The organism is Aquitalea aquatica (genome assembly GCF_013911085.1).
GTDB classification, from domain to species: domain Bacteria; phylum Pseudomonadota; class Gammaproteobacteria; order Burkholderiales; family Chromobacteriaceae; genus Aquitalea; species Aquitalea aquatica.
In genome coordinates, this window is sequence record NZ_JACERN010000030.1 from 281,622 (window position 1) to 326,136 (window position 44,515).

Here is a 44,515-nt window from a genome sequence, read left to right on the forward strand (position 1 = left end):
CACAAGCAATACGGAGTACTGGCCAGCGGCTACCCGCTCAGCGGCTATACCGCCCCGGCCATCCTGATTGCCGACGGCGACAATGTCATTCTGTACGCAGAGCGTTTGCACAACAGCACTGCACGTTTCAAGCAGCATGACATTGCCGCGCGACTACAGCTGGCAGCCGTGCTGGATGACAGTCCTGTCACAGCAGCTGAAGACAGCCCCCCTTCTACTTGAGTGCCAGCACCAACTAACGCAGGCACGACAGCATGACTGGCCGGTGACGACTCTGTGCACCGGCCAAAGTTTCGTCACATTAAACACCAATAGTAAATAAATGGTTTAAATAATAGGTATTTATTGAACTGATTGCCAAAAATATACTGTCCCCAAGCTGTAGAACACAGCAGACACACAATCCCATCAGCAAGGAATACAGTATGAAAACCCTAGCCATCGCCCTGATTACCCTGATCACCAGCAGTGCAGCATTTGCCCATGATGTAGACAACAACCCGCCGACACCGGCTAGCGTCAGCGCCTGGCAGGCCGAGCAGCAAGCCATCCGGAATGACTTCGCCAAACTGCCGGCTGCCGAACAGCAGCGTATCCAGAACATCAATGCCTACTGGGATGCACAGAGCCTGCGCGAGAACCAGCGCACGCACTAAGAGCTGCTAACAAAAAAACTGTTGCAGCCTTGCGCCTCCTGGCCGTACTGCTTGTACTGTCTTGGGCGGCGCGCCTTGCCCCAGTGACACCGCGCTCTTGTCAGCCACGCTAAGCCTGCAGCAGCCCCCATCACTGCCAGGGCATGAAAAAAGCCTCCATCATGGAGGCTTTTTTATTGGTACACGGCAGGCATCAGTCCAGCGCGCCGCCACCTTCAGACTTGGGCGCACGGCTCAGCAGCCCTTCCACCACCCGGTGCGGATCATTGCCCTGATACAGCAGGCCACACACGGCGGCGGTAATCGGCATTTCCACTTCCAGCCTTTCCGCCATGGTCAGGACTTCGCGGGCGGTACTCACACCTTCAGCCACATGGCCCAGCTCCGCCAGAATGGTTTCCAGTGATTTGCCTTCGGCCAGTTTCAGGCCCACCTGACGATTACGCGACAGCGCACCGGTGCAGGTGAGAATGAGATCACCCATGCCAGACAAGCCCATCATGGTCTGCTGGCTGGCACCCAGCGCACTGGCCAGACGGGTGATTTCCGCCAGGCCACGGGTGATGAGTGCGGCGCGGGCATTCATGCCAAAACCCAGGCCATCGGCTACACCAGTGGCAATAGCCATCACGTTCTTGACGGCACCACCGACTTCAACCCCCACCAGATCATCATTGGCATACAGCCGCAGCAGCGGGCTGTGCAGCTCACGCGCAATGCGCCGGGCAAACTCACCGTCATCCGCGGCAATGGTGACCGCAGCCGGCAGGCCTTCCGCCACTTCGCGGGCAAAGCTGGGGCCGGACAACACACCGCAGGGATGGTCAGCCGGCAACTCTTCGGCCACCACCTGATGCGGCAGCAGGCTGGAACCGGTTTCGAACCCCTTGCACGCCCACAAGATGGGCGGCAGCGCAGAAGACAGCGCCGTCAACGCCCGCAAGGTCGGCCGCAGGCCCACGATGGGGGTGACGATAAGAATCAGTTCGGCGCCATGGATGGCACGAGGCAATTCTGCAGTCAGCGTGATGCTGTCGGGAAAAGGGCAATCCGGCAGATAACGGCGGTTGACACGCTCGGCCGCCATTTCCGACATCTGGGCGGCATCGCGCCCCCACAGGCTCACATCATGATGACGGGCAAACGCCAGCGCCAGCGCGCTACCCCATGCCCCACTCCCCAGAATGGCCAGTTTCATGGTTTACAGGCCCCACAGATCGGTAATGCGGGCAAAGCCGCTGCTGCCGTCGCGGTGCTTGACCTTGACCCAGCCATCCTTGGGCGCTTCCTGCCATTGCAGCACGCCATCGCGGGCCACGCTGAACACGGGCTGGCCATCAGCCGATGCGCTAGCACGCACCACGGCCTGGTCGGCCGTCACCAGCAACCAGCGCTGACCAGACAAGGCCGCCAGCGGAATCCAGGCGATGCCGCCGGTGGCGTCACGCACGCGTGACCACTCTTTCTGGCTGGACAGCACTTCCACCGGGTAGTAGCGGCTAACCACGAACAGCTTCTTGGCACTCAATGTGGGCGCCTCGTACAGCGCCACACCGGTTTCCTTGACCGAACGGAATTCCAGCGCCTGCGCCGGCAGGGCATACAGCCCGGCCAGCACGGCAGCGACGACGAGGCGGCGCAGCATCAGGCGTTGCCGGCTTCGGCTTGCTGGGCGCGCTGCTGCATGTACAGCGCTTCGAAGTTGATCGGCGACAGCAGTACCGGCGGGAAGCCAGCGCGGTTCACCAGATTGGAAACGGTTTCACGGGCATAGGGGAACAGGATGTTCGGGCAGGCCACACCAAGAATCGGCTCGATGTCTTCAACCGGCACGTTTTCGATGCGGAAGATACCGGCTTCGGTCACTTCGCACAGGAACATGGTTTTTTCCGGCAGCTTGGCGGTCACGGTCACGGTCAGCGCCACTTCGTAGAAGCCATCGTCGATTTGCTTGCCTTCGCTGGCCAGTTGCATGTCGATTTCCGGCTGGGCCGCTTCCAGATAAACCTGCGGTGCATTCGGCACTTCCAGGGACAGATCTTTTACGTAGATTTTTTCGATGGAGAATACCGGTTGCAGCTCTTGTTGCTCGCTCATGTCTCAGTCTCGCTGATGGCCGCCCCGGGCGGCCGGTTGCAAAGGAAAATCAGGTTTGCATCATCGCATGAAAGCACGGTGTGCGGCCAGTACGGCCCAACGGCAAAGGGCGATAGCGGCAGACGACTCCGTGCTTGCTTGATTGGCGTCAATCGGCCAGCAGCACGTCCAGCTTGCCGGCCTGGTTCAGAGCCACCAGATCGTCGCAGCCGCCGACATGGGTGTCGCCGATGAAGATTTGCGGCACGGTGCGCCGGCCGGTGCTGCTCATCATGTGATCGCGTGCCGCATCGTCCAGATCAATGCGGATTTCCTCGATGCCGGTTACACCCTTGCTGGCCAGAACTTGCTTGGCGCGGATGCAGTAGGGGCAGACCGCCGTGGTATACATGGTGACGTGTTTCATGACAAAACCTGTTTAATGCGTGGTGGGATTCAGGGCTGCATTATAGCTTCTGCTGGCGCTAGCTGGCTGCTATCCGGTGCGCTGCGGTCGAAGCGGTGGATCAGATCCGCCACGATGCCATCCAGTGCCGGCCCCATCGCCAGTGCCCGCGGACTGTTGATGATGGCCACGATGGCCAGCCGCCGCCCGTCGGCGGCCTGCCAGTAGCCGGCCAGCGCCTTGACGTCTTTCAGCGTGCCGGTTTTCATGCGCAGCCGCGGGCCAATGCTGGCAAAGCGGCGTTTGAGCGTGCCGTCCTCGCTGGCCACAGGCAGGCTGGCTAGCAGTTCACCACCATAGGGGCCACGCGCCGCATTCAGCAGCACCTGACCGAGCATGCGGGCCGAAACCCGTTCGCGCCGCGACAGGCCGCAGCCGTTTTCCAGCACCAGTGCTTCGTCGGAAATATGCTGCTCGGCCAGCAGGCGGCGTACTGCGCGCTGGGCGGCGGCCGGGGTATCGCTGCCACCCTCCTCCCGCCCCAGTGTCAGATAGACGGTGCGTGCCATGGTGTTGTTGCTGTATTTATTGATATCGGCCAGCGCCACGGTAAGCGGCTCGGACTGGAATTGCGCCAGCGTGCGCGCCCCTGCCGGTGCCGGTGCAAGCGCCACACCTTGCGGACCGCTGCCGCCCAGTTCGGCCCACAGCGCAGCAAACGACTGGGCAGCAAAGTCATTGTGTTCCAGCACATTCACATAGGCCTGACTGCCATCACAGGCGGTGGGCAGCTTGCCGCTAACCTCGATCTGCCCGCCTTGCTGGCGGATTTGCACCCATTGCCGGACATCCGGGCAAGCAGTGCTAGCGCCGGCACTGCTCAACCTTGCCTGCAGGCTGACACCAGCCAGTGGCGGATCCAGCACCACCCGTGCGCCATTGGCATCATTGAAAAAGCGCAACCAGGCCACTTTCAGGCCGGTGAGATGGGTATCCGGCTCAACGGTGAAGGACTTGCCCTCGTCGCCACCAAAATTTTCCGCCGTGCCTATGCTGCTGAAAGCGCTCTTGTCCAGCAGCAGCCGGCCGTCGATGCGCTGTACGCCACGCTGGCGCAGGCCGCGCAGCAGCTCTTGCAGATTGGCCGTACTAAAGCGTGGATCGCCCGCCCCCACCCACACCAGATCGCCCTTCAATACGCCGTTTTCCAGCGGTGCTGCCGACACCAGCCGTGTCGTCCAGCGGTAACCCGGCTTGAGACGGTTGAGTGCGGTCCAACTGGTTAGCAGCTTCATGGTGGAAGCCGGATTGACTGCCGCATCGGCACGCAGGCTGGCCAGTTCGGTGCCGCCCTCTACCGGAGCCGCCCAGATGGCGACCTCATCCGGTTTCAGCCCATGCAGGTCCAGGGTGGCGGCCGTACTGGTAGCGGCCAGCAAGATCAGGGCAATAGCGGGTAGGACTGACTTCATTACATCTCCTGCGGGTCGATATCGAGCGACCAGCGCAAGCCACGGCCGTGCTGGCGCGCCTGGGCATCCAGCAGCGGGGGCAGTTGATCAAGAAAACGGTGCAGGGCCTGGCGATTGGCCGACTCCAGCACCAGTTGCGCACGTTCGCGATTGGCCAGCCGCACCATCAGCGCGGGAGCCGGGCCGGATATCAGCAGCTCGGCAGCCAGCGGCTGCACCTGCTGGCGGACGTGAGTGAGAAAGGCGGTGGCGCTGGCCAGCTCGGGGGCATCGGCACGCAGCAGCGCCTGATAGACCGAGGGCGGAAAGGCGGCCTGTCGGCGCTCCTGCAGCAAGCTGGCAGCAAAACCGTCGAAATCATGTGCCACCAGCGCCTGATACAGCGGGTGCTCCGGCCACTGCGTCTGCACCAGCACTTCGCCCGGCGCATCGGCGCGGCCGGCACGGCCGGCCACCTGGGTGAGCTGGGCAAACAGCCGCTCGGAAGCACGATAGTCGGCCGAGTACAGCCCACCATCGGCATTGAGCACCGTCACCAGCGACAGGGTACCAAAGTCATGCCCCTTGGCCAGCATCTGGGTACCGACCAGCATGTCGACCTCGCCGGCATGCACCTTGCGGTAAATCTCGTCCCAGGCCTGCTTGCGCTGGGTAGTGTCGCGGTCGATGCGCAGGATGCGCGCGGCAGGAAACAGCCGGCCCAGTGCCGACTCCAGCCTCTGCGTGCCCTCGCCCAAGGGCTTGATATCCGGCGCGCCGCACTCCGGGCAGGCATGCGGGACATTCTCTTCCCAGCCACAATGGTGGCAACGCAGCTTGCGCTCCAGCAAATGCAACACCAGCCGGGTGGAACAGCGCGGGCAACCACTGGTCCAGCCGCAATCGGTACAGGCCAGTACCGGGGCAAAACCACGGCGGTTGATGAACACCAGGCTCATCTCTTTGCGCTCCAGCCGCGCCGACAGCGCCTTGATCACCGGATCGGACAATCCCTCGACCAGCTTGGCGCGACGAGTATCCACCAGCCGCACCGTGGGCAAGCGTGCCGCACCGTGGGCGCGCTGATTGAGTTTGAGCTGGCGGTAGCGGCCAGCCTCGACATTGGCCACGCTTTCCAGGCTGGGCGTGGCACTGCCTAGCACGATGGGAATGCCGGCGCGGCGTGCACGCCAGATCGCCAGATCACGCGCATGGTAGCGCAGGCCGTCCTGCTGTTTGAAGGAGCCGTCATGTTCTTCATCCACCACAATCATGCCCAGCCGTGGCATGGGGGTGAACACCGACAGCCGGGTACCGATGATGATGTCAGCCCGCCCCTGCCAGGCATCCAGCCAGTTGCGCAGGCGCTCGCCCTCGGCCAGCTGGCTGTGCTGCACAGCGATGCGGCTGGCGGGAAAGCGCTGGAGGAAGCGCTCGATCAGCTGCGGGGTGAGGTTGATTTCCGGCACCAGCACCAGCACCTGCTGCCGCTGCGCCAGACAAAGCGCAATGCGCTGCAGATAGACTTCGGTCTTGCCGCTGCCGGTAATGCCATGCAACAGCCAGGCCTGGAAACCAGCCGGCTCACGGCTCAAGGCATCCAGTGCCGCCTGCTGGTCGGCATTCAGCTGTGGGCTGGGGCCCAGCTCTAGCGGCTGGATTTCCGGCTCCAGCCTTTGCACCAGGCCTTCGGCCAGCCAGTCGGCCAGGATCTTGCCCGCCTGCGGGGTAATCTGCCGCGCCTGCTGCTGGCTGAGCAGGCCATCGCCCAGCGCCTGCCACAAGGCCATCCGCGCCCGCTGGCGCGCCGCCGGCATCGCAGCCAGACCCGCATCAGTCAGGCCATAGGGGCGCTCGTCCGGCGGGGTGATGTCGCGCGCCTCGCGCAGCCCGGTGGGTAGAGCAGTAAACAGGGTCTGGCCCAGCGGAAAGTGATAATAGGCTGCGGCAAATTCAGCCAGGGCGAGGAAATCGGCCGACAAGGGGGGCAGGCTGTCGAATACCTGCTCCACCTGCTTGAGCTGACTGTCCGGCAAACCCTCAGGGGGTATGCCAGTGACAACCACGCCACACAACTGGCGATTGCCAAAGGGAACAGCCACCCGCTGACCGGGGCTGACTGGAAAATGAGACAGGTAGGTAAATGCGCCAAATAGGGGCAGATCGACCACCACCTGAACTCTCTGAAGACCCACGGCAATTTTCCCTTTTACATCAAACCCAATTCCGACAAGGCTTTGCGCGATCTATGCACAGAAGCTGTGGATATCTTTGTGAACAACTCGCTTACTGACCGGGGAAAGGCTATTAAATCAGCATTTCCACTAGATTGCACAAAAATTAATCAGAAGAATAAGTTGTTGTTTTTCAATGACTTAAAAGCAACGCACTAATATTGCCCAGTGGGCTTGACAAGTCTGCACAGCCACAGTTCCCAGTGTGAATAACTCTGAGAACACCACCGAACAAAGCTGTCAACACCCCTTTGATCAGCAGGGCAAAAAACGCCGGCCATACTACTGAAAGTCCGTCCCGGCTGGGGCTATACCCCACACCCCGCAATGGATGAAACTGCTGATAAATCAGGCTGTTTTGAGAAATATCTTTGCAACAAAGCGGGGATTGATCAGGCCGTACTTGCAAATGCCAGCGGCCGGGGCAAGCACCCCGGCCGTAGCACGCTTACTGGTGGAAAGGACGGGACAGGCGATGCACGGCGACAACCAGAGCGGCGGCATGCTCGGGATCAGCATGTTGGGAGATGCCGTGACCCAGATTGAAGACATGGCCGGAACCCTGGCCATAAGCGGTCAGAATGCGGCCGGCCTCGGCCTCGATGGCAGCCGGCGAGCCAAACAGTGCGTTCGGATCGAAATTACCCTGCAGGGCGACCTTGTCGCCGACGCGGGCACGTGCCAGGCCGATATCGGTAGTCCAGTCCAGGCCCACGCAGTCGGCCCCGATGGCGGCAATCTCTTCCAGCCACTGACCACCATTTTTGGTGAACACGATGACCGGCACACGACGGCCATCGGCCTCGCGCTTGAGACCGGCCACGATGCGCTGCATATAGGCCAGCGAAAATTCCTTGTAGGCTGCATGGCTGAGCGCGCCGCCCCAGGTGTCGAAAATCTGCACGGCTTGGGCGCCGGCATCGATCTGGGCGTTCAGGTAATCGGTCACGGTCTGGGCATTGACCGCCAGAATGTGATGCAGCAATTCCGGACGGCTATACAGCATGGCTTTGACGTTGCGGAAATCATCCGAGCCACCGCCTTCGATCATGTAGCAGGCCAGGGTGAAGGGGCTGCCGGAAAAGCCGATCAGCGGCACGCGGCCGTCCAGCGCCTTGCGGATGCTGGATACGGCATCGAATACGTATTGCAGCTTGTCCAGCGCCGGTACGCTCAGGGCGCGGATGGCGGTTTCATCGCGCAGCGGACGCTCGAACTTGGGGCCTTCGCCTTCAGCGAAGTACAGGCCCAGTCCCATGGCGTCCGGTACGGTGAGGATGTCGGAGAACAGGATGGCCGCATCCAGGGGGAAACGCTCCAGCGGCTGCAGGGTGACTTCGGTGGCGTAATCCGGGCTGGTGCACAAGCCCATGAAGCTGCCGGCGCGGGCGCGGGTGGCGCGGTATTCCGGCAGGTAGCGTCCAGCCTGGCGCATCATCCAGATGGGGGTATATTCAACCGGCTCCTTCAGGAGCGCGCGCAGGAAGGTATCGTTCTTGAGCTGGGTCATGATGGTATGGGCTTGCTAGCTTGGCGTAATGGAATCAGCCGGCATTATACCTGTCCCTGCCTTGCGCCGGGGTATTACCGGCAGGCCGGTGGCTGGCATCACGCGCCACTGGCGCAGGCAGATGGCCTGAGCAAAACGGCCATCCCACTCCAGCCGGGCAGAGACAAAACGCTGCGGCAGCGCCTGCCAGCACAGCTGTGGCCACAGATGGTGCACTCCGCGCAAATGGCTGTTGAGCAGACACAGGCCCAGCCAGCGCGGCAAGGCCAGATTGGCGGCGCAGCGGGCATCGCCCAGCGGCTGGCCAGCAAAGCAGGCATGATCGGTCAGCGAGATCAACAGCGCCCGCGCCAGCAAGGCCAGCCACAGCATCCAGTCATTCGCGCCGTAAATCAGCAATGACAAGCCGGGCAAGAGCCAGGCCAGCAGCGCATCCAGCCGCGCACCATGTCGCTGCGGGCTGCGCCACAGACGACGCTGCAGCAAGGGGAACAAGGGGGCGCGTCCGGCCAGCCAGCGCCAGCGGCCGCTCGCCGGACAAAACAGCAGCAACAGGCTGCCGGCCAGCGCCATCAGATAGGCCACACCACACAGCCGCAGCCACAGGTAAAGCCGGCGCTGCCAGCCCGCTTCCTCGCCCGGTTCATACACCTCCACCCGACAGGCCGCACTGCGGCTGTAGCGGTGATGCAGATAATGCGCCTGCCGCCATACCTCGAAAGGAATGCCCAGGCTGATGCCCAGCAGACGCCCGGCCAGACGGTTGTAACGCACGGACGGCAGCAGCAGGCCATGCACGGCTTCGTGCAGCAGCTGCCAGCGTAGCGGAATCAGCAGTACCGCCGCCACCAGCAACAAGCCATAGGCCGGATGAAACCAGGCCACGGCCAGCGGCACGGCCACCAGTTCCACCAGCCACAAACGCAGCGCCAGCAGCAGCAAAACCAGATTGAGGCGGACGGGAATGGCAGAGGAAGACATGCGGGCTCCGGCGGCGGCAGTAGCGCGCAGTGTGACGGCTCAGCATGAAACACAGATGACGCTGGCCGCCACCAGCCAGCAGGATAGCGCTCAGATCCAGCCGGCAAAGCCCAGCAGCGCGCCGCCGGCCAGCAGCCACAGCGGATTGATACGAGTACGCCAGGCCAGCACGGTGCTGCCGGCACACAGCAGCCAGCCGGTCCAATGCTGGTTGGCCGCCTCGCTCATCAACATGGCACTGCCGGCCACCAAGCCGATGGTCAGCGGTGCCAGACCGCGCTCGATGGCGCGCCGCCACGGCGAGGCATGCCAGCGCTGCCACAGCTGCGCCACGTAATAGCACAGCAGGGACGAGGGGCCGCACATGCCCACGGTGGCGGCGCAGGCCCCGGCCAGGCCAGCCACCTTCCAGCCGATCAGGCTCACCACCAGCACATTCGGCCCGGGTGCCGCCTGGGCAATGGCAAACAGCGCGGCAAATTCCTGGCCGCTCATCCAGTGATGGCTTTCCACCACGTAATGATGCATTTCCGGAATCAGGGTAATGGCGCCACCCACTGCCATCAGCGAGAACACGGAAAAACTGGCCAGTAGCGACAGCAGCAGCATCATGATTTCTCTCCTGCCCGCCCACGTTGCCGCGCCAGCCATACCGATACCGGAGCCAGTACCAGCAACACCAGCAGCAGCGGCCAGCGCAGCACGCCAACAGCAATAAAGGTAAGTACGGCCAGCAAGACGGCCACGGCATGGCGCTCGATTTTCGTCCCCATGCGCAGCGCCATGGCCAGCAGCAAGCCGGCTGCCGTGGAGGCAAGACCGCGCAAGGTACCCTGTACATCCGGCAGGCTCTGGTAATGGTCGTACAGCATGGCCATGCTCAGCACGATCACCAGCGGTGCCAGCATCAGGCCGGCTACGGCCAGCCAGGCACCGGCCACGCCGTGAAAGCGCGAGCCGATGGCGATGGACATATTGACGATATTGGGGCCTGGCAGAATCTGTCCCAGGCCGAGCAGTTCGGTGAATTCTTCTTCACTCAGCCAGCGGCGTTGCTGCACCAGCATGCGATGGGCCAGCGGCAGCACACCGCCAAAACCGCTGAGTCCTATGCTGAAAAAGCCCAGGAACAACTGGCGGCGGCTAGGAATGATCGTGGATGGAGTCATGTTGCAAGCCTAGCCGGCTCCAGCCCAATCAACAAACGAGTTTTTATGGCTTTTCATGTGAGCTAAACTCACTTGCATGAATCGACGACTTCCTCCGCTTAATGCACTGAAAGCCTTTGAAGCCGCAGCCCGCCACGGTAATTTCAGTGCCGCTGCCAGTGCACTGTATGTGACCCACGGTGCCATTAGTCGCCAGATCCAGCAGTTGGAACAGTGGCTGGGCGTGGAGCTGTTCGAACGCCATGGCCGACGGGTACGGCTGTCGGTGGCTGGCCAGTCCTACCTGCCGGCGATTCAGGCGGCACTGGACAGCATTGCCGCTGCCACCGAAAAGCTGACCGCACGCAAGCAGGGGCGGCGGCTGAATATCAATGTCACCCCCACCCTGGCCATGCACTGGCTGCTACCGCGACTCACCCGCTTCCAGCTGCGCTATCCGGGGGTCGAGCTGCGGCTGGCGACTTCCGATGCCAGCATCAACAATCAGAATGCCGATTTCGACATCGCCATCCGCCGTGGCAAGGATCACTGGCATGGCTTTGTCTCGCACGCCTTCCTCACCGAACGGGAGATACCGGTGTGCAGCCCGGCCCTGCTGCAACGCCTGCCCATCCGCCAGCCGGCTGATCTTGCCGCCCACACCTTGTTGCATGCGGAAACCCGGCCGGTGGCCTGGGCGCGCTGGCTGGCCGCCGCCGGCGTACCGGCATTGCAGTCAGCAGCGGATCAGCACTTCGATCATTACTACCTGGCCTTGCAGGCGGCAGTGGATGGACTGGGGGTGACGCTGGGAGCGCTGCCGGTCATTGAAAGCGAGCTGGCCAGCGGCAAGCTGGTCGCTCCGCTGACCGGGCCGGAAATCACCGTGCGTGGCTATTCCTGGGCAGTACCACAGGCACTGGTAGGTGATGAACTGGTGACGGCATTCTGCCGCTGGCTGGAAGAAGAAGGCAGCCAGCACTGAGACTGACCGATTTCAGGGGCGATACCACAGGCTGGCATCCTGTAGCGGGGTGGCCGGCGGCAACAGGGGATTGTCCAGCTCGATCAGTGTGCGCTTGGCCAGCGCCAGCCCGGCCAGGACCTGGCCGTTATAGCGCAGGAACAACTGGTTGAAGCGGCCATCCTGCAAGGCCATGCGCAAGCCCTTCTCCAGTTGGGCCGCCAGTTGGGGCTGATGTGGGCTGACAAAGAAATACATGGCTGCGGGATAGCGCAGCAACAGGTGGCGATCAATCACCAGCCCCTGCGACACGGGTAAGGCGGCCTCGCGCTGAACTTCCATCACACTGCGCGGGAAGTAGTCGAAACGCTTGCGCAGCAACATGGGGAAGAGATTGCCATAATCCTGGCTGGTCAGTACTTTCAGGCCGCCACTGCGCAGGATGCTCGTGTCCGGCCAATCGTCCACTTGCCCGGCCACCAGCCGCGCCAGTTGCTGGCGGTTGCTGATGCCAGCCAGCAAATCGGGCCGTTCGGCGGTAACCAGTGCCACCCGCCAGCCGATCAACCCCTTGTCCAGTGGAATGCGGATCGGCAAGGTTTTTTGTTCGCGCTCCTTGCTGGTCATGCCCCAGAACAGATCGATGCCACCATTGGCCTTGCTCAATTGCACCAGGGCGCGCGACTGGTTCATGGTACTGGTGCCAAGCAGCTGACAACGCAGCTGCGCCTCGTCACACGCCAGCTGCAACAAGGCCAGCATATAGGCGCGATGCGGATCGCTCAGCCCGGAAACCATGGCATAACGCACTGGCTGCACCGGCACGGCCGCCAGGATGTGGGCACTCAACAGCAAGGACAACAACAGGGTGGCAAGTGGCTTGATCATGGCAGCTACCTTACTGTTTATTCATACTGTTATAACAGATGCATCAAACAATCGCGGCCGTAGCGGCTGCGCAGTATTGCAGTGTAGGCAGCACTGTTACCAAGCATGCGACCATCCTGACTGAATGGCCAGCTAGCGCGGCACGCTACTCCCGGCGGGTGCCAGCCAACGCCGCAGCCACAGTCGCAAGCTGTCCAGATAGCTGTAGACCACTGGCAGCACAATCAACGTCAGCAGGGTAGAGGTGATCATGCCACCGATGATGGCATGGGCCATCGGCGCGCGGCTTTCCGCCCCCTCGCCGCCGCCCAGCGCCATCGGCAGCATGCCGAAAATCATCGCCAGGCTGGTCATCATGATGGGGCGCAGCCGGACCCGGCCGGCTTCAACAATCGCCTCGTTACGGCTAAGGCCCTCGCGCCGCGCCTGATTGATGAAATCCACCAGCAGGATGCCGTTCTTGGCCGACAGCCCCATCAGCATGATGATGCCGATCACCGAGAACATATTGAGCGTGGAGCCGGTCAGCCACAACGCCAGGAAAACGCCGACAAAAGCCAGTGGCAAGGCCACCATGATGGCCAGCGGCTGGGTAAAACTGCGGAACTGCGCCGCCAGAATCATGTAAATGAAGATCACCCCCATGGCCAGTGCCTGTACGGCATAGCCCAGGGATTCTTCCATGTCGCGGCGCTCGCCCTCCTCGGCCAGCACCACACCGGGCGGCAGTTTGAAGGCTGCAGTGATCTTGCTGATGTCGGCAAACACCGAACCGGCATCCCGCCCGGCGATATTGCCGGTAACGGTCACCTGGCGCAGCAGGTCGACGCGGTCGATCTGGCGCGGACTGAGGCCGGGGCTGAGCCGGGTCACCGTGGACAGCGGCACCATGCTGGCTGCGCCATTGGCATCCGGCCGCCCGGCTACGGTAATGATGTCCAGCAACTCATTGCGTCGCTCACTGCGCGGTACTTGCAGCAATACATCGTAATTTTCACCATCCGGTGCTTCCCAGCTGCCCACCACATCTCCGGCCAATAGCTGTGACAGCGTGCTCCCCACCCTGTTGAGATCCACGCCCAGGCTGGCCGCCGCATCGCGGCGGATTTCCAGCTTGAGCGCCGGGTCGGCATCGGCCAGGCTGCTTTGCAGATCGCCCACCCCCTTTACCGTGGCCAGCTGTTTGATCAAGGCATTGGCCGCCGCGTCCAGCTCGCTCAGATTGCTGCCGCGCAGGCCGATATTGATGGGTTTGCCACCAGGCCCTTCCTTGCCCATCTCTTCCAGCGAGAGAATTTCCACTCCGGCCACCCGGCTAACCGCGCTGCGTGCCTGCTGCATCACGCTGAACAGGCTGTGACTGCGCGTGGTCTTGCTGCCCAGGTCCACCACCAGTTGGCCATCGCTCTTGCCCGAGCCGAAACTGCCACTACCGGCGGTCAGTTGGATGGACTGCACTGCCGGCAGCCGGCGCAGCAAGGCTTCCAGCTCGCGCCCCTTGCTGGTGGTGTAATCCAGCGAAGAACCGGGAGCCGTCTTGTACGACAGCGAAAACTTGCCCTTGTCCTGCCGAGGCATGAATTCACCGCCTATCAGTGGCACCAGCATGCAGCTGCCCAGCAGCAGGAGTAGTGCGCCGCTCAACACCGTCTTGCGATGGCGTAGCGTCCAGCCGATAGCCGTTACATAGTGCGTAGCCAGCCGGTCCAGTGAGCGCTCACAGCCATCCAGCAAGCGCCCCAGCGGGCCGCGATGGCGGTCGCCATGCTGGTGCGGATCAGGCCAGATCGACGACAACATCGGGTCGAGGGTAAAGCTGACCAGCATGGAGATCAGCACCGCCACCGTGACGGTGAGGCCGAACTGGTGGAAAAACTTGCCGATGATGCCGCTCATGAAACCGACCGGCAAAAACACCGCCACCACAGTTAGCGTGGTGGCCAGCACGGCCAGGCCGATTTCATTGGTACCGTCCAGCGCCGCCTGATAATGGCTCTTGCCCAGATGGCGATGGCGCACGATGTTTTCACGCACCACGATGGCGTCATCGATCAGCAGGCCGATGGACAGCGACAGCGCCATCAATGTCATCAGGTTCAGGGTGAAGCCCAGTGCCTGCAGCGCAAACAGGGTGCCAATCAGCGCCACCGGCAAAGTAAGACCGGTAATCACCGTGCTGCGCCAGCTCCCCAGGAACAGGAAGACGATCAGCACCGTGAGTGCTGCCCCCTCCAGCAAGCTGGCTTCGACATTGGCCAGCGATTTTTTGACGTCTTCCGACTTGTCATAGGTAAAGCGCACCTGGGTGCCGGGCGGCAGTTGGCCTTGCAACTGGTGCAGCACCTGCTTGACGCCATCGGCCACTTCCACCACGTTGGCACCGCGTGCCGCACGGATATCCATGCCGACGCCAGGTTTGCCATCGATCAGCGCCAGGCTGTCCGCCTCGGCCTCGGCATCGCTGACGCTGGCGATGTCGGACAGGCGAATGGGGCTGCCATTGCGATAGCCGGTCACCAGGCTGGCAAAGTCGTCCGGTGACTTGAGCTTGCCGCTGACACGCACGCTCAGTTCATTGCTGGCGGTGCTGACGGCGCCGGCCGGGTAGTCGCGGTTACCGGCGCGGATGGCATCGGCCACTTCCTGCAGCGACAGGCCGCTGGCTTCCAGCCGGTAGGGATCGACGTCGATGCGGATTTGTCGCTTCACGCCGCCCACCACCTTGGCCTCGCCCACGCCGGATACCGTCTGCAGCCGTTTTTTCAGCGTGTTTTCCAGCCAGGTGGTGAGGGTGCGCTGCGACACCTGGCTGGAGCTGAAGCTGACCGACAACAGCGGCTGGTCGTTGGGATTGAATTGCGATACCGACGGTGTGCTGATTTCACGGCGGAAGCGGCCCTGCACCCCGCCCACCCGGTCGCGGACATCCTGCACGCCGATATTGGGATCTACCGTCAGCGCGAACTCCACCACGATGGTGGAGCTGCCCTCGAAGGAATAAGAGCGGATGTGCTTGACGCCATTGATGGTGTTGATGGCTTCTTCCAGCGGGCGGGTGACTTCGCTTTCTACCACCTCGGGCGAGGCGCCGCTGTACTGGGTGGTGATGACGGCAACCGGGAAACGGATGTCAGGCAGCTCCTCCACCGGCAGCCGCGACCAGGCAAACAGGCCGAGCACCAGCAAGGTCAGCATCAACACCGTGGCGAAGTAGGGATTGCGCACGCTGATACGGGTCAACCACATAGCATCACCTTACTTGAGGCCGGTCGGCAGGCTCACGGCATCGCCGGCCGCCACACCCAACAGTGCAGCGGACAGGACCAGTTGGCCGGGCTTCACGCCCTGCAGCGCCACCTTGCGCTCGGTCTGCGACCATAGCAGCACCTCCACCGGCCGACGTTGCAGCCGGCCCTGCTCCACCAACATGACCCAGGGCTTGCCCTGCAAGTCCTGCACTGCGGTCTGCGGCAGCACTACCTGCCCTTCCAGCTGGCGCAACACCACGCCGCCCTTGGCAAACTGCCCGGCCTTGAGCCGGCCGTCACGGTTGTCTACACGGATATAAATCAGAAAACTACGGGTGCCGCTTTGTGCCACCGGATTGACGCGCACTACGGCACCGCTCAATTCATCCGGCAGGCCTTCCACATTGAAGCGCGCCTGCTGGCCGGGCTGGATGCGGCCTATCCATTGCGCCGGCACTGTCGCGCTCAATTCCAGCACGCTGAGGTCGGCAATGGAAAACAAGCGGGCATTCTTGGCAGCGATTTCACCGGGGTTGATCTTACGTTCGTACACCACACCGGAAATCGGCGCGCGTACCACGCTATCGGCCTGCAGCCGCCGCGCCCGTGCCAGCTGGCTGCTTTGCGCCTGCAATTCGCCCTGGCGCACGGTAAATTCGCTCTCGGCCTCGTCATAGGCCAGCTGGGAGATGAAACCCTTTTGCAGCAGCTCATGCTGCTTATCCAGCTTGATGCGCGCCAGCTTCAGCCGCGACTGGTTGCCGGCCAGCTGGGCTTGCTGTTCGCTGACCGACTGGTCCAGCGACTCGGAATCCAGCCGCGCCAGCTCCTGCCCCTGCCGCACGGATTCGCCCTCGCGCACCAGCACATCCTTGACCCTGGCCTCCACCTCGGCAGCAATGCTGCTGCTTTTCAGCGCGGCCAGCGTGCCGGTAAACGGCAGGGCATCGCGCAGGGCAGACAGCTGTGCCACTTCCACATCAGCGCGCGACAGTTCACGTGCACCCGCCACTGCGGCAGAGGCCACGGTTTTGCCACTGGCCGCGCCCTCCCCTTGTTTGCCGCAGCCGGCCAGCAGTGCCAACAGCATTCCCCATCCAAGCCAGCGTGCCTTCATTCGTTATTGTCGTCCGTGTTCATGTTAAGGCGCAGCCGCCATCGACGGCGTCATGCCCTTGGGCAGCAGCATCCACATGCTGCCGCTCTGCTTCATCCGCCCCGCGTACATGCCGGCCTCGCTGCCATAGCCCCAGAACAGGTCGGCACGCACTGCACCACGGATGGCGCTGCCGGTATCCTGGGCATGCACCAGCCGCGTCAAGGGCTGCTGGCTGAGCGGCCAGGTCGTCGCCAGATAGACCGGCGTGCCCAGCGGAATGTAATGCGGGTCGACCGCAATGCTATAACCACCCGTCAGCGGCACCCCCAGTGCACCGGCCGGGCCGCTGTCGCCACCCGGCAGCGTCTTGAAGAAGACATAGCTGGGATTAACCGCAAACAATTCCTGCTGCCGGCCGGGGTTGGCCTTGATCCAGGCTTGTATGCCCTGCATTGAGGCGGCAGACAGTGTCAGCTCGCGTTTTTCCACCAGCCATTTGCCAATCGACTGATAGGCGTAACCATTTTGTTCGGCATAGCCGACGTGCAGGAAACTGCCGTCTTCCAGCTGAATGCGGCCAGAGCCCTGCACCTGCAGGAAGAACAGCTCCACCGGGTCTTCCACCCAGGCCAGCACCGGCGCGCAGGCCACGCCCTTGCCCTGGGCTATCTCGGCCCGGGTGTAATACGGCAGCAGACGATTACCCGCCAGCCGGCCCTTGAGCTTGTTACTGCGGCTATCCACCGGGAAATCTGCCGGACGGATTTCCATCTCGCCCGGTCCGGCTTCACTCTTGCCCGGTAACAACTGCAGGCGATTGCCACCCGCCTTGCGGGCCACCAGCACGCTGCGGCCATGCAGGGCCAGCGGGTAATCCAGCACCAGCAGGTCGGCCGGCACCCCATAAACCGGATAAGGCGTGCGCTCGCTGCGGCTGCGGCTGCCATTGAGCAGTGGTTCGTAATAGCCGGTAATCAAACCGCCACTGCCAGCGCTATCGCGTACCGCCCAGGCATTGAAGCGATTTTCAAAAAACTGCCGCGTCTGCGCGCCATCCCCCGCAGGAATACGGGCGGCATCGGCACACACCCCCTGCCAGGCCGGCTTGCGCGCCGTCACCTTGCAGCTTTGTTGCAAGGCCGACAGGGTGTCACCCATATTTTGCTGCTGCCAGGCCGGCAAGGCTGCCGGACTCAGCAGGCCGCCATCGCCGGGACGCGGCGTGGTAGGGGTAGTGGTGGAACAAGCTGCCAGCCACAACAGTGGCAGCAGCAACAACAATCGTTTCAGCATGGACGGGAACTTGCGTAATTAAGAATCAGGAGGGTGGCTGGCGGGAGACAGCCAGCCGCCATGTTACCGTGCGCGGCGCGGTGCTGCACGGTTAGGACTGGCGTCTGACCCGGACCCGACAGCTGAGTTCGCCAAATGCACTATTTCATCGAGCCGCAACAAAACTGCAAACAAAGCTGGATAACATGTCGCCACAACACAGTCCACTGGCGATCCATCGCAATGGTCGGCCAGGCCATCACGCTGCTTGAAGCAAGGAGATAACCATGAAACACCTTTTCGCACGTTCCGCCCTGTTGGCAACCCTGGCCCTGAACATTGGCTTTACCCCGCTGATGGCCCATGCCGAAGATGCCGTTCCCACTGACGAACAGCTGGCTACCAATGTGAAGAACGCTCTGGATGCCGATCCGGAACTGAAAGCACTGGACCTGCACGTGGCCAGCAAAAAGCAGGAAGTGACCATCGACGGCAAAATGACCGATGACCAGCAGATGTTCAAGGCTGGCGTGATCGCCGAGAAGGTGCCGGGCGTCAAGTTCGTCATCAACAATATGAATATGTAAGCACAAGGCCCGATCAGGGCCTTGCCTGCTGCCAGCGCCTCCGCCAGCCGGAGGCGTTTTCACGTCAGGCTACACTCGGAGGCTTCCCGCAAAAGGTCAGAATCGCCCGTACGGCCAACCGAATCAGCCAAGGCCAACCCCATCCCGATCCTAGCCCGCCACCGCATGAACCAGAACACCCCGACCTTCGGTACAGCAGCAGCACACCCTTGCAAACCAGCCTATCGGCAAACGCCGCCCATCTTGCCTGTAATTAAAAGAAAATAGCTAAAAATCAGCGCAAATTTACGTAAATAGTTACGAAAAGCCCACCCTACCCTGACGCATTGACGCTGACTCCCCCGCCTCCGCACACTCTGCCCGCCTAGCATTTCGCCACTGCGCAACGGCTTGTCCCGTCAATTATCAGGAAAACTCATGAACCCACGCATTCTGGTTGCAGGCCTGGCCTGTACCCTGCCTCTACTGGCCCTGGCAGATGTTTCCATTTATGGCTCGGTGCGGGTTGGCATCAACAGCATAAAAAGTGTCGACACCCACTACCGCCAGACCACCGGCGTCGACGACTACGGCAGCAAGATCGGCTTTAAGGGCCGCGAGGATCTGGGCAACGGCTTGCAAGCCATCTGGCAGATGGAAACTGGCATGGCACTGGATGGCGTACCCAATAGCGGCACCGGCAGCGGCCGGCTGGCCAACCGCATCAGTTTTATCGGGCTGGAAGGCAGCTGGGGCAAGCTACGCGCCGGCTTTATCGACGACGTGCTGACTGATACCGAGTCCACCGACATCATGGCCAGCCCACGTCGTGACGTGAATGGCGGCATCGCCTACCCGCTATACGAAGCGCGCGATATCTTCGGCAGCAATAACTATGGCGACAGCCGCGCCAAGAACAGCCTGCGCTACGACAGCCCGCGTCTGTATGGAGTACAGGGCAGCCTGCAATATGGTGCCGGCGAAAAGCAGCTGGATGGCAAGAGTAGCGGTGACACCTGGGGCTTGCGCCTGTCTTACGCCAACGACGGCTACTTCGCCACTTACGCCTATCTGACCAAGCTCAACAGCATTGCCAGCAACAACAGCGGCGTACATCGACTGGAATTCGGCTACAACGCCAACAATCTGGCGCTAGCCGCCACCCTGCAAAAAACCACACTGTATGGCAATGCCCACAAGAATCTGGACAATAGCGACGACTTTGAAATTCCAGGCATTATCGAAGCCGGCATCGCCAAAACCGGCAACAACAAGCTCACCAGCCAGGTGTATGCGCTGAGCGCCGCTTACCGCATGGGCAACTTCAAGCCGATGGCGGTGTATTCGCACCGCCGCCAGGTCAAGGTAGATGGCCAGAGCCTGAACTGGGGTGCCAATCAGTGGGCCATCGGCGCCGAGTACTACCTGAGCAAAACCAGCTGGCTGCAAGCCGGCTATGGCCAGGTCAGACAAAACGCTGGCGGCCAACGTGCGCTGAAACTGGAACAGCCGGATGCCAACACCAGCTGGCTGATGCTGCGCAAGGAGTTCTGAGCGCGCTCAATAATAGCTGCACATGAAAAAGCCCGCCGTAACGGCGGGCTTTTTTTGCCAGGATCGCTCGCTTACACCGCTTCCAGTGCCAACAGCTCGGCCATGGTCTGGCGGCGACGGATCAAGCGCGGGCCAGCCTCATCCAGCAATACCTCGGCCAGCAGCGGACGGCTATTGTAATTGGACGACATGGTGGCACCGTAGGCACCGGCATCGTGGAACACCAGCCAGTCGCCCACCACCGCCGGCGGCAGCTCGCGGCTTTCCACCACGCCGCCCTCCTGCTGGGTAAACACATCACCCGACTCGCACAAGGGGCCGGCCACCACGGTAGCGACCTTGCCGGTTTTCTCCTGACCACTGCGCTCCAGCACCGAAATTTCGTGGTAGCTGCCATAGAGCGAAGGGCGCATCAGGTCGTTGAAACCGGCATCCACCAGCACGAAATGGCGATTGCCCATGTCCTTCACCGCCCGTACTTCGGCAATCAGTGCTCCCGCCTCGGCCACCAGGAAGCGGCCAGGTTCGATTTCCAGGCGCACGGCATGGCCCAGCAGCTGTTCCACGTCCTTGCGGGCCGCATCCCACAGTTGGAAATAATGCTCGGTATCGATGCGGCTATCGCCATCGCGATAGGGAATGGACAGGCCGCCACCAGCCGAAATGGCCTCGATATCCTGCCCCAGGCTGCGCACCAGCTCCACCATGGCACCGCATACCTGCTGCAGATGACCATAATCGACGCCGGAACCGATATGCATGTGGATGCCCACCAGCTTGAGGCCGAACTCGGCGATCACCGCCAGTGCCTGCTGCAGATCGGCATGCCAGATGCCGTGCTTGCTGTTTTCACCACCGGTATTGGTCTTGTGGCTGTGGCCATGGCCGAAACCGGGATTGATGCGCAGCCACACCCGGTGACCCGGCGAGCGTTCACCCAGCTGACGCAGCATGTCGATGCTGCCCGCATTCACCACGATGCGCTCGGCCACCACCTGCTCCAGCGTGGCGCGGTCCAGCACATCGGCGGTAAATACCACCTCGGACGGCTCGGCGGAAGCCAGGTCGTAACCCGCCTGGCGTGCACGCTCGATCTCGCCCAGCGACACCGCATCCACCATCACACCCTGCGCACGCATCAGGCGCAGGATATGGGTATTGGAATTGGCCTTCTGTGCATAGCGAATCACATCGAACTGCTTGAGCTGGGCAATGCGGGCGCGAATCACGGCGGCATCATATACCCACAGCGGAGCGCCGAATTGTTCGGCCAGGGCGGCAAGTTGGGGGGCGGCAAAAGTTTTCATGGCATTCCATTCAATGATTGCCATGATACTGCCGCAGCCGGCGACTAAAATAAAATATCAATTTATCGCCAGGTCTTTCATTTATGATATGACTCACCCCGAGCAAACCGAGCCCTGTCATGTCCTTCAACCTGCGCCATGTGGAAATCTTCCACGCCATCATGACCACCGGCAGCGTCACCGAAGCCGCCGTGCTGCTACATAGCTCGCAGCCTACCATCAGCCGCGAACTGGCCAGGCTGGAGCAACTAAGCGGCCTGACCCTGTTTGAGCGCGTGCGCGGCCGGCTGCGCCCCACCCGTCAGGCGCTGCAATTATTCGAAGAAGTCCAGCGTGCCTATCTGGGGCTGGAACGTATCGTCAGCACCGCCGAAGCCTTGCGTCACTTCGACCATGGCCAGCTGTCCATCGCCTGTCTGCCGATGTTTTCCCAGGCAGTGCTGCCAACGGTCTGTCAGCGCTTTCTGGCACGTTATCCCAGGGTCAGGCTGAGCATCGCACCGCAGGAGTCGCCCTTGCTGGAAGAGTGGCTGGCCGCGCAACGCCATGACCTGGGACTCACCGAAAGCCAGCTGCAGCCGGCCGGTACCAGTCAGCAGCAGATCTTCTGCGCCGATGAGGTCGCGGTGCTCCCCAGCGGCCACCCGTTGTGTAACAAGGCGGTGCTGGAGTTAGCCGACTTCGCCGGCCAGCCCTTCATCAGCCTGTCGGTCAGCGACATCTACCGCCAGCAGCTGGATAACTTGTTTGCCGAACAGCAAGTACCAAGACAAATGGTGCTGGAAACCCACAGCGCTGCCTCGGTATGCAGCATGGTGCGCCAAGGTGTCGGCATTGCCGTGGTCAATCCGCTCACTGCACTGGAATTCGCCTCCCAGGGTGTCATAGTCAAAAAGCTGGCGGTTTCCCTGCCCTTCCGCGTGCATCTGGTGCGGCCCTTGCACCGCCCGGCCTCCGCCTTGGTCGACAGCTTTGCCTTGTTGCTGCAGGAGGTACTGCAAGAGACCAGCCAGCGCGTGGCTAGCATCGCCTAAAGCACTGAACGCCTTTGTGCGCGGTCAACAAGCTGTCGAAGAAAAAATATGGCATTCGTATTTTTCGGCTATACCGGTAAGGAAACAATACCGACCGATGCCGGCTTGCGGCCGTAGCAATGTCCACTTTCGCTGCACGGCACACCGGACAGAAGCATTGTTCAGGGAGCCTTCATGCGCAACAACCAGCCTGTCACCCAGCACGAGTTATTCCTGCATCCGCAGCGCCCCATCGTCACCAAGACCGACCTCAAAGGGGTGATCACCTATGCCAACCGTGCGTTTATCGACATCAGCGGTTTCAGCGAAAGCGAGCTGATCGGTCAGCCACACAATGTGGTACGCCACCCCGACATGCCGCCGGAAGCCTTCGATGATATGTGGCAGACCATCCAGGGCGGCCATCCCTGGCGCGGGCTGGTCAAAAACCGCAGCAAGCAAGGCGATTTTTACTGGGTGGATGCTTATGTCACCCCGATTCGCGAAAACGGCACGACCGTGGGCTTTATGTCGGTGCGCAGCGCCCCGGACAAACAGCAATGCCAGCAGGCCGAGCAGCTTTATGCCGATGTGCGTGCCAAACGGGCCAGTTTTCCCCAGACCCGCCAAGCCAAAGCCGCCAGCCTGCAAAGCCTGCTGGTGCTGGCGATGCTGCCACCGGCCCTGGCCTTGCTTTCACAACTGTTCCTGCCCGATAGCGTGCACGATTACCTCAACGCGGCCAGCATCCTCTGGCTGATTGGCGCGGCCGTACTGATTCACCAGCGCTTAGCGGCACCGCTGGAACAGGCCAAGCAAGGTCTGGCCAGATTGTCCGAAGGCAATTTCAAGGAAGCCATTCCCCATTCTGGCTGTCAGGACATGCGCCAGATGCTGGAAATGCTGGAAACCATGCGCATCAATACCCGCGCCGTACTGGCCGACGTCGTGGTGGGGGCTCACGATATCAGCCAGGCCGCCACCGCCACCCATACCGAGGCCAGCCACCTGCAACAGCGCGGTGAACATGCCCAGGAAGGTATCACCCGCGTGGCGGCAGCGCTGGAACAGCTGTCGGTATCGGTCAATGAGATCTCCATTACCACTCGCAGCGGTGCCGATCATGCCAGCGCCGCCAACCAGCTGGCGGATCAGGGAGAGGACACAATGCTGCAGACCCGCGAGGTCACCCGCCAGGTGATGGGAGAATTCCAGACCACGCGCGATGCCATTCTGGTTCTGGAAAAATCAGCCGAGGAAATCGGCTCGGTCACTTCGGTGATCAAGGAAATCGCCAACCAGACCAATCTGCTAGCCCTGAATGCAGCCATCGAAGCCGCCCGCGCCGGCGAGCAGGGTCGTGGCTTTGCCGTGGTGGCCGACGAGGTACGCAAACTGGCCGAACGTACGGCGGGCAATACCCTGGAAATCGAGCAGTCCATCAATGTGTTGCACCAACGCACGCATCAGGTATTACAGAATGTGCATGCCGCACTGGAGCGGGTGCAGGGAGTGGAAAATGCCATCGGTACCGCCAGCTCCAGCCTGGCGGCCATCCGCGAGGCCAACCAGGGCGTGGCACAATCGGCGGCCAACGTGGCAGAAATGCTGCAACAACAGTCATCCGCCTCCACCGAAGTGGCACAAAACATGGAAACCATGAGCGCACTCACCGAGCAGAACAGCCACAGCATCGCCACCACCAGCCATGTAGCGCAGCAACTGCACACCACGGCCCACGACCTGAAACGGCTGGTCAGCCACTTCGAACGGCATCTGTAGGCCGGCAAGCGTCCCCGCGAAGACGAAGGCATTTGTTACAATAGCCGGCTGCCGCCCTTCTGAGCGGCTTGACCCGAATCACAGCAGGCGGCCGATGGCCGCCTTTCTGCTGGCCGCCGGCACTGCCCGATGCGCCGCAGCCCGCCCCGAGGATTGGATTTCGCTTGAAACTGCGTACCGTACTGCGCATAGCGCTATTGCTGGTGCTGATGGACATTGCCGCCGTCGCCTCCTTTCGCGCCAGCGTGGACGGTTCGCTGGACGAGCTGCGCTCGGCCAATACCCAGCGGCTGGAACTGTATGCCAACAGCCTCAACAGCGAGATCGGCCACTACGCCCGTCTGCCCAGCCTGCTCGGGCTATCGCCCTATGTGGAGCGGCTGCTGCACGCTCCGCAAGACCGCCAGCGCCAGCAGGCCGCCAATGACTATCTGGAACGCCTGAGCCAGCGTACCGGGGCCAGTGCCATCTACATCATGGACAGCAGCGGCATCGTGCGTGCCACCAGCAACTGGCGCCAGCTCGACAGCTATCTGGGCGAAAACGATGCCTTCCGCGCCTATTTCACCGACGCCATCAACGGCCAGCCTGGCCGTTTTTTCGGCGTGGGTACTACCCGCAGCGAAGCCGGCTACTATCTGTCCGAGCCACTCACCAGCCACGGCCGCATCATTGGCGTGGCGGTGGTCAAGATCAATATGGAATACCTGGAAAAGCTGTGGCGCGAAAACAAGACCATGGTGATGGTGTCCGACCAGAATGAAGTGGTCATCCTCGCCACCGAACCAGGATGGAAATTCAGCACCCTCAAGCCCTTCAGCAAGGCCTTGCAGGATGCCTTCGACCGCAACCGGCAATACAACCGCAAACACCTGCAACCGCTGGGGCTAGAAGAACGACGCAGCCTGGGCAATGGCAGCCACATCTACCGGCTGGACCAAAGCGGCCGACGCACGCTGAGCCGGCTGGCCTATCCGCGCGACATGCTGGGGCAATCGCTGCAGCTACCGCTGTCCAACTGGCGGCTTACCGTGCTGTCCAGCCTGGAGCCGGTTTATCAACTGGCCTATAACCGTGCGGCGCTGGCCGCCCTGCTCACCCTGCTCAGCCTCACCGGCATTCTGTGGCTGAATGAACGGCGCCGCCGCCTGCGCGACAAGCTGGCCGCGCGCGAGGCACTGCAGCAGGCCTACCGCGAGCTGGAACGCAAGGTGGAAGAACGCACCGCCGACCTGTCCCGTACCAACCTGCAATTGCAGGCAGAAGTCAGCGAACGCATCCGTGCCGAACAACACCTGCGCCAGACCCAGGACAATCTGGTGCAGGCCGGCAAGCTGGCCGTACTGGGTCAGCTGGCCACCGGCATTGCACACGAACTGAACCAGCCACTGGCCGCCCTGCGCACCCTGTCTGGCAATGCCATCAAGTTTATCGAACGCCAGCAAACCGACACCGCCCGCAGTAATCTGCAAACCATCTGCCAGCTGGTGGATAAAATGGGCGAAATCACCAGCGCCCTCAAAGGTTATGCACGCAAGTCCACCAGCAGCCTGGGCACGGTGGACATCTGCCTGGCCATCGACAGTGCCGTGCTGTTGCTGCGCAACCGGCTGGAAGGCAGCCAGGTACGCATTGTGCGCCCCAATGCACCGGAGCCATGGCAGGCGCGCTGCGACCCCAACCGTTTCGAACAGGTGCTGGTGAATCTGCTGGCCAATGCGCTGGACGAGCTGCAAGGCCGGCCACAGCCCACCATCGAAATCAGCGGTCATCGCACCACAGAACACCTACAATTGCAGATTCGCGATAACGGCCCCGGTTTGCAGGATGCCGTACGCGCCCAGCTGTTCGAGCCCTTTGTCACCACCAAGCCCGCCGGCATCGGCCTGGGGCTGGGGCTGACACTCAGCGCCGGCATCATTGCCGAAGCCGGCGGCAGCCTGAGCGCCGACAACCACCCGCAGGGTGGTGCGGTATTCACCATTACCCTGCCGCTTGCCACAAAGGAAAACCGCCATGTTTGATGGCATGAAAGTGTTGATTGTCGAAGATGATCCGGATGTCCGGCTGGGCTGCGAACAAGCACTGGCGCTGGAAGGGCTGGAAGCACGCGGTGTAGCCAGCGCCGAGCAGGCGCTGTCGCTGCTGCTGCCTGGCTTCCCCGGCGTGGTGGTGAGCGACATCCACCTGCAGGGCCAGGATGGCATGGCCTTGCTGCGCCAGCTCAAGGCGCGCGACAGCGGCCTGCCGGTAATCCTGATCACCGGCCACGGCGATGTCAGCCTGGCGGTACAGGCAATGAAGGATGGCGCCTACGACTTCATCGAAAAACCGTTTTCCTCGGAACGGCTGCATGAAGTGGTGTGCCGCGCCATGGAGCAGCGCCGCCTCAGCCTGGAAGTGGAAAGCCTGCGCCGGCAATTGCATGACAAGCAAAGCCTGGAAGCACGGCTGATCGGCCGCTCGCCGGCCATGGAGAAAGTGCGGCGCATGATCGCCGATCTGGCCGATACCTCGGCCAATGTGCTGATCCTGGGCGAAACCGGTACTGGCAAAGAGCTGGTGGCGCGCTGCCTGCATGAAATCAGCCGTCGTCAGAAAAACAATTTTGTTGCGGTCAACTGCGGCGGGCTGGCAGAAAACCTGTTCGAGAGCGAGATCTTCGGCCACGAAGCCCATGCTTTCACCGGCGCGGCCAAGCGCCGCATCGGCCGCATCGAATACGCCAATGGCGGTACGCTGTTCCTGGATGAAATCGAAAGCATGCCGCTGCCGCTGCAGATCAAGATGCTGCGCGTACTGCAGGAGCGTACGCTGGAACGGCTGGGCTCCAATACCCCGATCTCGGTCGACTGCCGCGTGGTATCGGCCACCAAGGCCGACCTCAAGGCCATGGGCAATAACGGCAGCTTCCGCAGCGACCTCTACTACCGCCTGAACGTGGTCACCCTGCAGCTGCCACCGCTGCGCGAACGGCGCGAGGATATCCCGCTGCTGTTCGAATACTTCCTGCTGCAGGCCGCCAGCCGCTTCGACCGCCCCACCCCGCAGCTGGAAGCCCACGAACAGGCCGAGCTGCTGGCCTACGACTGGCCGGGCAATGTGCGGGAACTACGCAATGTGGCCGAGCGCTATGTGCTGGGCATCCGCAGCCCGCTGTCCGAATCCGGTGAACTGAGCCAGAGCCTGCCCCTGGCCGAAACCGTCGAAGCCTTCGAACGCGCACTGATTGCCGAAGAGTTCCGTCGCCATGGTTTCAGCCTCAGTCGCACCAGCGAAGCGCTGAAAGTGGCCAAGACCACCCTGTTCGACAAGCTGAAAAAATACGGCCTCAACCAGCCGGGCTGATTGCGTCACCCTCACCCGACCCGCGCCGGCTTGCCAGCGTAAAAAAAGCGGCCGCTAGGGGCCGCTTGCCAAAGGCTGCATGAGCAGTCACTGCGCCATGCTGCCGTTGCGGGGGGATCACGCCGGCTCGACACCGGCATCACAACGGACAGACAGGCCGGCACAGTGCCCGGCCCTGCGGCTCAATAGGTGTAGAACATGCGCTGCAGTTCTTTGGTGTCGTGGGTCTTGGTCAGGCCCAGCATCAGCAGGATGCGTGCCTTTTGTGCATTCAGCGTGTCGCTGACCACCAGATCTTCCTGATCGTCATTGGCTTCGCCATTGCGGGCGACAATACCGTTGCCCACGCGCGAGCTGCGTACCAGCACGATGCCTTTCTTACGGGCATCACGGAAGGCCGGCATCATCTGTGCGGCGATGCTGCCATCACCCACACCAGCCTGCACGATGCCCTGGGCACCGGCAGCGATGTTGGCATCCATGGCCACGCGGTCCATATTGGCATAGCCATAAACGATGTCCACGCGCGGCAGGCTGTTCAGCTTGCTCACGTCAAACTCGGTATCAGCCGTGTTCTTGCGGGTGGACATGCGGTAGAAATGCGGCTTGTTGTCCTGCATGTAACCCAGGTAGCCCAGTTCCGGCGTCTTGAAGGTATCGGTAGTGGAAGTGTTGGTCTTGGTCACTTCGCGTGCGGCATTGATCTGGTCGTTCAATGCAACCAGCACACCCTTGCCGGCAGCTTCCTTGCTACCTGCCAGAATCACGGCGTTGTACAGGTTGATCGGGCCGTCAGCACTGATGGCAGTAGACGGACGCATGGAGCCAACCACGACCACCGGCTTCTTGCTCTTCACCACCAGGTCCAGGAAATAGGCGGTTTCTTCGATGGTGTCGGTACCGTGGGTAATCACCACGCCATCCACATCCTTCTGCGCCAGCAGCTCATTCACGCGCTTGGCCAGCTTCAGCCACACTTCGTTGGTCATGCTTTCGCTGGCGATCTGGGCCACCTGCTCGCCACGTACCTCGGCCACCTTGGACAGCTCGGGCACGGCAGCAATCATCTTGTCCACACCCAGCTTGGCCGCGGTATAGCCGATGGTGGTGGTGCTGTTGGCACCGGTACCGGCGATGGTGCCACCAGTCGCCAGAATCACCACGTGCGGCTTGGCCGCTTCGGCTGCATGGGCGGATTGACCACACAGGGCAGCCATCACGGCTGCGCTGGACAACAGCAGATTGAACGATTTTTTCATGTCTCTTCTCTTTGTAGAAAGACTAGTGGGGATGTCGTTGCCGGGAAGCAACTGGCTGCAGCGATCAGCCCCGCGTCCTGCCTGTCCGCCTGTATCGGCGGCTTGGGCAGGCCGGGGTCTGTCACTGGATTTTTATGGGATAAAACGGTGGCAGGGCCTTAGGGCGCTCAGGCCTGATCTTCTGCCAATGCCGGGTTGACATGTGCAGCCTCGGCATCGATATCGCCTTCGGACGCAGCCACCACGGTAGTGGCAATCGCATTACCCAGTACATTGGTCGCAGTGCGGCCCATGTCCAGGAAGTGGTCGATACCCAGGATCAGCAGAATGCCGGTTTCCGGCAGATTGAACATCGGCAGTACCGCAGCCACCACCACCAGCGAAGCACGCGGCACACCGGCGATACCCTTGCTGGTGATCAGCAGGATCAGCAGCATGGTGATTTGCTGGCCCAGGGTCAGGTGGATGTTGGCCACCTGCGAGATGAACAGCGCAGCAAACGAGGTGTACATGATGGAGCCGTCCAGGTTAAACGAATAACCCAGCGGCAGCACGAAGCCGGAGATACGCTCCTTGATGCCAAAACGCTCCAGCTGTTCCAGCAGGGTCGGATAGGCAGCTTCGCTACTGGCGGTGGCAAAGCCCAGCATCAGCGGCATGCGAATGGTTTTCAGCAGGGCGAAGATCTTCTTGCCGATAAAGCCATAAGCAGCAGCAATCATCAGCAGCCACAGGCAGGTCAGCGCCAGATAGAAGCTACCCATGAACTTGGCGTACATCGACAGCACGCCCAGGCCATCGGCGGTAATGGTGGCGGCAACCGCACCAAACACACCCACCGGGGCAAACATCATCACAATGTTGGTGACGCGCAGCATGATGTTGGCCAGTTGTTCCAGGCCTTTCATCAGGATGTCAGGCTTCGGACCCTTGTAGGAAGCAATAGCCACACCGAAGAACACCGAGAACACCACCACTTGCAGCACTTCGTTTTTCGCCATGGCGTCAAAGAAGCTGGTGGGGAACATGTGGGTGATGAAATCCTTCAGATTCAGCGCAGTGGCTTTCACTACCGGAGCCGAAGCATCAGCCATCGGCAGGGTGTAACCCAGGCCCGGCTGCAGGGTATTGGCGAAAATCAGGCCCAGGAACAGGGAAACCAGCGAGGCACCCATAAACCAGCCCATGGCTTTCAGGCCAACGCGGCCAATCGAACGGGAATCACTGCTGCCAATGCCATGTACCAGGGTGGACATCACCAGCGGAGCAATGATCATCTTGATCAGACGCATGAACACGTCAGTCAGGATGGAGAAGTAACCGGCAACTTCTTTCAGTTGCTTGGGATCGGTAATCGAGGTGTGACAGCCGTAGCCGACTGCGATGCCCAATACCAGGGCGATCAAGACCCACAGGGTAATCTTGTTGGTTTTCACGAGCGTTTCTCCAGAGTAACCCGGCTTTAAGACCGGTGTTGAGTCCGCTCGTATCAGCAGTAATCATGCCAGAAAAAATTCACACATCAGCAAGGTAAGTTACTGTTTTTAAAAAATAAAATTAAAAATACAATGACATGCATTCGGAAAGCCGAACAGAGTGGCAGAGGGGCGTTTGGAAACCCGACCGAACAGCCGGGTGATAGGCTTACATCAGCAGGCCTGCCAGCGAGCTAGACCTGCAGCCGCGGAAAAAGTTTCCGCAATGCAGCATCATAGCCGGCCATTCGACACCCAGCCAGCGACAGCGGTCGACAAAGCGGCAAGTGGCAGCATGAGCAATAAAAAACGGCCTGCAGCAAAAGTGCTGCAAGCCGTTGTCTGAATATGGTGGGCCCTATCGGACTTGAACCGATGACCAAAGGATTATGAGTCCTCTGCTCTAACCAACTGAGCTAAAGGCCCGAAGGGGGGCATTATAGCAGAGACAAATAAAAATCCCCAAGCCCTGATGCAAGCGGCTTGGGGATGATTTTCTGCCTACAAGATCAGCTTACTGACCGCCCGGCTCATTATCCAGGAAGCTGCGCAGACGTTCCGAACGGGTCGGGTGACGCAGCTTGCGCAGGGCTTTGGCTTCGATCTGACGAATCCGCTCGCGCGTCACGTCAAACTGCTTGCCCACTTCTTCCAGGGTATGGTCGGTATTCATGTCGATACCGAAACGCATGCGCAGTACCTTGGCTTCACGCGGCGTCAGGGTGTCCAGCACTTCCTTGGTAGCGTCCTTCAGGCTGGAATACATCGCAGCATCAGACGGTGCCAGGTTGTTCTGGTCTTCGATGAAGTCGCCCAGATGGGAATCGTCGTCGTCGCCGATCGGGGTTTCCATGGAGATGGGCTCCTTGGAAATCTTCATGATCTTGCGGATCTTCTCTTCCGGCATTTCCATCTTTTCCGCCAGTTCGGCCGGATCCGGCTCGCGACCGGTTTCCTGCAGGATCTGACGGCTGATGCGGTTCATCTTGTTGATGGTTTCGATCATGTGTACCGGGATACGGATGGTACGGGCCTGGTCCGCAATGGAGCGGGTAATGGCCTGACGAATCCACCAGGTGGCATAGGTCGAGAACTTGTAACCACGACGGTATTCGAACTTGTCCACCGCCTTCATCAGACCGATATTGCCTTCCTGGATCAGGTCGAGGAACTGCAGGCCACGGTTGGTGTACTTCTTGGCGATGGAAATCACCAGACGCAGGTTGGCCTCGATCATTTCCTTCTTGGCACGACGCGCCTTGGACTCACCCGCCGACATCTGGCGGTTGATTTCCTTGAGCTCCTTGATCGGCAACATGGCACGATCCTGCAGCTCGGACAGCTTGGTCTGCTTCTCGATAATGGCGTACTTGAAGCGGGTCAGTGCCTCGCTCCAGGCCTTGCCGGAATCGATTTCGGTTTCTACCCAGGCGGTGTTGATTTCGTTGCCTGGGAACACCTTGATGAAGTGGGTACGATCCATGCGCACGCGGGTGACGCAGATGTCCTGGATATCACGTTCGAAGGTGCGGATTTCATTGACACGGCGACGCAGCGATTCACACAGCGATTCGATCTGGCGGGTGGAGAAGCGCACCATCATGAATTCGGTGGTGATGGCGTCTTGCAGTTCCAGATAGCCCTTGGACTTGGAGCCTTCCTTTTCCAATACCTTGACCATCTTGTCGAACATCATGCGCACGCCGGCAAAATGCTCCAGCGTTTGCTGTTTCAGCTCTTCCAGATTGGCCAGGTTGGCGGCTTCGGCACTGGCCTCGTCGTCTTCGGCTTCTGCTTCTTCGTCTTCGAGCAGCGCATCTTCCTCGACTTCCGGCTCGGCAAACGGCAGTGCCGCTTCAGCCGTATCGGCATTCGGATCGATGAAACCGTCGACTACTTCGTCAACGCGGATTTCTTCCTTGCTGATGCGCTCAACCAGCTCCAGCACTTCGGCCACGGTTCCCGGACAAGCCGAGATCGCCAGAATCATGTGCTTGAGGCCGTCTTCGATGCGCTTGGCGATTTCGATTTCGCCTTCGCGGGTCAGCAGCTCGACCGAACCCATTTCGCGCATGTACATACGCACCGGATCGGTAGTACGGCCGAATTCGGAGTCGACCGAAGACAAGGCTGCCTCGGCTTCTTCCACCGCGTCTTCATCCGCCACGGCCGGGGTGGCATCGGACATCAGCAGGGTTTCTGCGTCCGGGGCTTCGTCGTAAACCTGGATGCCCAGGCCGGAAATCATCGTGACGATGTTTTCGATCTGTTCGGCATCGGAGACATCTTCCGGAAGGTGGTCATTGATCTCAGCATAGGTGAGATAGCCACGTTCCTTGCCCAGGGCAATCAGCTGGCGCAGGCGTTTACGCTGCTCTTCCAGGCTCATTACCTGTTCTTCGTTGTCCTGTACGTCTTTTTGATTTTCGGGAGAGGCCGCCATTTTGCTTCCTGCTTAAAATAAGCCGAAAAAAACAGTTGATTATAACACAACTACGTCACTTCTGCCCTGACTCACGGGGATGAGCCGAGCAGGTCTCGGAGCAGTTCCCTGAATAATGCTTTCTCTTCCGGCGTTAGACCTTCGTTGCGGTCTTTCAGTTTTAGCCTTTCCACCTGGGCTTCACGCAGCATTTTCAACAGCTTGGCATTGCCGTGCTGAAACTGGGTGCGATCATCCTCGCCGGGGTCGGTAAACTCGTCCGGATCCTGCATGGCCTGGTGCAGCACACTGTCGATCAGCCCTTCGTAGGGGGTGCCGCGCAGCCCCTCTATCAATTGCGCCGTATTGGGCGGCTGTTCGTGTCCCTGCACACTTTCGGCCAACATCGCAAAGCAGGCCAGTTCGTCGGACAGCGGCAGGCTGTCCGGCAATGTCACATCACCGGCCCACGCCGGGTTCATCAGCAGCCACTTGATCTGCTTGTGGACGATAGGCGTGTTGATCTGGCGATATGATTCTTCCGGCAGGCGGTATTCCCGCTTGCCCTTGCGCTCCGGCGCCTTCTTGCCCGTGGTCAGCATGTCGAAATCGTCGACGTCCATGCCGGCGAGTTCCGCCAGCCTTTTTCTGATCATGAAGCCCAGCGCCGGTGCTGCAATCTGTGCCAGTAGCGGGCTGGCCTGTTTGATCAGGTCTGCCCGCCCTTCCGGCGTATTCATGTCCACGCGGCCGGTCAGCTCGCGGGTAAAGTAAACCGACAGCGGCAGGCTGTGCTCTTCCAGCTGCTGTTCAAATGCTTCGGTACCGAATTCCCGGATATAGCTGTCCGGATCGTGTTCCTGCGGCAAAAACAGGAAATTCAGCGCCTTGCCATCCTGCAATTGCGGCAGGCTGTTTTCCAGCGCACGCCAGGCGGCCTTCTGGCCAGCCTTATCGCCGTCAAAGCAGAAATACACCTGGTCGGCATGGCGCATCAGCTTGCGCACATGCTCACCTGTGGTGGCCGTCCCCAGCGTGGCCACGGCATAGGCTATGCCATATTGCGCCAGTGCCACCACATCCATATAACCCTCCACCACCAGCACGCGATTTTTCTCACGGATGGCTTGGCGGGCTTCATACAGGCCGTACAGTTCGCGGCCTTTTTCGAACAGCACCGTTTCCGGCGAGTTCAGATACTTGGGCTCCCCCTTGCCCAGCACCCGGCCACCAAAACCGATGATGGCACCGCGCTGGTTACGAATGGGGAACATCACCCGCTCACGGAAACGGTCGTAACGCTTGCCGCTTTCTTCATTCAGAATCACCAAGCCAGCATCCACCAGCTTGTCGTCCTGATATTGCGGGAAAATGGCCTGCAGATTCTGCCATTCGCCCGGCGCATAACCCAGACCAAATCGGCCGGCAATTTCACCACTGACACCCCGCCCTTTCAGATAGCCGATGGCAACCGGGGCCGATTTCAGTTGCTGCTTGAAATAGCCTGCCGCCAGCTGCATCACTTCTTCCAGCGACAGCTGACGCTCACGCGCCGCACGGGTAGCTTCCGGATTGATGCTGCGCACTTCCGGCACTTGCATGCCGATGCTTTCCGCCAGCATCTTCACTGCATCGACAAAGCCCAGCCCCTGGTATTCCATGACGAAACCAATGGCTGAACCATGCGCGCCACAACCGAAGCAGTGATAGAACTGCTTGCTGGGACTAACAGTGAAGGAAGGGGATTTTTCCTTGTGGAAAGGACAGCAGGCCAGATAGTTCTGGCCGGCCTTTTTCAGCGGGACATAGCGATCCACCACGTCGACCAGATCGACACGGGACAGCAACTGATCAACAAAGTCCTGTGGAATCAACGGCGAACACCTGCCTTAACACGAGGGAACAAAATACCGGGTCTGACTGCACCCGGCCATGGGTCAGGCGGTCAGCTTGGCCTTGATGCGGGCGGAAACCAGCGCCATATCGGCACGGCCCGCCAGCTGCGGACGCAGCAGACCCATGACCTTGCCCATGTCCTGCATGGAGGCAGCCGCACTGTCGACCACGGCCTTGGCGACCAGTTCGTCGATTTCAGTCTCGGACAGCTGCTGCGGCATATAGGCCATCAGCACGGCCATTTCAGCCTTTTCCTTGTCGGCCAGATCCTGGCGCTGGGCTGCTTCGTACTGCGAGATGGAGTCACGGCGCTGCTTGAGCATCTTGTCGATCACCACCACGATGGCTGCGTCATCCAGCTCGATGCGCTCGTCCACTTCCTTTTGCTTGATGGCAGCCATCAACAGGCGGATGGCGGCCAGGCGCTCGGTGTCCTTTGCCTTCATGGCGGACTTCATGTCATCGCTGATGCGAACTTTGAGGCTCATGTCGTGCTCACAAGGGCCATGTCAAGACATGGCGTAAGAATTCTGGAGTACAAATGGCAAAACCGCAGGCCATGCCTGCGGTCCCGCTTTATTGCCGGAACAACTCTTAGAAGAGTTTCGGCGGCAGCATCTGGCTGCGGATGCGCTTGTAGTGGCGCTTTACGGCAGCAGCGTGCTTACGCTTGCGTTCGGTGGTCGGCTTTTCGTAGAACTCACGAGCGCGCAGTTCGGTCAGCAGACCGGTTTTCTCTACAGCGCGCTTGAAGCGACGCATGGCGACTTCGAACGGCTCGTTTTCTTTAACGCGAATATTCGGCATTGACTCAAGTATCCTTAGATCCGTAGGTATGGACGTACCGCTACCTATAAAAAACAGCATTTTAACAACAATACGCGGTTTGGAAAAGTCTGAAGCATTCCCGACAAGCTTTTTGTGGCGCTTTTGTGCATCACGGCTTGCGAGAAGAAATCACCCCCTCACTAGGAGAACTTGGTACAGCGCTATAAAAACGTTTCGGCATCCGCTCCGCACAATAGGCGGCGCGGCCTGCTTCGACAGCCAGTTTCATGGCATGTGCCATCAATACGGGATTACCGGCAGCGGCAATCGCGGTATTCATCAGCACGCCATCACAACCCAGTTCCATGGCGATGGCCGCATCGGATGCGGTCCCCACGCCGGCATCTACCAACACCGGAACACTGGATTGCTCGATGATCAGTTTCAGATTCCACGGATTCAGGATGCCCATGCCCGAGCCAATCAGACTGGCCAGCGGCATGATGGCGCAACAGCCGATCTGCTCCAGCTCGCGCGCGATGATCGGGTCATCCGAGGTGTACACCATGACATCAAAGCCCTCGGCGACCAGTACTTCGGCAGCTTTCAGGGTTTCCTTGACATTGGGGAACAGGTTGCCGGAGTCGCCCAGCACCTCCAGCTTGACCAGACGGTGGTCATCCAGCAGCTCGCGCGCCAGGCGCAAAGTGCGGATGGCATCCTCGGCGGAATAACAGCCAGCCGTATTGGGGAGCAGAGTGTAACGGTTCTGCGGCAAAAAATCGAGCAGATTGGGCTCACCGGCGTGCTGACCCAGATTGACACGTCGAATTGCGACGGTAACGATGTCGCAGCCCGAGGCATCCAGCGCCTCGGCAGTCTGCTCGAAATCACGATATTTGCCAGTACCTACCAGCAGGCGTGAATTATAGGCCTTGCCTGCAATGACCAGTTGATCCTGCACTTTCCACTCCTTCGGCGCAGCGTCAGCCACCGCCGACCGCCACCACGATTTCCAGTTCATCCCCATCCGCCAGCGCGGCAAGGCCATGCTGACTGCGGGGTACGATCTCGCCATTGAGTTCGACGGCAACGCGCTTGCCGACCAGCTCCAGCGCCTGCACCAGCTCCGCCACGGTAGCCAGCGCGGCAAATTGCTTCATTTCGCCATTGATACGTAGCTGCATGGCTTATCTCCTCTCCGCCCGCTGCACCACCACCAGATTCTGGATTTCGTTCAGCACACGCGACAGATGCTCGACACTTTCCACCTGCAAGCGGAAATGGATATGAATAAAGCCGTCGCCCACATGAGTATCCTGGGTGTCGACACTTTCGATATTGGCAGAAGCCTGCGAAATGGCTGCGGCGATATCCGCCAGTGCGCCGCGCTCATTGCGCGCCAACACGCTGACGCTAACACCGAACATACGGTCGCGCTGGGTTTCCCAATTCACATTGAGCAATTTGTCGTGATCAACGCGCTGCACATTCGGACAAGCAATGCGATGGATCACCAGGCCCTGCCCCTTGGTAATGACACCCAGAATCTCATCACCCGGCAAGGGATTACAGCAACTGCTCAGCTGCACGGTGCCGCCTTCATTGCCACGGATGGTGACCGGGCCCACCTTGACATCTTCACCCAGACGCTCACCAGCCAGCTCGACCAGACGGCGCGCCACGGCAATCGGCAGCAACTTGCCAGCACCGATTTCCGCCAGCACTTCCTGGAAGCCTTGCAGCTTGTCACCATGCACTGCCATGTATTCAGCCTTGAGCGCATCATCCAGCAGCAGCGGCGACACCGCCAGCGCACCGATGGCTTGCTTGAGCAGCTTCTCGCCCAGCGTCGAAGCCTCTTCGCGCTGCAGGCTCTTCAGATAATTACGAATACCGGAACGGGCACGGCCACTTTGTACGAAAGTAAGCCATGACGGATTGGGCTTGGCCTGGGTCGAGGTAATAACCTCGACGGTATCGCCATTGCGCAGCACGGTACGCAGTGGCATCAGCACATGATTGACGCGCGCAGCAATACAGCGATGGCCGACATCGGTATGTACGGCATAGGCAAAGTCGACCGGGGTTGAGCCTTGCGGCAGCACCATGATCTTGCCCTTGGGGGTAAACACGTACACTTCATCCGGAAACAGGTCGATCTTGATATGCTCGAGGAATTCGACTGCGTCGTCGCTCTCCTCCTGCATGTCCAGCAGGCTTTGCAACCACTGGTGCGTGCGCTGCTGTGCGGTATTGATGCCGGCATCGCCGCTCTTGTACATCCAGTGCGAAGCCACACCGGCTTCGGCCACACCGTTCATTTCCCGGGTGCGGATCTGCATTTCCACCGGTGTGCCGTAAGGGCCGAACAGGGTGGTGTGCAGACTCTGGTAGCCATTACCCTTGGGGATGGCGATGTAATCCTTGAATTTGCCCGGGATAGGCTTGTACAGGCTATGCAGCGCACCCAGCGCTAGGTAGCAGCTGGGAATGTCGTTCACTACGACACGGAAGCCGTAGATATCCAGCACCTCGGAAAACGACAGGTGTTTTTCCTGCATTTTCTTGTAGATGCTGTAGAGGTTTTTTTCGCGCCCCTTGATGGTGGCTTCGATATTGCTTTCCACCAGCCGCTGGCTGACGGTTTTCAGAATCTTGTTGACCACTTCACGGCGGTTGCCGCGCGCGGCACGTACGGCCTTGGACAGCACGCTGTAGCGGTGCGGATGCAGGTGCTTGAACGCCAGATCCTGCAGCTCGCGGTACACCTTGTTCTGACCGATGCGATTAGCAATCGGCGCGTAGATTTCCAGTGTTTCCAGTGCAATGCGCTGACGCTTATCCTCGCGCATGGAGTCCAGCGTGCGCATATTGTGCAGACGGTCGGCCAGCTTGACGATGATGACGCGGATGTCGCGCGCCATGGCCAGCACCATCTTACGGAAGTTTTCCGCCTGGGCGGTTTCCTTGGTTTGATATTCCAGCCTTTCCAGCTTGGACAGGCCATCCACCAGATCCGCCACCACCTTGCCGAATTTCTCGGCCAGCGTGGGCTTGGTGACACCGGTATCTTCCAGCACATCATGCAGCAAGGCAGCAGCCAAGCCCTGCACATCCAGCCGCCAGTCGGTCAACATGGTGGCAACCGCCAGCGGATGGGTGATGTAGGGCTCGCCACTCTTGCGGGTCTGGCCTTCGTGCGCCTCGCGGCTGACATCGAAGGCCTGGCGCAGCAACTGCACGTCTTCCGGCTTGAGATAACGGGCGGCTGCTTCGAAAAATGCCGCCGCTTCGCGTTCGATCAATGCCTTGTAATCGATGGCGATCTCCAGCCCGGTCTCCATGTGTCGCTCCGCCTGCACCCTGATCAGCTCTTGCTACGGGTGAGAACTTCCTTGCCTACATGGCCGGCGGCGATTTCGCGCAGCGCAACAACAGTGGGCTTGTGACGGCCGGCATCCACAAAGGAAGTCGCGCCGGAGGCAACCTGACGGGCGCGATAGGCTGCGGCCAGGGTCAGGTCAAAACGGTTCTGGATGCGATCCAGGCAATCATCTACGGTAATACGTGCCATCTGATTTCTTTCGTAAATTGCGCGATGTGGATAACTATATCGAGTTTTGCCGGAGCAACCAATGCGTGCTAGTCGTGCTGCACGCCCATGCGGGCCAGCGCCGGCGCCAGTCGCAGGGTTTGCACCGCCGCACGCAGGCGGCGTGCGCGGAAAATGCTGACCAAATCGCCTTTGGCACGTTCAAAATCGTCATTGACCACGATGTAGTCGTATTCAGCTACCTTGTCGATTTCAGAACGCGCCGAAGCCAGACGGCGCAGAATCACTTCTTCGCTGTCGGTGCCGCGACCACGCAGGCGGCGCTCCAGCTCTTCGATGGAAGGCGGCAGAATGAAAATGCCGATCGCCTCCGGGAATACCTTGCGCACCTGCTCGGCACCCTGCCAGTCGATTTCCAGCAGGATGTCACGGCCCTGCTCCAGTCGGCTTTGCAGCCAACGCACACTGGTGCCGTAAAAATTGCCATACACCTCGGCATACTCGAGGAAGTCCTGGCCCTCTATCATCGCCTGAAATTCGGCATGCCCGACAAAGTGGTAATGCTGGCCATCCACCTCACCCGAGCGCGCATGGCGCGTGGTGTAGGAAATGGACAGCTCAACAGTTGGTTCTGCCTGCAGCAAAGCCGCCACCAGCGAGGTTTTGCCTGCACCGGAAGGTGCTACCACGATATAGATGTTCCCGACTGCTTTGGTCATCAATCGAGCTTCCTGCCAAAGAAAGGGTAATTTTTCAGAATACCACAGAGTGCATTTCCGGTTAAGAGCAAAAGTATCTTCATGTCAAGATTTAGGTGTTTGTCTTCACACCGAAGTAAAATCCCGCGTCTTAACCAAACCATAACAAGGCTCGGAGCATCTCTGTCATGCAACTACTGGAAAGCTTTTTCAAGCTGAGGGAACACGGCACTTCGGTGAGGACCGAAGTCATCGCCGGCTTCACCACCTTTCTGACCATGGCTTATATCGTACTGGTCAATCCGCTGATCCTGTCGGCTACCGGCATGGACCTGAACGCCGTGTTCGTGGCGACCTGCCTGGCCGCGGCATTGGGTACCGCCATCATGGGCCTGGTAGCCAACTACCCGATCGCCCTGGCACCGGGCATGGGCCTGAATGCCTACTTCACCTTCAGCGTGGTCAAGGGCATGGGGATTCCCTGGCAAGCGGCACTGGGTGCGGTATTCATCTCCGGCCTGGTCTTCCTCGCTGTCAGCCTGTTCAAGGTACGTGAAGCTATCGTCAACGCCATTCCGCGTTCGCTGAAGTTTGCCATTTCTGCCGGTGTCGGCATGTTCCTGGCCATCATCGCACTGAAGAATGCTGGCGTGATTGCTCCGCATCCGGCCACCTACCTGACACTGGGTGACATCCACAATCCGACCACCCTGCTGGCGATTCTGGGCTTCTTCCTGATTGTGGCACTGGAATACCGCAAGGTACCGGGCTCCATCATCATCGGCATCCTGATTGTCACCGTACTGTCCATCGCGTTTGGCCTGTCCAAGTTCGAAGGCATCTTCGCCCCGGTGCCGAGCATGGCCCCCACCTATATGGCCATGGACTTGCACGGTGCCATGAATGCCGGTCTGGTTGGCGTGATTTTCGTATTCTTCTTTGTCGACCTGTTTGACACCACCGGCACACTGGTGGGTGTATCGCACCGCGCGGGTCTGCTGGACAAGGATGGCAAGCTGCCGCGCCTGAAGCGTGCCCTGCTGGCCGACTCCATCGCCATTACCGCCGGTGCCGTGATGGGTACCTCTTCCACCACTGCTTATATCGAATCCGCTGCCGGCACTGCCGTGGGCGGCCGTACTGGCCTGACCGCCATCGTGGTAGCCATTCTGTTCCTGGCTTGCCTGTGGGTTTCTCCGCTGGCCAAGACTGTACCGGCCTACGCGACTGCACCGGCACTGTGCTACGTCGCCGTACTGATGGCGCGTGGTCTGGCGGAAATCGAATGGAATGACCTGACCGAGTCCGCCCCTGCGGTGATGACTGCATTGGCCATGCCGTTTACTTTCTCGATTGCCGATGGCATTGCTTTCGGTTTCATCAGCTATGCTGTGATCAAGATTCTGGCCGGCCGTTTTGCCGACCTGAAACCGGCCGTGCTGGTGATCGCCGCGCTGTGGATCTTCAAGCTGGCTTTCTTCGCCTGATCGATATCCTGCAACACAGGGCCTGCCGCTGTTGCGGCGGGCCTTTTTGCTTTCAGCACCGCCAGACACGGTCGCTTCATTTGAAAGTACAATAGCGCCATGGAAAATCTCAGCAATCTCGACTACGCCAGCTACCTCAAGGGCTGGATCCGCACCGTGCCCAACTGGCCCAGCCAGGGCGTGATGTTCCGCGACATCACTCCGCTGCTGCAAAACCCCAAAACCTTCCGCATGCTGATCGACATTTATGTGCATCGCTACATGCTGGAGGAAGTGGATCTGATTGCCGGCCTGGATGCCCGTGGCTTCATCATTGGCTCGGTACTGGCTTACGAGCTGAATGTTGGCTTCGTACCCATCCGCAAAAAGGGCAAGCTGCCCTTTACCACGGTAGCCGAAGAATACGAACTGGAATATGGCAACGCCACGGTGGAGATTCATACCGATGCCTGCAAGGCAGGCGACCGGGTGATTCTGATCGACGATCTTATCGCCACTGGCGGTACCATGATGGCGGGCTACAATTTGCTGAAAAAGCTGGGGGCGAATGTACTGGAAGCCGCCACCATCATCGAACTACCCGAACTGGGTGGCGGTCAGCTGATTCGTGATGCCGGCCTGGATGTGTTCACGGTGTGCTCTTACGACGGCCACTAAGTTCGATACACCATCGGCAGACAGACAAAACGGACCCCACGGGTCCGTTTTGTCTGTCTGCAACAAGGCAATCACTCAGCCATCCAGCCCTCTAGCCTTGTCCAGTATCCCCAATTGGTAACGGCCATAAGCCAGCAGACCGCGCCAAGTCCAGCGCGCCAGCAGATAACACAGGAACAAGCCACCACCACCCAGCAATAGCATGAGTACGCTGGCAATCCACGCACCCTTGCGACTAAAACCCCAATCCAGCGCATCAATATTCACTTGCCCCTCTTTATCTTCAATGCGCAACTGACCGGTGACATCGCTCGCATTACGCTCCAGGCTGACCGTGCCATCGCTGGACTGTATGTTGATGCTGGTCTTCCCGGAAGAGGCGTCACGCACCACATCCACCTTTTCGCCACGACTGCCACGGATATGGATATTTCCCACCGGACCACCCTGCTCAAATGCAGACCAGACAGCCCGCATGTCGCGTGTCTCATGCATGGCCGGCCAGCCAAACAATTCATTGCAAGCTAGCGTACCAAACAGCACCACCCCGCCGATCAGAATGCCCGTGGCGGCCAGGGCAGCCATGGTCAACAGCCACAGATAAAACAGAAAGGGGATGGCCAGCAGGAAATTCAGTACGCCAAGCCCGGCGATGGCCCCCACTACGGCCAGCAGGTTGCCAACGCTTTTGCGGCTCTCCCAGCGGGCGATGTGATGGCGTGCCGTCAGCTCCCGTGCCAGCTGGCGCGGGTCGCCCAAACCGGCAGCGATATCGGCTTCGCTGCGGCCAGCTGCCAGACCATCACGAAAGTATTCCTGGTAATCGGCAACGATGTCCTGCCTTTCACTCTCGGGCAGCCGCGACAGCGCTTCTTGTAACTGACTGATGAATTCTTGCTGGTTCATGATGCCTCTCCCTTGGTCTGGCCTGCAGCCAGTTGCAACACACTGTTCACATCGCTAACGAACTCCTGCCATTCCTGCTGCATCAGCACCAACTGCCGGCGCCCTTCTGCGGTCAAGGTGTAGTACTTGCGCGAAGGGCCGCTGGCCGACTCCACCAGATAGGTCGACACCCATGCCTCGGCCTGCAGCCGGCGCATCAGCGGATACATGGTGCCTTCGCTCACTTCCATGCTGCGCGACAGAATGCTTACCAGTTCGTAGGCATAGCTGTCACCCGCCGCCAGTGCGGCCAGCACGCACATATCCAGCGTGCCCTTTTTCAACTGCGTTTTCATGCTGGGACTCCCATACCTTGCATTACACGATAGATAGCCGTGCCAAGCGCAAGAACAAGCCGGATATTATCCCCAACTACTATGCATTACAAGGTACATGGTAAAACCACGTAGTGGTTATCGGCCACCAGTTAATGCTGTGAAGATAAATTTTTACTTGGCACCATGTAAATTCATCATCCATAAAGCATAAGCACTGATATTTTCTCACCCGAAATCACACTCATGAACTCCAACAAAAAATCGCTGGCACTGGTGCTGGGCGGTGGTGCCCCCAATGCCACGCTGATGGCAGGTTCGCTCGTCGCATTTATCGAAGCAGGCGTCGAATTTGACATCATTTCCACCTCGGGTGCGGGAGCGATAGTCGGCCTGCTCTATGTCGCAGCCAAGGGCCAGGACGGCAAAAGCGCTTTGAAAAAACTGGCCGACATGGGGGTGGCCGACGCGCTGTACTCTACCTTTCCGGTCAATTTCAAGGTTTTCAACAAACCCGGCCCGCTGGCGGACATCTGGCGTCAATGGCAGCAGTCCAATCCGGTATTACAGGCCATCCAGGCTCAGGCCGACCAAGGGCCACTACAACGTCTGGCCGCTGACTGGAGCAGCTGGCTGATGGCCAGCCTCTGCCCCAGTGATCTGACAGCGCAGAGCAAGGGCTTGTGTGCCCATGTGCCCTTCATCGACCAAGTGGTGGACTTCAGCAAGCTGGCCAGCCTCAAGCCACAGTTCTATCTGAATGCCTACAACCTCAGCCGCAAGCGCATGGAATGCTGGGACAAGCGGCAAATCACCCATGAACACTTCCTGGCAGCGCTGTCTTTTCCGCTGATCTATCCGCCCTATCTGCTGGATGGTGACTACTACATCGAAGGTGCCGCCATCGACACCCTCAACTTCAAGCGCCTGTTCCAGGAGCATCCCCATATCGATACCACGGTGGTGTTCGATGTTCTGGGCAGCGAACAGATCCTGCATCCGCCACGTGATCTGTACGACGCCTGGGTGCAGTCCATCATCACCCCGCTAACCGAAATTGCCCGCGACGACCTTAAGCTGTTCGAGGCACTGCATAACAAGGATGCCGACGGCAAGCCGCGCACCCGGCTGCTGCGAGTAGCTTATGACCAGTTCATTCGCCCTGAGCAACGCGAACAGGAGCTGGACTGGTCTTATTCCAACCTGTCGCAGATGTACCAGGCGGGCTACTCCGCCGGTCTGGCACTATGCCATGACCATGCCGCCGAACTGGGCCTCACCTGATTCTGCCGCTGCAATGCAACAAGGGCTGCCATGGCAGCCCTTGTTGATCTACATCTCACCTGCCTCTTCGCCGACGTCGCAACGCCACAGCAGGTGGTTCAGCGCCCGACCTCAGTACCACTCGATACCGGTCTTCTCGGTGGAGATGATGGTGCCGGCTTCACCCTTCACAATGCGCTCGATGTCTTCCAGCGCGCCAATCACCGCACGCTTGCCAGTCAGGCGGGCAAATTCGCAGGCGGCTTCCACTTTCGGACCCATCGAGCCGGCAGCAAAGCCCAGCTTGTCCA

40 protein-coding genes and 1 tRNA gene (1 of these 41 running past the window's edge) are annotated in these 44,515 nt (G+C 60.2%); 12 read left to right on the forward strand and 29 right to left on the reverse strand.

Annotated features, from left to right (window positions below; translation table 11 throughout):
- Positions 1–222, forward strand: the final stretch of a protein-coding gene (locus tag H2Z84_RS11635; protein ID WP_181836102.1) for a thioredoxin domain-containing protein. The gene continues 351 nt to the left of window position 1, outside the view; only the last 222 of its 573 coding nucleotides appear in the window; its start codon lies beyond the left edge, outside the window; the stop codon is at positions 220–222.
- Between the two features lie 203 nt (positions 223–425).
- A complete protein-coding gene (locus H2Z84_RS11640) occupies positions 426–656 on the forward strand; it encodes a hypothetical protein (RefSeq protein ID WP_181836103.1) in 231 nt (76 codons plus the stop codon).
- Positions 657–849: 193 nt separating this feature from the next.
- On the opposite strand, the gene H2Z84_RS11645 is transcribed toward H2Z84_RS11640, so the two are convergent.
- From H2Z84_RS11645 to H2Z84_RS11690, 10 genes are all read right to left on the reverse strand, one after another.
- Positions 850–1,854: an NAD(P)H-dependent glycerol-3-phosphate dehydrogenase gene (locus H2Z84_RS11645; RefSeq protein ID WP_181836104.1), complete on the reverse strand. Its 1,005-nt coding sequence runs from the start codon at positions 1,852–1,854 to the stop codon at positions 850–852.
- A 3-nt stretch (positions 1,855–1,857) separates the two neighbouring features.
- A complete protein-coding gene (locus H2Z84_RS11650; protein ID WP_181836105.1) occupies positions 1,858–2,301 on the reverse strand; it encodes an SH3 domain-containing protein in 444 nt (147 codons plus the stop codon).
- Positions 2,301–2,753 carry a protein-export chaperone SecB gene (gene secB, locus H2Z84_RS11655; protein WP_124643228.1) on the reverse strand — a complete coding sequence of 151 codons (453 nt, stop codon included), beginning with the start codon at positions 2,751–2,753 and terminating at the stop codon, positions 2,301–2,303. The genes H2Z84_RS11650 and secB overlap by 1 nt, the downstream gene beginning before the upstream one ends.
- A gap of 148 nt (positions 2,754–2,901) precedes the next feature.
- Entirely contained in the window at positions 2,902–3,159 is a 258-nt protein-coding gene (gene grxC / locus H2Z84_RS11660; RefSeq protein WP_124643230.1) for a glutaredoxin 3, read from the reverse strand.
- Positions 3,160–3,188: 29 nt separating this feature from the next.
- Positions 3,189–4,610 (reverse strand): D-alanyl-D-alanine carboxypeptidase/D-alanyl-D-alanine endopeptidase, encoded by a 1,422-nt coding sequence (gene dacB / locus H2Z84_RS11665; protein WP_181836106.1) that lies wholly within the window; start codon positions 4,608–4,610, stop codon positions 3,189–3,191.
- A complete protein-coding gene (locus H2Z84_RS11670) occupies positions 4,610–6,784 on the reverse strand; it encodes a primosomal protein N' (RefSeq protein ID WP_181836107.1) in 2,175 nt (724 codons plus the stop codon). The genes dacB and H2Z84_RS11670 overlap by 1 nt, the downstream gene beginning before the upstream one ends.
- Positions 6,785–7,271: 487 nt before the next feature.
- Positions 7,272–8,333, reverse strand: coding sequence for a uroporphyrinogen decarboxylase (gene hemE, locus H2Z84_RS11675; protein WP_181836108.1), 1,062 nt, complete (start codon positions 8,331–8,333; stop codon positions 7,272–7,274).
- A gap of 15 nt (positions 8,334–8,348) precedes the next feature.
- Positions 8,349–9,314 (reverse strand): fatty acid desaturase, encoded by a 966-nt coding sequence (locus H2Z84_RS11680; protein WP_181836109.1) that lies wholly within the window; start codon positions 9,312–9,314, stop codon positions 8,349–8,351.
- Between the two features lie 90 nt (positions 9,315–9,404).
- Entirely contained in the window at positions 9,405–9,926 is a 522-nt protein-coding gene (locus tag H2Z84_RS11685) for a chromate transporter (protein ID WP_103524631.1), read from the reverse strand.
- Positions 9,923–10,483, reverse strand: coding sequence for a chromate transporter (locus tag H2Z84_RS11690; RefSeq protein ID WP_181836110.1), 561 nt, complete (start codon positions 10,481–10,483; stop codon positions 9,923–9,925). The genes H2Z84_RS11685 and H2Z84_RS11690 overlap by 4 nt, the downstream gene beginning before the upstream one ends.
- Positions 10,484–10,559: 76 nt before the next feature.
- Here H2Z84_RS11690 and gcvA point away from each other — a divergent pair, with 76 nt between their 5' ends.
- Complete coding sequence (gcvA, locus tag H2Z84_RS11695) at positions 10,560–11,447, forward strand: transcriptional regulator GcvA (protein ID WP_181836111.1); 888 nt, start codon at positions 10,560–10,562, stop codon at positions 11,445–11,447.
- A 12-nt stretch (positions 11,448–11,459) separates the two neighbouring features.
- On the opposite strand, the gene H2Z84_RS11700 is transcribed toward gcvA, so the two are convergent.
- The 4 genes from H2Z84_RS11700 to mltA form a co-directional block, all read right to left on the reverse strand.
- A complete protein-coding gene (locus H2Z84_RS11700) occupies positions 11,460–12,314 on the reverse strand; it encodes a transporter substrate-binding domain-containing protein (protein ID WP_220272797.1) in 855 nt (284 codons plus the stop codon).
- 132 nt (positions 12,315–12,446) lie between these two features.
- Positions 12,447–15,560, reverse strand: a complete 3,114-nt coding sequence (locus tag H2Z84_RS11705; RefSeq protein WP_181836112.1) for an efflux RND transporter permease subunit — start codon at positions 15,558–15,560, stop codon at positions 12,447–12,449.
- A 9-nt stretch (positions 15,561–15,569) separates the two neighbouring features.
- Positions 15,570–16,652: an efflux RND transporter periplasmic adaptor subunit gene (locus H2Z84_RS11710; RefSeq protein WP_181836113.1), complete on the reverse strand. Its 1,083-nt coding sequence runs from the start codon at positions 16,650–16,652 to the stop codon at positions 15,570–15,572.
- Positions 16,653–16,703: 51 nt separating this feature from the next.
- A complete protein-coding gene (gene mltA, locus H2Z84_RS11715) occupies positions 16,704–17,954 on the reverse strand; it encodes a murein transglycosylase A (RefSeq protein WP_181836114.1) in 1,251 nt (416 codons plus the stop codon).
- Positions 17,955–18,220: 266 nt separating this feature from the next.
- On the opposite strand from mltA, the gene H2Z84_RS11720 reads away from it, so the two are divergent.
- The gene (locus H2Z84_RS11720; RefSeq protein ID WP_258869378.1) at positions 18,221–18,520 is read left to right on the forward strand and encodes a BON domain-containing protein; all 300 of its coding nucleotides are present in this window, start codon (positions 18,221–18,223) and stop codon (positions 18,518–18,520) included.
- 417 nt (positions 18,521–18,937) lie between these two features.
- Complete coding sequence (locus H2Z84_RS11725) at positions 18,938–20,053, forward strand: porin (protein WP_181836115.1); 1,116 nt, start codon at positions 18,938–18,940, stop codon at positions 20,051–20,053.
- 71 nt (positions 20,054–20,124) lie between these two features.
- Here H2Z84_RS11725 and lysA read toward each other — a convergent pair whose 3' ends face one another.
- Positions 20,125–21,360, reverse strand: coding sequence for a diaminopimelate decarboxylase (gene lysA / locus H2Z84_RS11730; RefSeq protein WP_220272798.1), 1,236 nt, complete (start codon positions 21,358–21,360; stop codon positions 20,125–20,127).
- A 119-nt stretch (positions 21,361–21,479) separates the two neighbouring features.
- Between lysA and H2Z84_RS11735 the strand changes: the two genes are divergently transcribed.
- The 4 genes from H2Z84_RS11735 (at position 21,480) to H2Z84_RS11750 (ending at position 27,503) form a co-directional block, all read left to right on the forward strand.
- Entirely contained in the window at positions 21,480–22,394 is a 915-nt protein-coding gene (locus H2Z84_RS11735) for a LysR family transcriptional regulator (RefSeq protein ID WP_181836117.1), read from the forward strand.
- 174 nt (positions 22,395–22,568) lie between these two features.
- Positions 22,569–24,155 (forward strand): methyl-accepting chemotaxis protein, encoded by a 1,587-nt coding sequence (locus H2Z84_RS11740; protein WP_181836118.1) that lies wholly within the window; start codon positions 22,569–22,571, stop codon positions 24,153–24,155.
- Positions 24,156–24,319: 164 nt separating this feature from the next.
- On the forward strand, positions 24,320–26,179 hold the full coding sequence (locus H2Z84_RS11745) for a sensor histidine kinase (RefSeq protein WP_220272799.1): 1,860 nt from the start codon (positions 24,320–24,322) through the stop codon (positions 26,177–26,179).
- Entirely contained in the window at positions 26,172–27,503 is a 1,332-nt protein-coding gene (locus H2Z84_RS11750; protein WP_124643263.1) for a sigma-54-dependent transcriptional regulator, read from the forward strand. The genes H2Z84_RS11745 and H2Z84_RS11750 overlap by 8 nt, the downstream gene beginning before the upstream one ends.
- A 182-nt stretch (positions 27,504–27,685) precedes the next feature.
- Here H2Z84_RS11750 and H2Z84_RS11755 read toward each other — a convergent pair whose 3' ends face one another.
- The 12 genes from H2Z84_RS11755 to gmk all read right to left on the reverse strand — a co-directional run bounded on the left by H2Z84_RS11755 (position 27,686) and on the right by gmk (position 39,598).
- Entirely contained in the window at positions 27,686–28,762 is a 1,077-nt protein-coding gene (locus H2Z84_RS11755; protein ID WP_181836119.1) for a type II asparaginase, read from the reverse strand.
- A 167-nt stretch (positions 28,763–28,929) separates the two neighbouring features.
- Positions 28,930–30,198, reverse strand: coding sequence for a dicarboxylate/amino acid:cation symporter (locus H2Z84_RS11760; RefSeq protein WP_181836120.1), 1,269 nt, complete (start codon positions 30,196–30,198; stop codon positions 28,930–28,932).
- A 388-nt stretch (positions 30,199–30,586) separates the two neighbouring features.
- Positions 30,587–30,663, reverse strand: a tRNA-Ile gene (locus H2Z84_RS11765).
- Positions 30,664–30,751: 88 nt separating this feature from the next.
- Positions 30,752–32,680, reverse strand: coding sequence for an RNA polymerase sigma factor RpoD (gene rpoD, locus H2Z84_RS11770; protein ID WP_159879418.1), 1,929 nt, complete (start codon positions 32,678–32,680; stop codon positions 30,752–30,754).
- 71 nt (positions 32,681–32,751) lie between these two features.
- A complete protein-coding gene (gene dnaG, locus H2Z84_RS11775; protein WP_181836121.1) occupies positions 32,752–34,533 on the reverse strand; it encodes a DNA primase in 1,782 nt (593 codons plus the stop codon).
- A gap of 63 nt (positions 34,534–34,596) precedes the next feature.
- Positions 34,597–35,043, reverse strand: a complete 447-nt coding sequence (locus tag H2Z84_RS11780) for a GatB/YqeY domain-containing protein (protein WP_181836122.1) — start codon at positions 35,041–35,043, stop codon at positions 34,597–34,599.
- A 106-nt stretch (positions 35,044–35,149) separates the two neighbouring features.
- A complete protein-coding gene (gene rpsU, locus H2Z84_RS11785; protein WP_059284939.1) occupies positions 35,150–35,362 on the reverse strand; it encodes a 30S ribosomal protein S21 in 213 nt (70 codons plus the stop codon).
- A gap of 130 nt (positions 35,363–35,492) precedes the next feature.
- On the reverse strand, positions 35,493–36,287 hold the full coding sequence (locus H2Z84_RS11790; RefSeq protein ID WP_226034193.1) for a thiazole synthase: 795 nt from the start codon (positions 36,285–36,287) through the stop codon (positions 35,493–35,495).
- A gap of 22 nt (positions 36,288–36,309) precedes the next feature.
- On the reverse strand, positions 36,310–36,510 hold the full coding sequence (gene thiS / locus H2Z84_RS11795; RefSeq protein WP_103525934.1) for a sulfur carrier protein ThiS: 201 nt from the start codon (positions 36,508–36,510) through the stop codon (positions 36,310–36,312).
- Between the two features lie 3 nt (positions 36,511–36,513).
- The gene (locus H2Z84_RS11800; RefSeq protein ID WP_181836124.1) at positions 36,514–38,670 is read right to left on the reverse strand and encodes a RelA/SpoT family protein; all 2,157 of its coding nucleotides are present in this window, start codon (positions 38,668–38,670) and stop codon (positions 36,514–36,516) included.
- A 23-nt stretch (positions 38,671–38,693) separates the two neighbouring features.
- On the reverse strand, positions 38,694–38,900 hold the full coding sequence (gene rpoZ, locus H2Z84_RS11805) for a DNA-directed RNA polymerase subunit omega (RefSeq protein WP_059284935.1): 207 nt from the start codon (positions 38,898–38,900) through the stop codon (positions 38,694–38,696).
- A 68-nt stretch (positions 38,901–38,968) separates the two neighbouring features.
- Positions 38,969–39,598: a guanylate kinase gene (gene gmk / locus H2Z84_RS11810; RefSeq protein WP_181836125.1), complete on the reverse strand. Its 630-nt coding sequence runs from the start codon at positions 39,596–39,598 to the stop codon at positions 38,969–38,971.
- 167 nt (positions 39,599–39,765) lie between these two features.
- On the opposite strand from gmk, the gene H2Z84_RS11815 reads away from it, so the two are divergent.
- Positions 39,766–41,064: an NCS2 family permease gene (locus tag H2Z84_RS11815; RefSeq protein ID WP_181836126.1), complete on the forward strand. Its 1,299-nt coding sequence runs from the start codon at positions 39,766–39,768 to the stop codon at positions 41,062–41,064.
- Positions 41,065–41,163: 99 nt separating this feature from the next.
- On the forward strand, positions 41,164–41,721 hold the full coding sequence (locus H2Z84_RS11820; protein WP_181836127.1) for an adenine phosphoribosyltransferase: 558 nt from the start codon (positions 41,164–41,166) through the stop codon (positions 41,719–41,721).
- A 75-nt stretch (positions 41,722–41,796) separates the two neighbouring features.
- Here the strand turns inward: H2Z84_RS11820 and H2Z84_RS11825 are convergent, their stop codons facing one another.
- Together H2Z84_RS11825 and H2Z84_RS11830 are read right to left on the reverse strand one after the other, a co-directional pair.
- Complete coding sequence (locus H2Z84_RS11825; RefSeq protein ID WP_181836128.1) at positions 41,797–42,627, reverse strand: DUF1700 domain-containing protein; 831 nt, start codon at positions 42,625–42,627, stop codon at positions 41,797–41,799.
- Positions 42,624–42,962: a PadR family transcriptional regulator gene (locus H2Z84_RS11830; protein WP_103525928.1), complete on the reverse strand. Its 339-nt coding sequence runs from the start codon at positions 42,960–42,962 to the stop codon at positions 42,624–42,626. The genes H2Z84_RS11825 and H2Z84_RS11830 overlap by 4 nt, the downstream gene beginning before the upstream one ends.
- Before the next feature lie 225 nt (positions 42,963–43,187).
- Here H2Z84_RS11830 and H2Z84_RS11835 point away from each other — a divergent pair, with 225 nt between their 5' ends.
- Positions 43,188–44,225, forward strand: a complete 1,038-nt coding sequence (locus H2Z84_RS11835) for a patatin-like phospholipase family protein (RefSeq protein WP_181836129.1) — start codon at positions 43,188–43,190, stop codon at positions 44,223–44,225.
- Positions 44,226–44,515 lie beyond the last annotated feature (290 nt).

What these genes read in the sequence shown, in the direction of transcription:
- H2Z84_RS11640 (WP_181836103.1), top strand. Translation starts at nt 426, where the DNA reads ATGAAAACCCTAGCCATCGCCCTGATTACCCTGATCACCAGCAGTGCA.
- H2Z84_RS11645 (WP_181836104.1), bottom strand. Translation starts at nt 1,854, where the DNA reads ATGAAACTGGCCATTCTGGGGAGTGGGGCATGGGGTAGCGCGCTGGCG.
- H2Z84_RS11650 (WP_181836105.1), bottom strand. Translation starts at nt 2,301, where the DNA reads ATGCTGCGCCGCCTCGTCGTCGCTGCCGTGCTGGCCGGGCTGTATGCC.
- secB (WP_124643228.1), bottom strand. Translation starts at nt 2,753, where the DNA reads ATGAGCGAGCAACAAGAGCTGCAACCGGTATTCTCCATCGAAAAAATC.
- grxC (WP_124643230.1), bottom strand. Translation starts at nt 3,159, where the DNA reads ATGAAACACGTCACCATGTATACCACGGCGGTCTGCCCCTACTGCATC.
- dacB (WP_181836106.1), bottom strand. Translation starts at nt 4,610, where the DNA reads ATGAAGTCAGTCCTACCCGCTATTGCCCTGATCTTGCTGGCCGCTACC.
- hemE (WP_181836108.1), bottom strand. Translation starts at nt 8,333, where the DNA reads ATGACCCAGCTCAAGAACGATACCTTCCTGCGCGCGCTCCTGAAGGAG.
- H2Z84_RS11680 (WP_181836109.1), bottom strand. Translation starts at nt 9,314, where the DNA reads ATGTCTTCCTCTGCCATTCCCGTCCGCCTCAATCTGGTTTTGCTGCTG.
- H2Z84_RS11685 (WP_103524631.1), bottom strand. Translation starts at nt 9,926, where the DNA reads ATGATGCTGCTGCTGTCGCTACTGGCCAGTTTTTCCGTGTTCTCGCTG.
- H2Z84_RS11690 (WP_181836110.1), bottom strand. Translation starts at nt 10,483, where the DNA reads ATGACTCCATCCACGATCATTCCTAGCCGCCGCCAGTTGTTCCTGGGC.
- gcvA (WP_181836111.1), top strand. Translation starts at nt 10,560, where the DNA reads ATGAATCGACGACTTCCTCCGCTTAATGCACTGAAAGCCTTTGAAGCC.
- H2Z84_RS11700 (WP_220272797.1), bottom strand. Translation starts at nt 12,314, where the DNA reads ATGATCAAGCCACTTGCCACCCTGTTGTTGTCCTTGCTGTTGAGTGCC.
- H2Z84_RS11705 (WP_181836112.1), bottom strand. Translation starts at nt 15,560, where the DNA reads ATGTGGTTGACCCGTATCAGCGTGCGCAATCCCTACTTCGCCACGGTG.
- H2Z84_RS11710 (WP_181836113.1), bottom strand. Translation starts at nt 16,652, where the DNA reads ATGCTGTTGGCACTGCTGGCCGGCTGCGGCAAACAAGGGGAGGGCGCG.
- mltA (WP_181836114.1), bottom strand. Translation starts at nt 17,954, where the DNA reads ATGCTGAAACGATTGTTGTTGCTGCTGCCACTGTTGTGGCTGGCAGCT.
- H2Z84_RS11720 (WP_258869378.1), top strand. Translation starts at nt 18,221, where the DNA reads ATGAAACACCTTTTCGCACGTTCCGCCCTGTTGGCAACCCTGGCCCTG.
- H2Z84_RS11725 (WP_181836115.1), top strand. Translation starts at nt 18,938, where the DNA reads ATGAACCCACGCATTCTGGTTGCAGGCCTGGCCTGTACCCTGCCTCTA.
- lysA (WP_220272798.1), bottom strand. Translation starts at nt 21,360, where the DNA reads ATGAAAACTTTTGCCGCCCCCCAACTTGCCGCCCTGGCCGAACAATTC.
- H2Z84_RS11735 (WP_181836117.1), top strand. Translation starts at nt 21,480, where the DNA reads ATGTCCTTCAACCTGCGCCATGTGGAAATCTTCCACGCCATCATGACC.
- H2Z84_RS11740 (WP_181836118.1), top strand. Translation starts at nt 22,569, where the DNA reads ATGCGCAACAACCAGCCTGTCACCCAGCACGAGTTATTCCTGCATCCG.
- H2Z84_RS11750 (WP_124643263.1), top strand. Translation starts at nt 26,172, where the DNA reads ATGTTTGATGGCATGAAAGTGTTGATTGTCGAAGATGATCCGGATGTC.
- H2Z84_RS11755 (WP_181836119.1), bottom strand. Translation starts at nt 28,762, where the DNA reads ATGAAAAAATCGTTCAATCTGCTGTTGTCCAGCGCAGCCGTGATGGCT.
- rpoD (WP_159879418.1), bottom strand. Translation starts at nt 32,680, where the DNA reads ATGGCGGCCTCTCCCGAAAATCAAAAAGACGTACAGGACAACGAAGAA.
- H2Z84_RS11780 (WP_181836122.1), bottom strand. Translation starts at nt 35,043, where the DNA reads ATGAGCCTCAAAGTTCGCATCAGCGATGACATGAAGTCCGCCATGAAG.
- rpsU (WP_059284939.1), bottom strand. Translation starts at nt 35,362, where the DNA reads ATGCCGAATATTCGCGTTAAAGAAAACGAGCCGTTCGAAGTCGCCATG.
- thiS (WP_103525934.1), bottom strand. Translation starts at nt 36,510, where the DNA reads ATGCAGCTACGTATCAATGGCGAAATGAAGCAATTTGCCGCGCTGGCT.
- H2Z84_RS11800 (WP_181836124.1), bottom strand. Translation starts at nt 38,670, where the DNA reads ATGGAGACCGGGCTGGAGATCGCCATCGATTACAAGGCATTGATCGAA.
- rpoZ (WP_059284935.1), bottom strand. Translation starts at nt 38,900, where the DNA reads ATGGCACGTATTACCGTAGATGATTGCCTGGATCGCATCCAGAACCGT.
- gmk (WP_181836125.1), bottom strand. Translation starts at nt 39,598, where the DNA reads ATGACCAAAGCAGTCGGGAACATCTATATCGTGGTAGCACCTTCCGGT.
- H2Z84_RS11815 (WP_181836126.1), top strand. Translation starts at nt 39,766, where the DNA reads ATGCAACTACTGGAAAGCTTTTTCAAGCTGAGGGAACACGGCACTTCG.
- H2Z84_RS11820 (WP_181836127.1), top strand. Translation starts at nt 41,164, where the DNA reads ATGGAAAATCTCAGCAATCTCGACTACGCCAGCTACCTCAAGGGCTGG.
- H2Z84_RS11825 (WP_181836128.1), bottom strand. Translation starts at nt 42,627, where the DNA reads ATGAACCAGCAAGAATTCATCAGTCAGTTACAAGAAGCGCTGTCGCGG.
- H2Z84_RS11830 (WP_103525928.1), bottom strand. Translation starts at nt 42,962, where the DNA reads ATGAAAACGCAGTTGAAAAAGGGCACGCTGGATATGTGCGTGCTGGCC.
- H2Z84_RS11835 (WP_181836129.1), top strand. Translation starts at nt 43,188, where the DNA reads ATGAACTCCAACAAAAAATCGCTGGCACTGGTGCTGGGCGGTGGTGCC.